Annotated in this window: 47 protein-coding genes and 1 pseudogene; 13 read left to right on the forward strand and 35 right to left on the reverse strand. The window is 60.8% G+C overall.

Annotated elements, in window-relative coordinates:
- Positions 1-127: 127 nt before the first annotated feature.
- The 3 genes and pseudogenes from KBA32_RS01765 to guaB form a co-directional block, all read right to left on the reverse strand.
- Positions 128-247, reverse strand: a pseudogene (locus KBA32_RS01765) (Arm DNA-binding domain-containing protein); the annotation flags it as partial.
- 340 nt (positions 248-587) lie between these two features.
- Positions 588-2,153, reverse strand: a complete 1,566-nt coding sequence (gene guaA / locus KBA32_RS01770) for a glutamine-hydrolyzing GMP synthase (RefSeq protein WP_294354384.1) — start codon at positions 2,151-2,153, stop codon at positions 588-590.
- Between the two features lie 69 nt (positions 2,154-2,222).
- Positions 2,223-3,683 (reverse strand): IMP dehydrogenase, encoded by a 1,461-nt coding sequence (guaB, locus tag KBA32_RS01775; RefSeq protein ID WP_294354387.1) that lies wholly within the window; start codon positions 3,681-3,683, stop codon positions 2,223-2,225.
- A gap of 63 nt (positions 3,684-3,746) precedes the next feature.
- On the opposite strand from guaB, the gene KBA32_RS01780 reads away from it, so the two are divergent.
- On the forward strand, positions 3,747-4,190 hold the full coding sequence (locus KBA32_RS01780; RefSeq protein WP_294354390.1) for a DUF4124 domain-containing protein: 444 nt from the start codon (positions 3,747-3,749) through the stop codon (positions 4,188-4,190).
- 24 nt (positions 4,191-4,214) lie between these two features.
- Here the strand turns inward: KBA32_RS01780 and KBA32_RS01785 are convergent, their stop codons facing one another.
- Together KBA32_RS01785 and KBA32_RS01790 are read right to left on the reverse strand one after the other, a co-directional pair.
- A complete protein-coding gene (locus tag KBA32_RS01785; RefSeq protein ID WP_294354393.1) occupies positions 4,215-4,535 on the reverse strand; it encodes an RnfH family protein in 321 nt (106 codons plus the stop codon).
- Complete coding sequence (locus tag KBA32_RS01790; protein ID WP_294354395.1) at positions 4,528-4,971, reverse strand: type II toxin-antitoxin system RatA family toxin; 444 nt, start codon at positions 4,969-4,971, stop codon at positions 4,528-4,530. Before KBA32_RS01790 ends, KBA32_RS01785 begins: the two co-directional genes overlap by 8 nt.
- 75 nt (positions 4,972-5,046) lie before the next feature.
- On the opposite strand from KBA32_RS01790, the gene smpB reads away from it, so the two are divergent.
- The gene (smpB, locus tag KBA32_RS01795; protein ID WP_294354397.1) at positions 5,047-5,499 is read left to right on the forward strand and encodes an SsrA-binding protein SmpB; all 453 of its coding nucleotides are present in this window, start codon (positions 5,047-5,049) and stop codon (positions 5,497-5,499) included.
- Between the two features lie 2 nt (positions 5,500-5,501).
- On the opposite strand, the gene KBA32_RS01800 is transcribed toward smpB, so the two are convergent.
- The 17 genes from KBA32_RS01800 to KBA32_RS01880 all read right to left on the reverse strand — a co-directional run bounded on the left by KBA32_RS01800 (position 5,502) and on the right by KBA32_RS01880 (position 20,807).
- Positions 5,502-6,284, reverse strand: coding sequence for an RNA methyltransferase (locus KBA32_RS01800; RefSeq protein ID WP_294354400.1), 783 nt, complete (start codon positions 6,282-6,284; stop codon positions 5,502-5,504).
- Positions 6,281-6,868, reverse strand: a complete 588-nt coding sequence (gene rnhB, locus KBA32_RS01805; protein ID WP_294354403.1) for a ribonuclease HII — start codon at positions 6,866-6,868, stop codon at positions 6,281-6,283. The genes KBA32_RS01800 and rnhB overlap by 4 nt, the downstream gene beginning before the upstream one ends.
- Complete coding sequence (lpxB, locus tag KBA32_RS01810; protein ID WP_294354405.1) at positions 6,846-8,027, reverse strand: lipid-A-disaccharide synthase; 1,182 nt, start codon at positions 8,025-8,027, stop codon at positions 6,846-6,848. The genes rnhB and lpxB overlap by 23 nt, the downstream gene beginning before the upstream one ends.
- On the reverse strand, positions 8,024-8,794 hold the full coding sequence (gene lpxA, locus KBA32_RS01815) for an acyl-ACP--UDP-N-acetylglucosamine O-acyltransferase (protein ID WP_294354408.1): 771 nt from the start codon (positions 8,792-8,794) through the stop codon (positions 8,024-8,026). Before lpxA ends, lpxB begins: the two co-directional genes overlap by 4 nt.
- Positions 8,795-8,828: 34 nt before the next feature.
- Positions 8,829-9,266: a 3-hydroxyacyl-ACP dehydratase FabZ gene (fabZ, locus tag KBA32_RS01820; protein WP_294354536.1), complete on the reverse strand. Its 438-nt coding sequence runs from the start codon at positions 9,264-9,266 to the stop codon at positions 8,829-8,831.
- Between the two features lie 5 nt (positions 9,267-9,271).
- A complete protein-coding gene (lpxD, locus tag KBA32_RS01825; RefSeq protein WP_294354411.1) occupies positions 9,272-10,309 on the reverse strand; it encodes a UDP-3-O-(3-hydroxymyristoyl)glucosamine N-acyltransferase in 1,038 nt (345 codons plus the stop codon).
- Between the two features lie 8 nt (positions 10,310-10,317).
- Positions 10,318-10,863 carry an OmpH family outer membrane protein gene (locus KBA32_RS01830; RefSeq protein ID WP_367113732.1) on the reverse strand — a complete coding sequence of 182 codons (546 nt, stop codon included), beginning with the start codon at positions 10,861-10,863 and terminating at the stop codon, positions 10,318-10,320.
- A gap of 14 nt (positions 10,864-10,877) precedes the next feature.
- On the reverse strand, positions 10,878-13,205 hold the full coding sequence (gene bamA, locus KBA32_RS01835) for an outer membrane protein assembly factor BamA (RefSeq protein ID WP_294354414.1): 2,328 nt from the start codon (positions 13,203-13,205) through the stop codon (positions 10,878-10,880).
- A 4-nt stretch (positions 13,206-13,209) separates the two neighbouring features.
- Positions 13,210-14,577, reverse strand: a complete 1,368-nt coding sequence (rseP, locus tag KBA32_RS01840; protein ID WP_294354416.1) for an RIP metalloprotease RseP — start codon at positions 14,575-14,577, stop codon at positions 13,210-13,212.
- A complete protein-coding gene (ispC, locus tag KBA32_RS01845; protein WP_294354419.1) occupies positions 14,574-15,758 on the reverse strand; it encodes a 1-deoxy-D-xylulose-5-phosphate reductoisomerase in 1,185 nt (394 codons plus the stop codon). The genes rseP and ispC overlap by 4 nt, the downstream gene beginning before the upstream one ends.
- A gap of 13 nt (positions 15,759-15,771) precedes the next feature.
- On the reverse strand, positions 15,772-16,608 hold the full coding sequence (locus KBA32_RS01850) for a phosphatidate cytidylyltransferase (protein WP_294354422.1): 837 nt from the start codon (positions 16,606-16,608) through the stop codon (positions 15,772-15,774).
- Positions 16,601-17,428 (reverse strand): polyprenyl diphosphate synthase, encoded by an 828-nt coding sequence (gene uppS / locus KBA32_RS01855; RefSeq protein ID WP_294354542.1) that lies wholly within the window; start codon positions 17,426-17,428, stop codon positions 16,601-16,603. Before uppS ends, KBA32_RS01850 begins: the two co-directional genes overlap by 8 nt.
- Before the next feature lie 23 nt (positions 17,429-17,451).
- Positions 17,452-18,012, reverse strand: coding sequence for a ribosome recycling factor (frr, locus tag KBA32_RS01860; RefSeq protein WP_294354425.1), 561 nt, complete (start codon positions 18,010-18,012; stop codon positions 17,452-17,454).
- Positions 18,013-18,023: 11 nt separating this feature from the next.
- A complete protein-coding gene (gene pyrH, locus KBA32_RS01865; RefSeq protein WP_294354428.1) occupies positions 18,024-18,752 on the reverse strand; it encodes a UMP kinase in 729 nt (242 codons plus the stop codon).
- A gap of 17 nt (positions 18,753-18,769) precedes the next feature.
- Positions 18,770-19,663 carry a translation elongation factor Ts gene (gene tsf / locus KBA32_RS01870; RefSeq protein WP_294354431.1) on the reverse strand — a complete coding sequence of 298 codons (894 nt, stop codon included), beginning with the start codon at positions 19,661-19,663 and terminating at the stop codon, positions 18,770-18,772.
- 118 nt (positions 19,664-19,781) lie between these two features.
- The gene (gene rpsB, locus KBA32_RS01875) at positions 19,782-20,531 is read right to left on the reverse strand and encodes a 30S ribosomal protein S2 (protein WP_294354433.1); all 750 of its coding nucleotides are present in this window, start codon (positions 20,529-20,531) and stop codon (positions 19,782-19,784) included.
- Between the two features lie 66 nt (positions 20,532-20,597).
- A complete protein-coding gene (locus tag KBA32_RS01880; RefSeq protein ID WP_294354436.1) occupies positions 20,598-20,807 on the reverse strand; it encodes a hypothetical protein in 210 nt (69 codons plus the stop codon).
- A 52-nt stretch (positions 20,808-20,859) separates the two neighbouring features.
- On the opposite strand from KBA32_RS01880, the gene map reads away from it, so the two are divergent.
- Complete coding sequence (gene map, locus KBA32_RS01885; protein WP_294354438.1) at positions 20,860-21,669, forward strand: type I methionyl aminopeptidase; 810 nt, start codon at positions 20,860-20,862, stop codon at positions 21,667-21,669.
- Positions 21,666-24,248, forward strand: coding sequence for a [protein-PII] uridylyltransferase (locus tag KBA32_RS01890; protein ID WP_294354441.1), 2,583 nt, complete (start codon positions 21,666-21,668; stop codon positions 24,246-24,248). The genes map and KBA32_RS01890 overlap by 4 nt, the downstream gene beginning before the upstream one ends.
- Positions 24,249-24,257: 9 nt before the next feature.
- On the opposite strand, the gene def is transcribed toward KBA32_RS01890, so the two are convergent.
- The 7 genes from def to smc are packed head-to-tail and all read right to left on the reverse strand — an operon-like array spanning position 24,258 to position 33,834.
- On the reverse strand, positions 24,258-24,794 hold the full coding sequence (def, locus tag KBA32_RS01895; RefSeq protein ID WP_294354444.1) for a peptide deformylase: 537 nt from the start codon (positions 24,792-24,794) through the stop codon (positions 24,258-24,260).
- Positions 24,772-25,527 (reverse strand): S-methyl-5'-thioinosine phosphorylase, encoded by a 756-nt coding sequence (locus tag KBA32_RS01900; protein WP_294354448.1) that lies wholly within the window; start codon positions 25,525-25,527, stop codon positions 24,772-24,774. The genes def and KBA32_RS01900 overlap by 23 nt, the downstream gene beginning before the upstream one ends.
- Before the next feature lies 1 nt (position 25,528).
- Positions 25,529-26,077, reverse strand: coding sequence for a hypoxanthine-guanine phosphoribosyltransferase (locus tag KBA32_RS01905; protein WP_294354450.1), 549 nt, complete (start codon positions 26,075-26,077; stop codon positions 25,529-25,531).
- Positions 26,074-26,946, reverse strand: coding sequence for a UTP--glucose-1-phosphate uridylyltransferase GalU (gene galU / locus KBA32_RS01910; protein WP_294354453.1), 873 nt, complete (start codon positions 26,944-26,946; stop codon positions 26,074-26,076). The genes KBA32_RS01905 and galU overlap by 4 nt, the downstream gene beginning before the upstream one ends.
- A gap of 20 nt (positions 26,947-26,966) precedes the next feature.
- Positions 26,967-28,991, reverse strand: a complete 2,025-nt coding sequence (gene ligA, locus KBA32_RS01915) for an NAD-dependent DNA ligase LigA (protein WP_294354458.1) — start codon at positions 28,989-28,991, stop codon at positions 26,967-26,969.
- A gap of 14 nt (positions 28,992-29,005) precedes the next feature.
- The gene (locus KBA32_RS01920; protein WP_294354461.1) at positions 29,006-30,325 is read right to left on the reverse strand and encodes a cell division protein ZipA C-terminal FtsZ-binding domain-containing protein; all 1,320 of its coding nucleotides are present in this window, start codon (positions 30,323-30,325) and stop codon (positions 29,006-29,008) included.
- A gap of 8 nt (positions 30,326-30,333) precedes the next feature.
- Positions 30,334-33,834, reverse strand: coding sequence for a chromosome segregation protein SMC (gene smc / locus KBA32_RS01925; protein ID WP_294354464.1), 3,501 nt, complete (start codon positions 33,832-33,834; stop codon positions 30,334-30,336).
- Positions 33,835-34,065: 231 nt separating this feature from the next.
- Between smc and KBA32_RS01930 the strand changes: the two genes are divergently transcribed.
- A complete protein-coding gene (locus KBA32_RS01930) occupies positions 34,066-34,797 on the forward strand; it encodes a UPF0149 family protein (protein WP_294354467.1) in 732 nt (243 codons plus the stop codon).
- 82 nt (positions 34,798-34,879) lie between these two features.
- Here the strand turns inward: KBA32_RS01930 and yvcK are convergent, their stop codons facing one another.
- Both yvcK and KBA32_RS01940 read right to left on the reverse strand, forming a co-directional pair.
- Positions 34,880-35,848, reverse strand: coding sequence for a gluconeogenesis factor YvcK family protein (yvcK, locus tag KBA32_RS01935; protein ID WP_294354470.1), 969 nt, complete (start codon positions 35,846-35,848; stop codon positions 34,880-34,882).
- Positions 35,849-35,882: 34 nt separating this feature from the next.
- On the reverse strand, positions 35,883-36,758 hold the full coding sequence (locus KBA32_RS01940; protein WP_294354472.1) for a DMT family transporter: 876 nt from the start codon (positions 36,756-36,758) through the stop codon (positions 35,883-35,885).
- Between the two features lie 96 nt (positions 36,759-36,854).
- Here KBA32_RS01940 and dapC point away from each other — a divergent pair, with 96 nt between their 5' ends.
- Genes dapC through prmB form a run of 5 tightly spaced genes read left to right on the forward strand, consistent with a single transcriptional unit; the run spans position 36,855 to position 42,166 of the window.
- Complete coding sequence (gene dapC, locus KBA32_RS01945) at positions 36,855-38,057, forward strand: succinyldiaminopimelate transaminase (RefSeq protein ID WP_294354475.1); 1,203 nt, start codon at positions 36,855-36,857, stop codon at positions 38,055-38,057.
- 12 nt (positions 38,058-38,069) lie between these two features.
- The gene (dapD, locus tag KBA32_RS01950) at positions 38,070-38,891 is read left to right on the forward strand and encodes a 2,3,4,5-tetrahydropyridine-2,6-dicarboxylate N-succinyltransferase (protein ID WP_294354478.1); all 822 of its coding nucleotides are present in this window, start codon (positions 38,070-38,072) and stop codon (positions 38,889-38,891) included.
- Positions 38,892-38,928: 37 nt separating this feature from the next.
- Positions 38,929-40,125, forward strand: coding sequence for a PilT/PilU family type 4a pilus ATPase (locus KBA32_RS01955; RefSeq protein ID WP_294354481.1), 1,197 nt, complete (start codon positions 38,929-38,931; stop codon positions 40,123-40,125).
- Positions 40,115-41,254 carry a succinyl-diaminopimelate desuccinylase gene (dapE, locus tag KBA32_RS01960; protein WP_294354484.1) on the forward strand — a complete coding sequence of 380 codons (1,140 nt, stop codon included), beginning with the start codon at positions 40,115-40,117 and terminating at the stop codon, positions 41,252-41,254. Before KBA32_RS01955 ends, dapE begins: the two co-directional genes overlap by 11 nt.
- 9 nt (positions 41,255-41,263) lie before the next feature.
- Positions 41,264-42,166, forward strand: a complete 903-nt coding sequence (prmB, locus tag KBA32_RS01965) for a 50S ribosomal protein L3 N(5)-glutamine methyltransferase (RefSeq protein WP_294354486.1) — start codon at positions 41,264-41,266, stop codon at positions 42,164-42,166.
- On the opposite strand, the gene KBA32_RS01970 is transcribed toward prmB, so the two are convergent.
- On the reverse strand, positions 42,149-44,686 hold the full coding sequence (locus tag KBA32_RS01970; RefSeq protein ID WP_294354490.1) for an FtsX-like permease family protein: 2,538 nt from the start codon (positions 44,684-44,686) through the stop codon (positions 42,149-42,151). The genes prmB and KBA32_RS01970 overlap by 18 nt on opposite strands.
- 125 nt (positions 44,687-44,811) lie before the next feature.
- On the opposite strand from KBA32_RS01970, the gene KBA32_RS01975 reads away from it, so the two are divergent.
- Both KBA32_RS01975 and KBA32_RS01980 read left to right on the forward strand, forming a co-directional pair.
- On the forward strand, positions 44,812-48,141 hold the full coding sequence (locus KBA32_RS01975) for a DUF2339 domain-containing protein (RefSeq protein ID WP_294354493.1): 3,330 nt from the start codon (positions 44,812-44,814) through the stop codon (positions 48,139-48,141).
- Positions 48,142-48,146: 5 nt separating this feature from the next.
- Complete coding sequence (locus KBA32_RS01980) at positions 48,147-49,667, forward strand: DUF3999 family protein (protein WP_294354497.1); 1,521 nt, start codon at positions 48,147-48,149, stop codon at positions 49,665-49,667.
- A 21-nt stretch (positions 49,668-49,688) separates the two neighbouring features.
- Here KBA32_RS01980 and KBA32_RS01985 read toward each other — a convergent pair whose 3' ends face one another.
- On the reverse strand, positions 49,689-49,964 hold the full coding sequence (locus tag KBA32_RS01985; RefSeq protein WP_294354500.1) for a metal/formaldehyde-sensitive transcriptional repressor: 276 nt from the start codon (positions 49,962-49,964) through the stop codon (positions 49,689-49,691).
- Between the two features lie 76 nt (positions 49,965-50,040).
- Here KBA32_RS01985 and dmeF point away from each other — a divergent pair, with 76 nt between their 5' ends.
- On the forward strand, positions 50,041-50,988 hold the full coding sequence (gene dmeF / locus KBA32_RS01990) for a CDF family Co(II)/Ni(II) efflux transporter DmeF (protein ID WP_294354504.1): 948 nt from the start codon (positions 50,041-50,043) through the stop codon (positions 50,986-50,988).
- Between the two features lie 7 nt (positions 50,989-50,995).
- Here dmeF and radA read toward each other — a convergent pair whose 3' ends face one another.
- Positions 50,996-52,360, reverse strand: coding sequence for a DNA repair protein RadA (gene radA / locus KBA32_RS01995; RefSeq protein WP_294354507.1), 1,365 nt, complete (start codon positions 52,358-52,360; stop codon positions 50,996-50,998).
- A 2-nt stretch (positions 52,361-52,362) separates the two neighbouring features.
- The coding region (alr, locus tag KBA32_RS02000) for an alanine racemase (protein WP_294354510.1) at positions 52,363-53,348 on the reverse strand (986 nt) is incomplete at its 5' end.

The following is a 53,348-nucleotide window of genomic DNA, read 5'->3' on the forward strand; positions in this document are numbered from 1 at the left end:
GTCTGATCGCTTCGCGATCATCCCGCCGGGAGCCCCGCGGGCGCTTTCTAAACCCTTCGAAAATACGTTCGGTTGTGCCCCCCCGCCGTCGACGCCATATTTCTACGGATTTAAAGCGCCGTTAACAGTTGTAGCGGAACGAAATACCGCCAGCCTTGGTGACTGCTACATAGAGGCCGTCGCGGTCGGCCACCTTGTACATCTTGTCCTGCGCTTTCAAGTTGCGCAGCTTGGTATCGGAAAGCATGGCTCTCTCCTTTGCTTCGGTCGTTCGGTCGTTCGGTCATGGTATCGGAGAAGGCTTGCGATACCATGATTTTGCAATCCATGAAAACCGCCGCAAACCCGCACCACGCCTAGAGTTTCACAATTTCGATACCATGATTTTCTGCATCGTCAATGAATGGTATCGGTCAGAATTTCCGGGCGTCTGGAAATAATACCACTGGAAGTACCATTGAAAATAACTCCTTGCCGGTGCATCGTCGTGCATGGTGTTACCAGACGCAAACAACAAAAAAGCCCGCTGTGACGCGGGCTTACGTGGTTTTCTTACTGTTCAATGCCAGACAGTACGAGACATTAAATCATTCCCACTCGATTGTTGCCGGCGGCTTTCCGGAAATGTCGTAAACCACCCGGTTGATTCCACGCACTTCGTTAATGATCCGGTTCGACACCTTGCCGAGCAAACTGTGCGGCAGTTCGGCCCAGTGTGCTGTCATAAAATCCTGGGTTTGTACAGCACGCAAAGCAACAACATATTCGTAAGTGCGGCCGTCGCCCATTACACCGACGGACTTGACCGGGAGGAATACTGCAAACGCCTGACTTGTTTTGTCGTACCAGTCCGCTGCGCGCAGTTCGTCGATGAAGATGGCATCGGCACGGCGCAGCAAATCGGCGTACTCCTTCTTGACCTCGCCAAGGATGCGCACCCCGAGACCTGGCCCAGGGAATGGATGACGATAGACCATCTCGTGTGGCAGGCCGAGCGCGATGCCGAGTTCGCGCACTTCGTCCTTGAACAGTTCGCGTAGCGGTTCGAGGAGCTTGAGATTCAGCGTCTCCGGCAAACCACCGACGTTGTGATGGCTCTTGATGGTGTGCGCTTTCTTAGTCTTGCTTCCGGCCGATTCAATCACATCCGGATAGATCGTCCCTTGGGCGAGCCATTTCGCGTTTGACAGTTTCTTCGATTCGAGTTGAAACACCTCGACGAACTCGCGTCCGATGATCTTGCGCTTCGCCTCAGGATCAGAGACGCCTTTGAGATGCCCAAGGAACTGCTCTGATGCGTCCACATGAATGACTTTGACGCCTAGGTTGCGCGCAAACGTCTGCATGACCTGCTCCGCCTCGTTCAGCCGGAGCAATCCGTTATCAACAAAGACACAGGTCAGTTGATCACCGATCGCCCGATGCAGCAACGCGGCGACCACCGACGAATCGACTCCGCCCGACAAACCGAGAATGACTTCCTCGTTACCGACTTGCGCTCGAACCTTCTCGATAGCCTCGTTCACATAATCCGGCATGTTCCAATCATGGCCGCAGCCGCAAATGTCATGCACGAAGCGGGCGAACATTTCCTTACCCTTGATGGTGTGCGTGACTTCCGGGTGGAACTGGACTGCGTAGAAACCGCGTGATTCATCCGCCATGCCGGCGATCGGGCAGGAATCACTGCTGGCGATGATTTCGAATCCGTCCGGCAGCGCGGTGACCTTGTCACCGTGACTCATCCACACGTCGAGCAGCCCATGGCCGGCATCGTTGCTGCGATCCTGAACTCCGTCAAAAAGCTTGGAGTGCCCGCGGGCACGAATCTCTGCGTAGCCAAACTCCCGCTTGCCCGAACTCTCGACTGCACCGCCGAGTTGCTGTGCCATGGTTTGCATGCCGTAGCAAATGCCGAGAACGGGAACGCCGAGTTCGAACACTACTTGCGGCGCGCGCCACTCCTCAGCCTCGTATACCGAGTTCGGCCCCCCCGAGAGAATGATTCCCTGCGGATTGAATTCACGAACAAACTCTTCAGTCACATCGAAGGGATGAAGTTCGCAATAGACCTGCTGCTCACGCACTCGCCGAGCGATAAGTTGGGATACCTGCGAGCCGAAATCGAGGATGAGAATTTTCTGATGTGCCATTTTCAAGCCTTGGAAAGAACAAGGGCGGCTGCTTGAGCCGCCCCTCGGGAGCATGATTGCGAACAGCGATCAATCAACGTGATAGTTGGGGGCTTCCTTGGTGATCTGAACGTCATGCACATGCGATTCGCGGACCCCCGCCGAGGTGATCTCGACGAAAGCAGCTCGCTCGTGCATTTCTGCGATCGTTGCGCACCCGAGGTAACCCATCGAGGAACGCAGACCTCCCATGAGCTGGTGAATCACGGCCAATACCGATCCTTTGTACGCGACGCGTCCCTCGATACCTTCCGGTACCAATTTGTCGACGTTCGATGCGCTATCCTGAAAGTAACGATCCGCCGCACCGGCCGCCATGGCGCCGATGGACCCCATGCCACGATAGGACTTGTACGAACGCCCCTGGAAAAGCTCGACTTCGCCCGGCGCTTCCTCGGTCCCCGCAAACAATCCGCCGAGCATGACCGCATCGCCACCAGCCGCAATTGCCTTGCAGATATCGCCTGAATAGCGAATTCCGCCGTCGGCAATCATCGGAACACCACTGCCCCGGATTGCATCCGAGACCATCTGGATCGCTGTGATCTGAGGTACGCCAACGCCCGCAACAATCCGCGTCGTGCATATCGACCCCGGTCCGATGCCGACCTTCACGCCGTCTGCACCGTGATCCAGGAGGGCACGCGCTGCATCCGCCGTCGCGATGTTTCCTCCGATGACCTCAACTTGCGGAAACTGCTTCTTCACCCAGAGAACCCGATCCAGCACCCCTTGCGAGTGACCGTGAGCCGTATCCACGACAATTACGTCAACCCCGGCTTCGGCGAGCAGCGAAGCACGCTCTTCCGTGCCTGCGCCGACACCGATCGCGGCTCCAACGCGCAGTCTTCCCGATGCATCCTTGCTGGCGAGCGGGTGTTCGGTGGTTTTGATGATGTCCTTGACGGTGATCAGACCGCGCAGTTCAAAGGCATCATTCACGACCAGAACACGCTCCAGTCGGTGTTTGTGAATCAGTGCCTTGCCCTCTTCGACCGTCGCTCCCTCCCGGACTGTCACCAGTCGCTCGCGCGGGGTCATGATGTCGCGTACGGGTTGATCCAGGTTCGTTTCAAAGCGCAAGTCACGATTGGTTACGATACCAACCACCAGTCTTCCCTCGACGACAGGAAAACCTGAAATTTTGTGCAGACGGCCGAGTTCGAGCACTTCGCGTACCGTCATCGTTGGCGGCACGGTAATTGGATCCTTCAGGATTCCGGACTCGAAACGCTTGACCTTGGCGACCTCGGAAGCCTGAAGTTTCGGGCTGAGGTTCTTATGCACAATACCGATACCGCCTTCCTGGGCAAGTGCAATCGCCAGGCGACTCTCGGTAACCGTGTCCATGGCCGCCGATACCAGCGGCATGTTGAGTGAGATATTGCGCGTCAAACGCGTCTTGAGGCTGACATCACGCGGAAGAACTGAGGAGTGCGATGGAACGAGGAGTACGTCGTCAAACGTAAGCGCCCTTTGAATTAAACGCATGGCCTATGATCCGGGGTCACAAATAAGTATTATACCGCGGACACCCCCCCTTTCAGGATGACCATGAAACGCCTTGCTCTAGCGCTGGCCGCATTTTCTGTCGCGATGTCGGCAAATGCACAGATTTACCAATGGAAGGACGAAGGCGGAAAGACGATCATTTCCGACAAGCCCCCGGTTGGCGCCAACACGGCGGCGAAGAAGATTGATTCAGCGACTCCCGCTGCCACGTCGAATCAAAAAACGCTGGCAGACCGCGAACTGGATATGCGAAAGCGGCAAAAGGAAGCACAGGACAACTCGGAAAAGGCCGCGAAGGAGCAGGCCGCATCGAACGAGCGCGCAAAGAACTGCGAATCGGCGCGGCGTTATCTGCAGACGCTCGAATCAGGCGAGCGAGTTTCAATGCGCGACGACAAAGGTGAGCGTTACTTCATGGAAGATGCGCAGCGGGAACAGGAAATTGCCTCCACGCGCCAGTCGATCCAGTCGAACTGCGCCAACTGATCGACGCTCTCTAACCGGGCGCCTTTACTCGCCCTCCTGTTCGCCTGCGCCTTTCTTCATCACCTTGCCTTCGGCTGCGCGTTGCTTGCGAACCGCTTTCGGATCCGCAATCAGCGGGCGGTAGATCTCTACACGATCCCGGTCACGCAAGGGCGCGTCGGGCTTGGTCAATTTCGCAAAGATACCCAGCTTGTTCTTGGCAAGATCGATTTCCGGATGCTTGCGCAGAATGCCGCTCGCTTCAATCGCCTGCCGCACCGTCGTGCCTACAGGAACATTGAGCGAAAAGATCTCTTGCTTATGAGCGACGGGAAATATCACTTCGACACTAATTGATTCAGGCACTTGCAACTCCGTAGATTTTGTCTGCCCGCCTTACAAACGCCTCAACAAAGGTATTCGCGATTTGTCCGAATACCGGGCCGATGACCTTTTCGAACATCTTGCTGGAGAACTCATACGCGAGCTTGAACTCGATCTTGCAGGCGCTTTCCGTCAGGGGCTTGAACTTCCATTCACCTTCGAGCCGGCGAAACGGCCCGTCAACCAAGTGAAGCCGCATGATCGCTGGTGCGTGCTTGTCGTTTTCGGTCGTGAAGTGCGATTTGACGCTCAGGTAGCTGATATGTAACGTCGCAACGGTTCTTTTCTCGTCGCGAAAATCGACGCACGTTCGCTCGCACCACGGAAGGAACGCTGGATAATCCTCGACCGCATCGATCAGATCGAACATCTGTTGCGCCGAATGCGCGATCAGTACTGATTTCTCAACGATGGCCATGTTCAGCCGTATCTCTCGATTCCTGTAGAATCGAAATTCTAGCATCCTCGCACCACTACTCCCGGAACAAGCGGCATGAGCATCATCACCAACAAGAAAGCCTTTCACGATTATTTCATCGAAGAAAAGTTCGAGGCGGGCGTGTCCCTGCTCGGCTGGGAGGTCAAGGCCATCAGGTCCGGGCGCGCCAACATCAAGGAATCCTACGTTGTCATCCGTGACGGCGAGGTCTTCATCTTTGGCATGCATATCACGCCACTTGCCGAGGCTTCAACGCACGTCCATCCCGACCCGACCAGAACGCGCAAGCTTCTGCTGCACGCCAAGCAAATCAGCAAGTTGATCGGTTTGGTTGAACGCGCTGGATACACGCTGATGCCGCTCGATTTGCACTATCAGAAAGGGCGAATCAAGGTCGAAATTGGTCTGGCAAAGGGCAAGAAGCAGCACGACAAGCGCGAAGCGGAAAAGGAACGCGACTGGAACCGCGAAAAGCAACGGCTGATGCGCGTCAAGATCGGGGAATAGGGTCAGCCGAGGCGCTGCCGCACGGTCTCGAAAAGACAAATCGCCGCGGCCGCGGCGACATTCAGCGATTCGATCTTGCCCGGCATGGGGATAACAACTCTTGCCCGTACGGCCGAAGCAACGTGCGATCTGATGCCCTGCCCTTCGTTACCAAAAACCCAGGCAACCGGCTGATTCAAGCGTATTGAGTAAAGCGAGTCCGGCGCCTTCAATTCTGTCGCCACCGATGGACCCCGGAAACCGAAGAGAAACGCGGTCAGGTCACACCGCTCATGAATAGCCAACTCGAAATGTGCGCCCATGGCCGAACGAAGCACCTTGGGCGACCAGGCGTGAGCGCAGTCAGCGGAAAGCAGGATTTGCCGAAACCCGGCGGCGGCGGCACTTCTGAGAATGGAGCCCAGATTTCCCGGATCTTGAATGCCGTCCAACAAGACCGCATCTGCCTGCTGGTCCAACCCCTGCGGACCGCGCGGTTGCTCGCCAACGGCAATAATTCCACTCGGTGTCTCGACTGAAGCGAGTTCGTCGAACAAAGTGTCTTGCAGCACGGTAACGGAGGAATCCGCGACATCGGCCGCAAGGAAATGCGAAATCTCGGGACGCGCCTTTCCGCTCTCGCTGACGACGATTTCTTCAAGCGAACCGAAGCGTTCGATGTAGCTCTCGATGAGGTGGATTCCATCAAGCACGATCCGACCCGTTTTTTGACGCTCCCGCCCGCTCTGACAAAGCCGCTTGAGTGACTTGAAGTGCGCGTTGTCACGCGAGACGATCTGTCTCATAACAACACCAGTTGCGCAACCGGGGAAAAACTCCGACGATGGACCGGGCTGGGCCCGTGCTCCCGTAACGCCCGCAAATGCAAGGCAGTCGGGTAGCCCATGTGACGATCAAAGCCATACTGCGGATAGCATTTGTGCAAATCCGACATCCCCGCATCACGAGTCGTCTTGGCCAGGATTGAGGCCGCAGCGATCGCCTCGATCTTTCCGTCGCCGCCTACGATCGCCTCGACTTCGCAGGCAAGCTTCGGGCACCTGTTTCCATCAATCAAGGCGCGGCCAGGTCTGATGGCCAGAGCGTCGACCGCACGCTGCATCGCCAGCATGCTGGCGTAAAGGATGTTGATCGCGTCAATCTCCTCGACAGAGGCTTCTGCGACGGCCCAGGCCAGTGCTTTGGCACAGATTTCCTCCCTCAGCTGATCGCGGCGCTTGGCCGACAGCTTCTTGGAGTCGTTCAGGCCGTTAATCGGCTTGTTCGGATCGAGGATAACAGCGGCGGCCACCACGGGTCCAGCCAGCGGCCCACGACCTGCTTCGTCAACACCGCAAACGAGACCGTCAAGCCGGAGCAAAGACATCATTGCGCCCTGATTGAGGCAGACTATCGATGACCGCCCTGGCCGCCTTCTCCGCGGTGTTTTGCTTCAATTGCAGATGAATGTCGAGGAACTCGTCTGCGATAAGCGCACAAGTTCTCTTGTCCGAATAGAAGTTCAACAGCGCCTGCGCCATATTCTCTGGCGTTGCGTCGTCCTGTATGAACTCAGGAACGACGAATTTCCCTGCAAGGATGTTGGGAAGTCCCACATAAGGCAAGTACCCCATCCGCCGCATCAGACGGTATGAGAACGAAGCCATCTTGTACGCAATGGCCATCGGCCGCTTCAACAGTGCAGCCTCCAAGGTTGCGGTACCGCTTGCCACCAGAACGGCATCAGACGCCTTCATGGCATCGTGTGCGTGCCCGAATAACATGCGGATAGGTAACTCGCGCGCATCGCAACGGTACAAAGCCGTTTCGAACAACAACCGTGTTTCGCGAGTCGCCAGAGGTACAAGAAACAGCGCATCCGGAAGACGCTTATGAATCGCACGCGCCGTTTCAATGAAAGTCTCCGCCATGTACTGCAATTCAGATTGCCGGCTTCCTGGCAACAAGGCGAAGACCGCCTGTTGATCAGCCAACCCGAGAAGTTGCCGCGCTTCGTTTCGTCCGTCATCGACCGGCAACATGTCCGCCAAGGGGTGACCCACGTAGGTCACAGGAATGCCTTGCTTTTCGTAGAGAGCCGGCTCAAACGGGAACAAGGCGAGGATTCTGGAGACAGCCGCGCCGATCTTGTGAATTCGCTTTCCTCGCCATGCCCAAATCGATGGACCGACATAATGAACCGTTGCAATACCTCGTCGCTTGAGCGACTTCTCCAGCGCCAGATTGAAGTCAGGCGCGTCAACACCAATGAACACGTCCGGCGGATTCGCAAGCAAGCGACGCTTCAACTCGCTGCGTATTCCCGATATCTCGCGATAGTGTTTGAGTACCTCTATGTACCCGCGAACCGCCAGGCTTTCAAGGGGAAACCACGAATCGAAACCACGCGCGACCATCTTTGGTCCGCCAATGCCGAAAAACTGTGCATTCGGCAATCGTGCCCTCAGCGCTTCGATCAAATGACTCGCCAGGAGATCGCCCGACGCTTCGCCCGCCACAATGGCGATGCGAACCACTCCAGGTATCATCGGATAATGCCGCGCTTGGAAACCGCGAGAAAATCGAGAATCGGCTGAACCTCAGGGTGCAATTTGGCCTCGTCTTCGAGCTTCGCACGAGCCTCTTCGAGCATCAAGCCTGACTTATAGAGCGTACGGTAGGCACGCTTTAACGCCAGCAGCGCATCAGCTGAAAACCCCCGACGCTTCAGCCCTTCCGCATTGATGCCGAATGGTGTTGCGGTGTTACCCGCAGCCATTACATAGGGCGGCACGTCCTGCAACACCACCGTACCAACCGCCGTCATCGTATGCGCACCAATTCGGCAAAACTGATGAACGCCCGTGTATCCACCCAGGATGGCCCAGTCATCAATATGGACATGACCCGCCAATTGCGCGTTGTTGGCAAAAGTGGTCCGGTTTCCAACCCGGCAATCGTGCGCGATGTGCACGTACGCCATGATCCAGTTGTCATCACCCACACGCGTTACGCCGCCGTCCTGAATCGTACCCAGATTGAATGTACAGAACTCGCGAATCGTGTTCCTGTCACCAATCTCCAGGCGGGTTGGTTCGCCAGCGTATTTCTTGTCCTGGGGAATCTCACCGATTGAGCAAAACTGAAAGATGTTGTTGTCGCGCCCAATTCGGGTATGCCCCGAGATGACGACGTGCGGCCCGATCCGGGTGTTATCACCAATCTCGACGTGCTCGCCAATGATCGAGTATGGTCCGACGGCCACATTGGCGCCGAGTCTTGCTTCGGGATGGATTATTGCGCTTGGATGGATCATCTCTCTACTCAGGCTTGGATTTGTGATCTTCGTGTCAGTTCACATCACGCTTCGCGCACATTAGTTCGGCCTCGGCGACGACTTCTCCGTCAACGCGCGCCTCCACCTTGTATTTCCATATCCCGCGCATCTGGCGAAGGATTTTCACGTGCAGGTGAAGTTGATCCCCCGCCGTTACCGGCTTCTTGAAGCGTGCGTTGTCGATTCCAACGAAGTAGAAGACCGAGTTCTCATCAGGCATCACTTCCATTGTCTTGAACGACAGAATCCCCGCTGCCTGCGCGAGCGCTTCCATGATGAGCACCCCCGGCATCACCGGATGGTGCGGAAAGTGTCCAACGAAGAATGGTTCATTGATCGTCACATTCTTGTACGCGTGAATCGACTTTCCGGGTTCGCATTCAAGAACACGATCGACCAACAGAAAAGGATAACGGTGCGGCAAGTGTTCCAAGACTTGATGAATATCCATTGAAATCAACGTACTTTCTCCATAAGTTCAAGCTTCTTCTCAAGCTCGGCCACGCGTTCCGACAACTTTGCCAGTCGCCTTATCTGGGCGGCGTTCTGTAGCCACTCATCGTGCGCTTCGAGCGGGAAGATGCTAGTGTATTGACCCGGCTTGCGTAAACTCTTGGTAACCATCGTGCCTGCCGAGATATGGACATCATCGGCAATCTCGAGGTGCCCGACAATCATGCCGGCCCCACCGACGGTGCAACGGCGCCCGATCTTCGTACTGCCCGCAACGCCGACACAACCCGCCATCGCCGAATAGTCACCAACAGTTACGTTGTGCGCAATCTGGATCTGATTGTCGAGCTTGACGCAATTGCCGATCACGGTGTCATCCAGGGCGCCACGATCGATTGAGGTATTGGCACCGATTTCGACGTCGTCACCAATCACGACTCGGCCGATCTGCGGAATCTTGACCCAGTCGTCGCCATCTTTTGCGAAGCCGAAGCCATCACTTCCAATGACCGCTCCGGCATGGATGATGGCCCGCTTGCCGATGATGCATTCCGGATAGATCACCACATTGGGGTAAAGCACCGAACCGTCGCCGATCACTGCCCCGTCACCGATAACGCACCCGGGTAACAGCGTGACGTTTTCGCCGATCGAAACACCTCTCCCGACGACAACATTTTCCAGAATCCTTGCCGATGCGGGAATCTTGCTCTTCACCACTGCAGTTGAACTAACCCCGCTACTGGCCTCTTCAGCGGGGTTAAGTAGCGCTGTAACGCGAGCGTAGTAAGCGTAGGGATTCGGGTGAAGGATACGAGGAAGAGTCGTTTCCGCAGAAAACTGCGGATGCACAATAACGGCGCTCGCACCGCACGACCGAAGCAGTCCTCGGTACTTCGAATTGGCAAGAAACGCAATCTGCCCTGCCCCGGCCGAAGCCAATGTCGCGACCTGCGTAACCACGACCGAACCGTCTCCCTCCAGAGCGCCTCCAAGGCGAGAGACGATTTCTTCTAACCGAAACTCCTTCTTGCCTGACACCACGCCAACTATTTGCCGTTTCCAGCGGGCAGGTCTTCCGCTTTACCTGAAGACTCGGCCAAGGCTTTGATGATTCTATCCGTAATATCGAGGCGAGGACTGACTACAACCGCATCCTGCACGATCAGATCGTACTTTTCGCTGTCGGCAAGTTGCCTGATTGCCTTGTTGGCCTTGTCGATGATCGCCGCATTTTCTTCGTTTTGCCGGAGGTTCAAATCCTCGCGAAACTCGCGTTGTTTGCGCTGAAACTCGCGCGATTGTTCATTGAGATCCTTCTCCTTGGCTCGACGCTCAGATTCCGACATCGTCACAGCATTCTTCTCAAGAGACTCTTGAAGCCCTTGAATCTGCTTGGCCATCGCCTTTAGATCCTGATCCCGTTTGGAGAATTCTGCCTCGATTCTCTTGGCTGCCTTCGCCGCGGCGGGTGCATCACGAAAGATACGCTGGATATTGACGTAACCGATTCTCGTTGTCTCAGATGCCGACGCAAAGGACACTGGCAGCGACACCATCAGTGCGGCCAATAACGTGGCAATTTTTGTGTTCAAGCTATTTCTCCTGATCAAAAAGTCTGTCCCATCTGGAACTGGAAGCGCTGAAGTTTATCATCATTCTCGTCATTCAACGGTTGTGCCAGGCTGAATTTGAAAGGACCAAGCGGTGAAATCCAGGTTGCCGCCAAACCCGCTGACATGCGAATTGAACCGCCGTCTTTGACTTTGCCTCCCGAGTCGCCAAAGACTTGGCCAGCATCAAAGAACGGCCCGAACTTGAGCGACTTGTCGGCACCGAAACCCGGCACGGGCACGGACAATTCGGCATTGAAAATAACACGTTTCGTTCCGCCGAGATGCACGATATCCTCACCATCACTGGTTACTTGATAAGGACCTAAACTAGATGCCTCATAACCGCGAACTGATCCGGGGCCGCCAGCATAGAAGTTCTTGTAGAAGGGCATTGCCTGCCCGCCAAGCCCTTTGGCATAGCCCAACTCACCGTTCAGCATCAAAGTCCAGTTCTTAGTCACCGGGAAAAAGCGTTGATGCTGGTAAGTAGCCTTGTAGTACTTGATATCTCCAGCGGGACTGACCTCAAACGAAAGACTCTGGTAGGCACCACGGGTCGGGTTAATTGCACTGTCCTTGGTATCGTATTTCCAGCCAGCAGTAAGTGGAACCGACAAATTTCCGCAGGAATTCTGACTATTACAGAAATCCCGACTGAAATTCAGGTATTGAACAGGCGTATCAGTCTCGTTATCTGGGTTATCCGGATCAATTTCGACTGTCGTATAGTCGATAGCTGCACCGAAGCTGACCGACTGCTTTTCGGAAATTGGAATCCCGAAGCGTATACCGCCACCAGTGGATTCTGTCGTGTAAACGTACCCCAGGTCCTGCGGATCGACCCGTTTGTGATATAGGTCGAACCCTTGGCTAACCCCGTCTACGGTGAAATAGGGGTTGGTGTAGCCGATTCCAATTGCCCGGTTGATCTTGCCCGTTCCGACCTGCAGCGAAACGTACTTGCCACTACCGAAAATATTTGACTGCGAAATTGCACCGGAAAGGATCACCCCTTCAGACTGCGAATAACCAGCACCGACCGAGACCGAGCCCGTCGATTTCTCGGTCACCGCGACATTGACATCGACTTGGTCGGTCGTACCGGGTACCGGCGGCGTCTCGATGTTGACCTCGCTGAAGTAGTCCGTCTTGTCGATCCGCTGGCGAGACAGTTTGACTCTCTCGTCATCGTACCAGCCACCTTCCATCTGCCGCATTTCTTGCCGAATCACCTCGTCGCGCGTCTTGGTGTTACCGGCGATGTTGATTCGCCTAACGTATGTTCTACGACCAGGATCGACAAAAACGGTGAAAGCCACTTGACGCTTTTCTTTATTCAGTTCCGGCGCGGCATTTACGTTCGCAAACGCGTATCCGCTTGCTGAGAGCTTCTCGCTTATCGCCTTGGTGCTCTCATTCAGGTTCTCTCGGGAAAACACGTCACCCGGCTTGATCTTCATCGCCGAACGGAACTCTTCTTCCGGCAAAATCAGATCACCTGCGAGCTTGATCGAGGACACCAGATAGCGTTCGCCTTCGGAGATGTTGATGGCGATGTATATGTCTTTCTTATCAGGGCTAATCGAAACTTGGGTAGATTCAACGTTGAATTCGAGGAAGCCGCGATTGAGGTAGAAAGAGCGTAAAGTCTCAAGGTCGGCCGACAACTTCTGCTTTGAGTACTGATCGTTCTTCGTATACCAGCTGACCCAATTGGGCGTCTGTAGCTGGAAATTCTCAAGTAGATCGTCTTCATCATACGACTGGTTTCCGACGATGTTGATTTGCTTGATTTTTGCCGCAACGCCTTCATCGATATTGAAATTGACCGATACGCGATTGCGCTCAAGGGGTGTCACTGTGGTAGTGATGGCAACACCGTACTTGCCGCGCGTCAGGTACTGACGCTTCAGTTCTTGTTCCGCGCGTTCAAGCATACTGCGATCGAACGATCGGGAAATGGCAAAACCCGCCTCCTTCAAGCCTTTCGTCAGTTGCTCCTTGTCGAACTCCTTGAGGCCGACAAAGTCGATCTGCGCAATCGCGGGGCGCTCCTCGACAGCGACGACGACGACACCGCCATCGATTTCAATGCGAACGTCCTTGAAGAAACCGGTCGCGAAAAGCGCCTTGATTGCCTGAGCCGCCTTTTCGTCGGTCATGGTGTCACCGACCTTGATCGGAAGATAGCTGAACACCGTTCCGGCTTCGGTTCGCTGAATTCCGTCTACACGAATATCCTTGACTGTAAAGGGTTCAAATGCGGATGCGCTGGCAGCAACGAGCGTGGCGATCACGCCCGCAAGCAGTTTTTTCTTCATAGTTTCAGCCGGAAATCAATCGATTGAGATCATTGTAGAAGGCAAGAGCCATCAGCATGAGCATCAGCGCCATACCGACCTGTTGGCCGATCTCCATGGCGCGATCTGAAAGCGGCTTTCGCCTGATGATTTCGAGAACATAATACAGCAAATGCCCCCCATCCAGAATCGGCACCGGGAGCAGGTTCAGAACGGCCAGACTGATGCTGACCAGCGCCAGGAACTTCAGGTAGTAGTCGAGGCCGAGCTTGGCTGACTGTCCAGCGTAGTCTGCGATCGTAACCGGGCCGCTGATGTTTCGAAGCGAGATGTCACCGGTGATCATCTTGCCGATCATTCGCAGACTGAACACCGACTTGTCCCACGTCTCGCTCACGGCCTTCTGAAGCGAAACGACAGGACCGTAGCTGACACGCACGAGCAAGGCGTCAAGATCCACACCACTCTCATCGACGGAAGCGCCTATCCGACCAAAGACAATCCCTCTCTCGAACGTTCGTTCTGGCGTGACCGTCACGGACAGCCTCTCGCCATTACGCTCGACCAGAAGGGAAATTGAAACTTCAGGCGACTCCCGAACGCGCCGCACGACATCCGTCCAGCTTGTAACGACCGTGTCCGCGATTCGCGCAATCACGTCGCCTTCACGCAAGCCCGATGCTTCAGCCGGGCTGCCCGGAATGACGGATCCGATGACCGGCGGTATTCTCGGGCGGAATACGGTGAGGCCAAGTTTCTCCAGAGCATCCCCTTGCCATCCGTCAACCTTGGCGGCCTTCACGTCCAGGCGGCGGATCGCAACCTCATTGCGCTCGTTGATAACCTCGAACTCAACGGCGTCCTGATCGACCGCGCGGCGCAACAGGGACCAGCGCATTTCCTGCCATGTTCTGATCGGCTCCCCCGCCAGTTTCAGAACCTGTTCGCCATTTTGGATGCCGGCAAGTTCGGCCGGACTGCCAACGAACGGCTTTCCGAGGACGGGTTTAGGTTCGTCCGTGCCGCTGACGAAAAGCGTCCAGAACAGGACGACGGCCAGCAACAGGTTGGCCATCGGGCCGGCAGCCACGATCGCCATGCGTCGCCAGACGTTCTTGCGGTTGAAGCTGCGATGCAGTTCGTTGGGGGCGACACGCCCTTCGCGCTCATCGAGCATTTTGACGTAGCCGCCAATGGGGAAAGCACCGATCGAGAACTCCGTCTGGTCATGTCCAAACCGCCTCGACCAAAGTGCACGCCCGAATCCAACCGAGAATCGCAACACCTTGACGCCTGCAATGCGCGCGACAAGGTAGTGTCCGAATTCATGCACGACAATCAACACCCCCAGCACCAGAACAAACGCCGCCAAGTAGAATAGAAAGTCGTTCATGTGCGCCCGAGTTCGCTAACGACTTGTCGGGCGACGACACGCGCATCCGTGTCGGCAGCCAGGACATCGTCGAGAGATTTCAGCGTACGCAACCGACAACGCCCCATCACCTCTTCGATCACGCGCGGAATGGTCAGATAGCCGATGAGCCCGTCGAGGAACAACTGAACGGCGATTTCGTTCGCCGCGTTCAGGATGGTTGGCGCGCTCTCGCCTTCTTGCAGCGCTTTGAAGGCCAAGCGCAAACACGGGAACCGATCCAGACATGGCCGCTCGAATTGCAGCGTCGACACTTCGAACAGATCGAGCGGCGCAACGCCGGCGTCGACCCGTTCCGGATACGCCAACGCATGAGCAATCGGCGTCCGCATGTCGGGATTGCCGAGTTCCGCAATAACCGAGCCGTCCACATACTGCACCAGCGAATGCACGACGCTTTGCGGATGAATGACGACCTGTATCTTCTCGGGCGGAACGTTGAACAACCAGTGGGCTTCGATCATTTCGAGTCCCTTGTTCATCATTGTCGCGGAGTCGACAGAGATCTTTCGCCCCATGGCCCACTTGGGGTGCGCACAAGCCTGGTCCGGCGTGACGTGCTCAAGGTCCGACAGAGGCGTAGTACGGAACGGCCCGCCCGAAGCCGTCAGCAGCAGATTTCTTACCCCGCAGCCCTGCATGTCACCAGCGTAGTCGCGAGGCAAAGACTGAAAGATCGCGTTGTGTTCGCTGTCGATTGGCAGCAACACGGCGCCATGCTCCTTGACCGCCCGCATGAAAACGGGGCCAGCCATGACGAGCGCCTCCTTGTTCGCCAGCAGGACTCGCTTTCCGGCGATCGCCGCTGCGAGAGTCGAAGGCAATCCAGCCGCACCGACAATCGCCGCCATGACGGTGTCGACCTCCGGCAATCCGGCCATCTTGACCAAAGCTTGTGGCCCGAATTCGACACGCGTAAGGCTCCTGGCGGCGCGCAAACGATTCGACAACTCGCTGGCAAGGGCTTCGTCGCGAACCACGGCGAACGCCGGCATGAACTCGATGCATTGCGCGAACAACCGATCGATCTGGCTGTGTCCGCACAACGCAACAACGGCATACCTGTCAGGATGCCGCCGGATGACGTCGAGCGTACTCACGCCAATGGAACCGGTCGAACCGAGAATCGTCAGCTTCTGCATACGCGAGCAACTGTCAAAGAGAGAAGTAATGCAAGGCGATCGCGGCCATCGGCAAGGTCGAAGTCAGACTGTCGATGCGATCGAGTACGCCCCCGTGCCCGGGAAGAATTCCGCTGCTGTCCTTCAGTCCGGCTTGACGCTTCAGCAGGGACTCAAACAAGTCACCGACGATGCTGAATGCCGCAAAAGTAACCAAGAGCATGCATAACAAGCCCGGACTCCCGGCGAGTTCCTTCGGCAGGACCGACAAAAACAAGAATCCATAGACGACGACTGCCAACACGCCACCAATGGCTCCTTCCCACGTCTTTCCAGGGCTTATTGCTGGTGCAAGCTTGTGGCGGCCGAACGTGCGCCCCGAAAAGTACGCGGCAATATCAGCCAGCCAGACGGTGGCCATGATCGCCAGCAACGTGAGTTCACCCGCCAGCTTGATCTGAATCAAGGCTAGCCAGGTCGGCAGGATGACCACGGCGCCGACCAGGACGCCAAGCGCCGAGCCGTAAACTTTCCATCGTGACTTCATCCAGATCGGCGCAACCAGAATCCAGAATGCCGCCGAAGGATAGTAGAACCACCGACCGAGCGCGATGGTCGTAGAATCCGATTCCACGGCGATACCTACTGTCCCCGGGCTCGCGACTGCCGTGAGCACCGCCACCACGACGACAGCGAGACCCAACAAGACTCGAGCCTGCCTGCCCAAACCGATCAGTGCGCCCCACTCCCACGCGGCCAGCGCGGCAATCAGGGTCGAAACGGCCAGCCAACCGATCGGTGGCAAATAGAAAAGCGCCAGAAGGAAGGCACTTACCAGGACAATCGCGGTAACAATCCGCGTTTTAAGCATTTTGAATTGCGCTTGAGGATCGAATCAACGTCGATTCCGGCAGCGAAACCGCGTTGCTCGAGGTGCCATTCTTCTCAAGCAATTGCTCGCTGGTTCGCCCGAAGCGGCGTTCGCGCGTTTGAAAGGAGACGATCGCCGCATCAAAAGCGGCCGAATCAAATTCCGGCCAGAGCGTATCGGTGAAGTAGAACTCCGAGTAGGCAAGTTGCCACAGCAGAAAGTTGCTGACGCGCTCCTCACCGCCGGTACGAATGAAGAGATCCGGTTCGGGCGCGTAACTCATGGACAGGAAAGGCGCCAGATCGTCTTCAGTCCAGTCCGCATGCTTCTCACCGCGCTCGGCGGCCATGCGATTGACCGCCTGCATGATGTCCCATCGACCGCCATAGTTCGCCGCTATCGTCAGAATCAGCTTGTCGTTTTCGCGGGTTTTCTCTTCGGAAGCCGAGATCAGCGATCGCAGTTCTGGATCAAAACGCGACAAATCGCCGACCACCCGCAGGCGGACGCCGTTTTTGTCCAGTTTTGAGACTTCCTGCTGCAGCGCACGCACGAACAACTGCATGAGCAGCGTCACCTCCTCCTCGGGACGCCGCCAGTTTTCCGAACTGAAGGCGAAGAGCGTCAGGTGCTTGATACCGCGCGCAAGGCAGTACTTGACCGAGTCGCGCACCGTTTCGACACCGCGCCTATGGCCGGCGACTCGCGGCAGAAAACGCTTCTTCGCCCAGCGTCCATTGCCGTCCATGATGATGGCGATGTGCCGCGGGACATCCGTCGCGTCGGGTACGCAACGCGTTGAGCTGGTAAAGGTTGCCATCGGGCGTATCGTGCAAGCCGTCCTTAGATGGCCATCAACTCGACTTCTTTTTGTGCAAACTGCTTGTCGACTTCCGCGACGTACTTGTCGGTGAGCTTCTGGATATCGTCCTGTGCGCGACGTTCCTCGTCTTCCGAACACGCCTTGTTCTTCAGCAGATCCTTCAACGTCGCGTTTGCATCGCGACGGAGATTGCGCATGGCAACCCGCGCATTTTCACATTCGTGCTTGACGACCTTGATCAGGTCACGGCGGCGCTCTTCAGTGAGCGCGGGCATCGGCACGCGAATCACGTCACCCTGCGCTGCCGGATTCAGGCCAAGGTCACAGTCGCGAATCGCCTTCTCGACCTTGGAAACCATGTTCTTTTCCCAGGGCTGAACGCCCAGCGTCCGGGTGTCGAGCAGCGTCACGTTCGCGACCGTGTTCACCGGCACCATCGACCCGTAGTAATCGACCTGCACGTGATCCAGGAGACCGATATGCGCACGCCCGGTGCGAACTTTCGCCAGATCGATCTTGAGCGCCTCGACGGATTTCTGCATCTTGTGCTCGGTAGTGCTTTTTACATCAGCAATCGTCATCACGTTTTCCCTCAGCAGTAAACCAGCGTTCCTTCGCTTTCACCCATGACGACGCGCTTCAGGGCGCCTGGTTTGAAAATCGAGAATACATTGATAGGCAACTTCTGATCCCGGCACAGCGCAAACGCGGTCGCGTCCATCACAGCGAGGCTCTTCGAAATCGCCTCGTTGAAACTGATCTTGTCGTAGCGAGTAGCTTGGGGATCCTTCTTCGGATCAGCCGAATAGATCCCATCCACCTTCGTCGCCTTGAGCACGATCTCGGCACCGATTTCTGCTCCGCGCAATGCGGCCGCCGTATCCGTGGTGAAGAAGGGATTACCCGTCCCGCCGGCAAAGATCACCGTCCGTCCCTGCTCCAGGTAACGGATGGCCCGTCCGCGAATGTACGGCTCGACGACCTGCTCGATGTTCAGCGCCGATTGCACACGCGCAACCATGCCGGCAACGCGCATCGCATCCTGCAACGCAAGGCCGTTCATCACCGTGGCCAGCATGCCCATGTAGTCGGCCTGGGCACGATCCATGCCATTTGCCGCCGGCGCTACGCCACGAAAGATGTTGCCGCCGCCAATCACGACACCAACCTGAACACCTAGATCAACGACACTCTTGACCTCGCCGACGATTTCGGAAATCGTCTGGCGATTGATGCCGTAAGCGTCTGACCCCATCAGGGCCTCGCCGGACAGTTTGAGAAGAATGCGTTTGAATTTCGGGTTCGGGCTGGCTTCGGTCATGGCGATTACCTACAGGCTTATTTCTGGGCGGCCGCTGCCTGGGCAGCAACTTCTGCGGCGAAGTCGTTCGAGCGCTTCTCCAAGCCCTCGCCAACAACGTACAGCGTGAAACCGGCAACCGATGCACCCTTGGCCTTGAGCAGTTGCTCGATCGTCTGCTTGCCGTCTTCGGCCTTGACGAACACTTGCGCCAGCAGCGTGACTTCCTTGAGGAACTTCTGCACCGTACCTTCGGCGATCTTCTCGAGCATCGCTTCCGGCTTATTGTCGGCGCGTGCCTTTTCAATGGCGATACGACGTTCGGTATCGAGCAGTTCCGAGGAAACACCGGATGCGTCGAGCGCCTTTGGCTTCGAGGCGGCGATGTGCATCGCGATATCCTTGCCGAGTTGCTCGTCACCGCCAACGATGTCAACGAGAACGCCGACTTTCGCGCCGCCATGCACGTACGAAACGAGCTTGCCCTTGGCTTCGACGCGAACGAAACGACGCGCCGACATGTTTTCGCCGATCTTGCCAACCAGCGCCGAACGCGTGGTTTCGACAGTGCCTTCACCCATCGGCAGCGACGACAGCGCGGCAACGTCGGCCGGGTTCTTGCTGGCCACGAGTTCTGCGCAGCCCTTCGTCAAAGCCAGGAACTCGTCATTCTTGGCGACGAAGTCGGTTTCGCAGTTAATTTCGATGATCGAACCGAGCTTGCCGTCGGCCGAAATGCTCACGGCAACGACGCCTTCCGCGGTAATACGCGTCGCGGCCTTGGTTGCCTTGTTACCCAGCTTTACACGCAGAATTTCTTCCGCCTTGCCCAGATCGCCGTCAGCTTCGGTCAGGGCCTTCTTGCATTCCATCATCGGCGCATCGGTCTTTGCGCGCAGTTCTGCCACCATGCTTGCGGTAATTGCCGCCATTTTCTTCTCCACTTGCGGATACGGCCGGAAATCCCGGCCGTTCCATGCTAGAACAGTTCAAACAGAGCTCCCGGTAGCGTGCTTTCAGCGCACGACCCGGGAACAGTCCTCAGGAATGTTATTCGGCCTCTTCGACGGCCTCTTCGACGAATTCGTCGCTGGAAGTTGCTGCGACGATTTCCTCGACGAACTGGCTACGGCCCTCAAGGATCGAGTCGGCAACGCCACGGGCATACAGACGGATCGCGCTTGAAGAGTCGTCGTTGCCCGGGATGATGTAGTCCACGCCTTCAGGCGAGTGGTTCGTATCAACAACGGCGATCACCGGGATACCAAGCTTGTTGGCTTCGGTAATGGCGATCTTGTGGTAGCCAACGTCGATCACGAACAAAGCGTCCGGCAGCGCGCCCATTTCCTTGATACCGCCGATGGACTTCTCCAGCTTGGCCAGTTCGCGCTGGGTCATCAGCGCTTCCTTCTTGCCGAGCTTTTCGAGGGAACCATCCTCAACCATCGTCTCCATGTCCTTGAGACGCTTGATCGATTGCTTGATCGTCTTGAAGTTGGTCAGCATGCCACCCAACCAGCGCTGGTCGACGAATGCGGAGTCGGCACGACGGGCCTCTTCCGCGATGATTTCACGCGCCTGGCGCTTGGTACCAACGAACAGGATGTTGCCCTTGTTGGCCGACAACTTGCGAACGAAAGCCATGGCTTCGTTGTATTTGGCAAGCGTCTTCTCGAGGTTGACGATATGAATCTTGCTGCGAGCACCGAAGATGAACGGGGCCATTTTCGGGTTCCAGAAGCGGGTTTGATGGCCGAAATGGACACCGGCTTCCAGCATTTGACGCATGGTCGTGGACATACTAGTTCCTTATATCAGGGTTAAACCACCATTCGCCCAATTACGCCCACCTGGTTGCTGAGTGACTCAGCGAAAACCACGGCGGGCACCCTTTAACAGGCGAATGTGCGTAGTTGACGATCCATAGCGGATCGCCTCGCGAACCGTTTGGTGCGCTGTTTTTTCGATCAGGGTCGAAAAAACCGGCGGATTGTACCATCGCAGATCGTGGAATTCCAGTTTCGGCCGAAGGTTCCACGATTGCGCATCAACCCGCCGGGCAAATTGCGTAAGCACCCTCCTTCCTTTATTCTGCCCGCTTTCCCATTGCCTGTACGCCGCCGACCAGATGAGCATCACACTCAAAACCCCCGACGAAATCCAGAAAATGCGCGTTGCCGGCCGACTGGCGGCCGAGGTGCTCGACTACATTACGCCTTTCGTCAAACCCGGCGTGACGACCGGCGAAATCGACCGGCTTTGCCACGACTATATGGTCAACGTCCAGCAATGCATCCCGGCACCGCTCAACTACGCGCCGTCCGGCTACAAGCCCTACCCGAAGTCGATCTGCACTTCGGTCAATCATCAGGTTTGTCACGGCGTTCCCGGCGACAAGCAACTCAAGAGCGGCGACATCGTCAATATCGACATCACGACGATCAAGGACGGCTATCACGGAGACACGAGCCGCATGTTCCTCGTGGGCGATGCGTCAATACAGGCGAAGCGGCTTTGCGAGGTCACCTTTGAATGCCTGTGGATCGGCATCGCCCAGGTCAAACCTGGTGCGCGACTGGGTGATATCGGCCATGCGATCCAGCAACATGCAGAGAAGTCGGGCTATTCCGTGGTGCGGGAATTTTGCGGTCACGGCATCGGCGCGCGCTTTCACGAGGATCCGCAGGTCGTTCACTACGGCAAGCCGGGTACGGGCCTCGAGTTGAAGGCGAACATGATCTTTACCATCGAGCCGATGATCAATGCCGGCAAGGCGGCGATCCGCGAACTGGCCGACGGCTGGACGATCGTCACCAAGGACCATAGCCTGTCGGCGCAATGGGAGCACACGATACTCGTAACCGAGGCCGGGTTTGAAGTGATGACGCTATCCGAAGGTGCGCGCACCCCACCCGATTTCCTCAAGCTGAACCCATGATTCTCGCCTCCGGCGCCCGTAGCGATCTGCTGGCGCGCTACCGAAACCGCCTGCAGGTAGAGCAAACGGCGCTTAAACAGCAGTATGCAGATACTAGGGACGTCCCAGCCTTGCTCTTGGGTCGCCGGCATCTGGTGGATACGCTCCTTGGCGACTTGTGGGCTGATCTCGACTTCCCCGCTTCGCTCGCCCTCGTGGCGGTCGGCGGCTACGGCCGCGGAGAGTTGTGGCCGAAATCCGACATCGACTTGCTGCTCTTGCTCGATAAATCTGCCGACACCGGTCTCAAGGCGCAGCTTGAGCAGCTGGTCGGCCTGTTCTGGGACATCGGGCTCGAGATCGGTCACAGTGTCCGCACCGTCAACGAGTGTCTGGAGGAAGCCGCGGCCGACCTGACGGTCCAGACCGCGCTCGTGGAAGCGCGGCGGCTTGCCGGCAACGAAGCACTCTTCGAGGACTTCAAGACGCGCTTCCGCCAGCAGCTCGACCCGCTGGCCTTCTTTCACTCAAAGCGCGTCGAGCAGGACGAGCGTTACCTCCGTTTTGAAGAGTCGCCCTACAGCCTTGAGCCCAACTGCAAGGAAAGCCCGGGCGGACTACGCGACCTGCAGACGATCCTCTGGATCGCCCAGGCGGCCGGATACGGCAACAGCTGGAGCGATCTCGAACAGCACGGTTTCATCACCGAGCGCGAGCGACTCGGCCTCGAGCGACGCGAACTGTTCCTGCAGCGCCTGCGCGTGCATCTGCACCTGCTCGTCGGCCGGCGCGAGGACCGCATCCTGTTCGACTATCAAACGGCACTCGCCGAACAGCTCGGTTTCTTCGACTCGCCGACCCGACGCGCCAGCGAACTGCTGATGCAGGAGTACTACCGCACGGCCAAGTCGGTCACCCAGCTCAACACCATCCTGCTCCAGAACATGGGCACGGCGATCTTTCCGCCGGCCAATCAGATCCCGCAAGCGATCAACGAACGCTTCCAGAACACGCACCAGCTGCTAGATGTAACGGATGAAGAGGTCTTCAACAAGAAGCCGGGCGCCATTCTCGAGGCCTTCCTCGTCATGCAGCAGCATTCCGAGCTGAAAGGCATGACCGCGCGCACGATCCGCGCGCTGTGGCGGGCACGGCCGCTGATCGACGACGCTTTCCGCAACGACCCGGAAAACAAGGCGTGTTTTGTCGAATTGTTCAAACAGCCGCGCGGCGTGCTGCACGAACTCCGGCGGATGAACCAGTTCGACATCCTCGGACTCTACCTGCCGAACTTTGGCGCGATCGTCGGCCAGATGCAGCACGACCTCTTTCACGCCTATACGGTCGACCAGCACATCCTGCGCGTGCTGCGCAATCTGCGCCGCTTCTCGGAGTCCGAGTTCGGGCACGAATATCCGTTCTGCAGCCAGCTGATCAGCAACTTCGATCGCGCGTGGGTGCTCTACGTCGCCGCGATCTTCCACGACATCGCCAAAGGACGCGGCGGCGGACACTCGGAGCTTGGCGCTGTCGACGCACTCGAGTTCTGCACAAGTCATGGCCTGAACGAGGAAGACTCGGAGCTGATCGTCTGGATCGTTCGCCAGCACCTCGTCATGTCGAACGTCGCGCAAAAGAAGGACATCTCGGACCCGGACATTCTGGCCGACTTCGCTGTGATCGTGAAGGATGTACGTCACCTGACGGCGTTGTACCTGTTTACCGTGGCCGATATCCGCGGCACCAGCCCGAAGGTCTGGAACACCTGGAAAGGCCAGCTGCTCGAACAGCTCTATACGCAGACGCGCCGATTGCTGCTGTCGGGCGGCCAGGCGCCTGTTACACAAGGCATCATCCAGGAACGGCAGGAAGAGTCCTTGCGCCTGCTGCGCTATTTTGCGATCCCCGAGAACGCACACGAGCGCTTGTGGAACCAGCTTGACACGGTTTACTTTCTGCGCCACTCCGCCGAAGAGATTTGCTGGCATGCCCGCGCCCTGCACTACCGTCTCGACAGCCACAAACCGATCGTCAAGGCGCGCATCAACATCCACGGCGACGGCATCGAAGTCATGGCCTACACGCTCGATCAGCGCGACCTGTTCGCGCGCATGGTCGGCTTTTTCAGCCGCGCCGGCTTCAACATCATGGACGCCAAGATTCACACGACGCGCAACGGCTACGCGCTGGACAGCTTCATGCTGCTTGACGTCAGCGGACGTGATCGGGACAAGGACATGCTCGCCTACATCGAGCACGAACTGACTGACCGTCTGACGCGTCAGGCGGCACCCGAAGCGCCGGCGAGCGGACGGCTATCGCGCCAGGTGAAGCACTTCCCGATTCAACCGACGGTGACGATCCAGGCCGACGAAAAGGACGTGTATTTCGTGCTCTCGGTCAGCGCCGCCGATCGACCCGGCCTGCTGTACACCGTCGCCATGACGCTCGCGGCGCACGGCGCCAACCTGCATACGGCGAAGATCGTCACGCTCGGCGAGCGGGTCGAGGACACTTTCCTGATCAGCGGCGGCGACCTCGGCGACAGTAACGATCGGATCAGGCTGGAAACCGAGCTGATCGACCGCCTGAAGTGTTGAGCATGCTCGTCAATCGTCCGGCGCGAAGGCTGCGTCGGGGAAGAGTTCTTCGGTAAAGCCGAAGCTGCGGAAGTCGCGGATTCGACTCGGGTAGAGAATCCCGTCCAGGTGATCGCACTCGTGCTGGACGACACGTGCGTGGAAACCTTCCACCTCGCGCTCGATCGGCGCGCCGTAAGGGTCGAAACCGGTGTAGCGCAGATGTCGCCAGCGCGGCACCAGGCCTCTCAAGCCGGGTACCGACAGGCAGCCTTCCCAGCCGTCTTCCATTTCCCCGGATAGTGGCGTCAGAACCGGGTTGATCAGGATCGTGAAAGGCACGCTTTCCGCATTCGGGTAACGCGGGTTGCTTTCGATGCCGAAAATGACGACGCGCAAGTCGACGCCAATCTGCGGTGTAGCAAGTCCCGCGCCATTGAGATGACTCATCGTCTCCTGCATGTCGGCAATCAGCGCGTGCAACTGCGGCGCGTCAAATGCATCGACCGCCCTCGCCTGCTGCCACAGGCGAGGATCGCCCATCTTAAGAACTGGCCGGATCGCCATGACCGACCACAGTTTCGATGATGCGGCGCACGTGTTCCATTGACTCGGGCAAAGCGCCTTGAATCGCGTCAAAGCTGATTCCATTGCGGCTATCGGCGCGTCCGGCCGCGTAATTGGCGACAACGCTGATCGCGGCATAGGGAACACCCAATTCGCGCGCCAGAGAGGCCTCGGGCATCCCGGTCATCCCCACGACGTCTGCGCCGTCGCGTTCGAGACGATTGATTTCCGCCGCCGTTTCCAGGCGCGGGCCCTGCGTCGTGGCATAGACCGCGTTATCGCAGACGACAATTCCGGCAAGCCTGGCCGCAGCGATCAGTTTCCGGCGCAGCGGCTCATCGTAGGGTTCGGTGAAATCGATGTGCGTGACAGATTTGTCCGGTCCTTCGTGGAAGGTCGACTTGCGGCCCCACGTATAGTCGATGATCTGATGCGGAATCACGACATCGCCAGGTTTCAGATCGGCACGGATACAACCGACCGAGGCCACCGAGACGATGCGTGTGACACCGCGGTTGCAGAGCGCCCAGATGTTGGCCTGGTAATTGACTTCGTGCGGCGGGATCGTGTGGCCGTAACCGTGGCGCGCCAGAAACGCGACTTCGCGACCGCAGATCTGGCCAAAGGTCACCGCACCGGACGGCTCGCCGTAGGGCGTGCGCAGCACTTCCCGATGCGAGACGTTGAGGTTGGCGAGCTGACCAAGACCGCTACCACCGATCACCGCGAGCATGTCACTCCTCCTTCATGGCGTAGATGGCCGGGAGATTGCGGAAGGCGCCGCGCACATCCATGCCGTAGCCGAATACGAAACGATCCGGTACGGTCAGTGCAACGAAGTCGGCCTTGAGCGGCTTGTTCTTGCCGTTGAGCTTGTCGGTCGCCACGGCGGTATAGCACGCACGCGCGCCGAGCTCCTTCATGCGCTCGACGATGGCCGCCAGGGTCAATCCTTCGTCGAGAATGTCGTCGAGGATGATGACGGTGCGCCCCTTGACCGGCGTCCACGGCGCAGCACGCCAGGAAAGCGCGCCGCCGGAGGTTTCCTGGCCGTAGCGCGTTACATGCAGATAGTCGAACTCAAGCGGGAAGTGCAGTTGCGTCATCAGGTGGCCGGCAAACGGCACGCCGCCGCTCATCACGACGAGGAGCAGCGGGTTGGTTTCGCCCAGCTTCTCGGTGATTTCGCGCGCGACACGGCTGACCGCCGCGGCGACTTCTTCTTCGGTATGGATGACATCGGCCGAAGCCAGGATGTCCTTGATTTCTTGTATATCAGTCATGCGTGTTCCAGGGTTTTCAAGTAATTCGAGAAATCGGCGCCGACTTCCGGGTGGCGCCGACCAAAATCAACGGTCGCTTCGAGGTAGCCCAGCTTGGAACCGCAGTCGTAGCGTTTGCCGAGGTAGCGGTAGGCGAGGACCTGCTCTTCGGCAAGCAGGGCAGCCATGCCGTCGGTCAGCTGGATTTCGCCGCCGGAGCCCGGCTTGACGTTCTCCAGGTGATGGAAGATGCGCGGCGTGAGGATGTAGCGCCCGACGACGGCCAGCGTCGATGGCGCTTCCTCGGGCTTCGGTTTCTCGACGACGCCTTCGAAACGTTCGAGACGCTCGCTGACGTATGACGACTTGACGATGCCGTAGCTGCGCGTCTCCGCACGCGGCACGTCGAGCACGCCGATCACCGAGCACTGATGTTCGTCGAAGACGTCGGTCATCTGCTTCATCACCGGCGGCTCGGCATCGAGCAGGTCGTCGGCGAGCAGGATGGCGAAGGGTTCGTCGCCGATCACCGGCTTGGCACACAGGACGGCGTGTCCGAGGCCGAGCGCTTCCGGCTGGCGGATGTAGATGCAGTTGATGTTTTTGGGCAGGAGCGAGCGCACGGTTTCGAGCATCTCGGTTTTGTGCTTGAGCGCGAGTTCGGTTTCGAGTTCGTAAGCCTTGTCGAAGTGGTCCTCGATCGAGCGCTTGGTGCGGCCCGTCACGAAAACCATGTCGGTGATCCCCGCCGCCGCGGCTTCTTCGACGGCATACTGGATCAGCGGCTTGTCGACGATCGGCATCATTTCCTTCGGACTGGCCTTCGTCGCCGGGAGAAATCGCGTACCGAGCCCCGCGACCGGGAAGACTGCTTTTCTGACTTTTTTCATTCGATGCCCCTCCTCTCTGTTTATTGTTCGCCCAGCAGGGCTCGCAATTGTGCCTCATCGATCACGGTCACACCTAGCGCCTGCGCCTTTTCGAGCTTGGAGCCCGCTTCCTCGCCGGCAACCACATAATCAGTCTTCTTCGATACCGAGCCGCTGACCTTGCCGCCGACCGCCTCGATCAGCGCCTTCGCTTCTTCGCGCGAAAGCGTTGGCAATGTCCCGGTGAGCACGAATATCTTGCCGGCAAGCCTCCCGGCTGTCGTCACCTGCGGTTCACCTTCGCCCCAGGTGACGCCTGCCGCACGCAGTTGCTCGATGACTTCGACGTTGTGCGACTCGGAAAGAAACTGGCGCAAACACTGGACGACCACCGGGCCGACATCATTGACCTGGAGCCATTCGTCGTCACTGGCGGCGATCAGGCGATCGAGGCTGCCGAAATGGCGTGCCAGATCCTTGGCCGTCGTCTCGCCGACGTTGCGGATACCGAGGGCGTAGATGAACCTGGCCAGCGTCGTCTGCTTGCTCTTCTCGATGGCCGCGAGCAGGTTGGTCGCCGATTTCTCGGCCATCCGGTCCAGGTTGACCAGCGCCATCAGGCCCATGTTGTAGAGATCGGCCGGCGTGCGCACGATGCCGGCATCGACGAGTTGTTCGACGAGTTTGTCGCCCAGCCCTTCGACATCCATCGCGCGCCGCGAAGCAAAATGGATCAGCGCCTGCTTGCGTTGCGCCGGGCAGTAGAGCCCGCCACTGCAACGCGCAACGGCTTCGTCTTCGGCCTTGACCACGTGCGAGCCACAGACCGGGCAAGTCGCCGGCATGATGAACTCGGGCGCCAGGATCGGACGTTTCTCCGGCACGACGCGCACGACTTCCGGAATCACGTCGCCGGCGCGGCGCACGACGACCGTATCGCCGATATGAACATCCTTGCGCCGCACCTCGTCCTCGTTGTGCAGCGTGGCGTTGGTCACCGTCACGCCGCCGACGAAGACGGGCGCCAGACGCGCGACCGGCGTCAGTGCGCCGGTGCGACCGACCTGAATGTCGATGCCGAGCACTTCGGTGCTTGCCTCTTCGGCCGGGTACTTGTGCGCGACGGCCCAGCGCGGTTCGCGCGAAACGAAGCCGAGGACCGCCTGCAACTCGAGCGAATTGACCTTGTAGACGACGCCGTCGATGTCGAACGGCAATTCCGCCCGCCGATTGCCCATGCGCTCGTGGAAATCGGCGAGCGCCTGCGGCCCGCAGAGCACGGCGCGCTCGGCACACACGGGCAGACCGAACGCCGCCAACGCGTCGAGCACCGCACCATGCGTCGGTGGCGCCAGCCAGCCCCGGACCTCGCCGAGCCCGTAAGCGAAGAACGACAACGGCCGGCTCGCGGCGATGCGCGGGTCCAGCTGCCGAATGCTGCCGGCCGCGCCGTTACGCGGGTTGACCAGCGTTTTCTCGCCCGCCGCCAGTGCCCTGGCGTTGAAGCGCTCGAAGTCGGCGCGCTTCATGTAGATCTCGCCACGCACTTCCAGAACTTCCGGCGGATTATCCGCACGCAGGCGCAGCGGAATCTGGCCGATCGTGCGCACGTTCGCCGTCACGTCCTCGCCAGTTTCGCCGTCGCCGCGGGTCGCCGCGCAGACCAGCACGCCGTTCTCGTAGCGCAGGTTGATCGCCAGACCGTCGAACTTGAGTTCGGCCGCATACTCGACCGGCGGGTCGCTTTCCGCGAGCTTCAATTCCTTGCGAACGCGTGCATCGAAGGCATAGGCACCGCTCGCTTCGACGTCGGTCTCTGTGCGGATCGACAGCATTGGCACGACATGGCGCACCGGTTTGAACATATCGAGCGGCTGCCCGCCAACGCGCCGCGTCGGCGAATCGGGCGTCCGCAGTTCGGGGTGCGCGGTTTCGAGCGCCTGCAGCTCGCGAAACAGCTGATCATATTCGGCGTCCGAAATCAGCGGCGCATCGAGAACGTAGTACTGGTGATTGTGTTTCTCGATCTCTGCGCGCAGTTCACTAGCGCGCTCGCGGGGATGCATTCGAATGCCCCGGATCAGGAAAACAGCCGCCGCGCCAACGAACCGCCGGCCGGCAGGCCGTGCGCCGCCATCGTCGACTGGAACTGTGCGACCTGCTTGCGGATCGGTTCGAGCGCGCCTTCGGACAACGGCCGACGATTGTCGTCGACCAGGCTGCCGCGCAGGACGTCCGCGAAGCGCCTGGCCAGCTCGACCATCTGGTTGAACACGCGCTCGCCGTGCGCGACGCGCGGCACGTCGAGCAGGAAGGTCAGCCCGTGCGTCGTCATCGTCTTCATCGACTCCGTCGAGAAGCCGAGATTCTCCTGATTGAGCAGCACGTAGAGTACGTTGCCGTCCTCATCGCAACGCACGAAGCGCCGTTCGGCGTCGATCACCATGCCGGCGGCTTCGGCCAGCGCGCGCAGCTTGGTCCCGGCGAACACCTGCCCCTGGCTGATGACGTTGATGCCGATCTGGATATCGACGCTGGCGCAGAAGGCGTCAAGTTCCGCGGCCATCTGCAACGCCGCCGGTCGCGCCGGCAGACTGGCGATAGCCATCATTTCTTCGGCCAGATCCTGCATGGCGACGGCGAAGACCGACAACTCTCCATCGCTCGCCGGCCCTTGACGATCGACGAGTTGCAGGCCGACACGAATGCGCCGATACGCGCTCTGCCCGTCGTCAACGATCACGTCCCACTCGCGCGTCGTTTCATTGAAACCCAGCCAATGCACCGGCTTGCGGATGCGCGCCAGCACGTTGGCCTGCGATTCGAGAATCTGGTACGACGCTGCGGGTTCCACAACCTCGAATGCGGCGATGAAGTCGACCTGAGGCGACAGCAGATGGGTAGGTTCAGGCACATCGCCGACCTCGCGGTGCGCGTCGGCTTGAACCCTGGTGGCCTCCGGTGCTAAAGCCGGAACCGGCTCGGGGAGCGATTCGGGGTCGTGCTCCGGCTCCTTCGGGATTTTCGGCGGCGCGATGTCGTCGATTGCGTCGATTACGTCAGCAGCCGGATCGACGCTTTCCTCCGCCGGTTCCGTCTCGAAACGCAGCACCGGTTCGATGCGGTCGTGGTGGAGGACGGGTTCGCCGTCAAACGGCGGCGTTTCCCGCTCTGCCGACGGCGATGCTGCGGCCGTCCCGAACAGGTCAGCGTCGGATGCGGCCGGACCTGCGACAGGGCGCTCGCGCACCGCCTCTTCCAGCAGCACATCGGCGTGATGCACGTCCAGTACCTTCTCCGCCAGCTTGCGGTGCCGGTATTCCTGCCACTTGTTGTAGGCGAAGACGCCGACCACGGCGGTCGCGCCCAGGCCGAGCAAACCCATCTGCAATTCAGTCATGTTCAGTCCTATACGATCTGTTCACGCATGCGCAGCGCTTCTTCCATGTCGACTTCGACGATACGCGAAACCCCCGATTCCTGCATCGTCACACCGACCAACTGTTCGGCCATTTCCATGGCGATCTTGTTGTGGCTGATGAAGAGGAACTGCGTATTGGTCGACATGCGGCGCACCATCGCGCAAAAACGTTCGGTGTTGGTATCGTCCAGCGGCGCATCCACTTCGTCGAGCAGACAGAAGGGCGCGGGGTTGAGCTGGAACATGGAAAAGACCAGGGCAATCGCGGTCAGTGCCTTTTCGCCGCCGGAAAGCAGGTGAATCGTTGAATTTTTCTTGCCCGGCGGCTGCGCCATGACCTGCACGCCGGCGTCGAGAATTTCCTCGCCGGTCATGATCAGCCGGGCTTCGCCACCGCCAAAGAGGATCGGGAACAGTTCGCCGAAGCTCTTGTTGACGGCATCGTAGGTCGATTGCAGCAGATCGCGCGTCTCGCGGTCGATGCGGCGGATCGCGTTTTCCAGCGTCTCCATCGCCTGCGTCAGGTCTTCCGACTGCGCGTCGAGGAAGCCCTTGCGCTCGCGCGCCGATTCGAGTTCTTCGAGCGCGGCGAGGTTGACCGCGCCGAGCGCCTCGATCGAGCGCTGCAGACTGGTGATCGAACCCTGCAGCGGTCCCGGCTTGGCGCCGGCCAGGTCGTTGGCGAGACTCGCCTCGTCGGCGCCGACCTCGCTCAGTTGCGCCGCCTGTTGTTCGTAGTTGAGGCTCGCTGCCTGCTCCTTCAGCTTGAGCTCGCCGATGCGTTCGCGCTGCGGTTCGAGCCCGTGCTCGACGCGCATGCGCTGTTCTTCGAGTTCGCGCAGCCCCGTCGTTGCCGCTTCCAGCGCGTCGCGCGCCGCCGCCATCGCGCGTTCGCTGACGACACGCGTCTCCAGCGCCTCCTGCAGCCTGGGTTCCAGGTCTTCGGCCTGCATGGCTTCGGCACTCTCGGTGCAGCGTGCCAATTCGTCGACGATGCGGTCGATCTGCTTGCAGGCGAGTTCGCGGCCACGCGTGATCTCGTCGATCTTGCCGCGGCATTCGCGCTGCGAGAACTGTGCCTCGCGCAGCTCGCGCTCGACACTGTTGACCTGCTCGCGCTCGTCGCGCAGCGCCCGCTCCGCCTGTTCGAGCCGCGCACGTGCGCCGTCCATCACCAGCTGCAGTTCGCGAATTTCCTCGCGCTGCGTCTCGATCGCCTCGTCGGCGATGAACAGGCGTTCGTTCTCGCTCTCTTCCTCGGCCAGCATCTCGGCGAGGCTGGCGTCGATCTGCTCCTGGCGTTCGCGGAAGCGATCGAGCGCCTGCGAGAGTTTGAGCGTCTCGACCTGGATCGCGTGCGCCTGCTCCTGCAGGCCGTCGAGATGCCGGCGCGATTCGTGCAGCGCGGCTTGCGCGTCTTCCATGCGCGAGTCGATCTCGGCCATGCGCGCCTGCGCCTGCTCGACGCGCTCCTCGCGTTGCTCGATGAGCACGCCGAGTTCCTCGATCTCGCGCTGGCGTTCGAGCAGGCCGTGGCCGGCGGCGTCTGGCGCGAACAGCGTGACGCTCTGCCGGCAGACGACATCGCCACCCGGCGTCACGTAGCACGCCGTCGGCGAAAGTCGTTCGCGGTGCGCCAGCGCAAAGGCCAGATCGGCCGCCGTATAGACCTCGCCCAGCCAGTCGCCAAGAATCGCGGCGAGTTTTGGATCATCGCAGCGGATGTGGTGTAGCAGTCGTTCGGCACCGTCTGCCGCGGTCGCGCCTTCGAGCGGCAAGAGCAGCGTCAGCTTGCTGCCTGGCCGATCCTTGCTCCAGCCCGAGTCGGCGGCATCGGCAGTCAATGCACCGATGCGTTCGCGCAGGACGGCCTCGACCGCGTCTTCCCAGCCGGCGTCGACGTGCAGCGATTTCCACAGCGGCTGGCGGTGATCCAGTCGATGCCGGTGCAGCCAGTCGCCGAGCTTGCCGTCGCCCTGCACGCGCTTCTGCAGTTGCTCCAGTGCGGCGCGGCGCGCGTGCGCTTCGGCGCGCTCCTTCTGCACATGCTGGACTTCGGCCATCACCTCGCGGCGCTGGCGCTCGAACTGCGGGATCTCTTGCTGTTTGGCGACGAGTTCTTCCTGCGCCTCGGCGATGCGTTCGCGCAGTTCGGCCAGCGTTTCCTGCTTGAACTCGAACTCGGCGTGGTCGGGCACCGGCAGCGCCTCGCGCTCCTGGTTCAGGCGATCGCGCCTTCCGGCAAGGATTTGCAAGGAGCGTTGCGCGTGGCCGCGATTGGTGATTTCGACTTGCAGCCGCTGGTCGGCCTGCGCCAGCGCCGAACGTTGCCCGTTGACTTCTTCCTGCGCGTCGGCGTGCGACTCTTCGACCATCGGCAAGCGCTCCTGCTGCGCGGCCAAACGCATCTCGCCCTGCTCCACGCGTTCGTCGGCCAGCGCCGACAGTTCCAGCCAGCGCTCGTGGTCGGCGTCGAGTTGCTCGACCTGACCTTGCCAATGCACGTGATCATCGGTGAGCTGCGCCAGCCGCGATTCGTATTCCTGCTGCGATTCGCGGCGATGGCGGATTTCGGCTTCGAGCCGGGCAACTTCGGCGTTGGCATTGAACAGTCCGCTCTGGGCACCATGCACGCCGTCGCTCGCGGCGAAGTGCGCTTCGCGCGCTTCTTCAAGACGGGCTTCGGTTTCGCGAAGCGCGGCGTTCTGCGCCTCGAGGTCGATCACCGCGCGCTCGACTTCGCGCGCCAGACGCTCGCGTTCAGCCTGCGCCTCGTTACGGCGTAGGAGCCAGAGCAGTTGCTGTTTGCGCGTCAGTTCGTCGTTGTATTCGCGATACTGGCGGGCGACCGCCGCCTGTCCTTCGAGTCGCTCCATCTGCGAACCGAGTTCGCTGCGTATGTCTTCGACGCGCGTCAGGTTCTCGCGCGTGTCGGCGATCCGGTTCTCTGTCTCCTTGCGCCGCTCCTTGTACTTGGTGACGCCGGCGGCTTCTTCGAGGAAGACGCGCAACTCGTCGGGCTTGGCCTCGATGATGCGCGAGATCGTGCCCTGCCCGATGATGGCGTAGGCGCGCGGTCCGAGACCTGTCCCGAGAAACAGATCGGTGATGTCCTTGCGCCGCACGTGCAGGTTGTTGATGTAGTACTCGGACTGGCCGCTGCGCGTGAGCAGGCGCTTGACCGACAGCTCGGCGTACTGCGACCACTGGCCGGCGATGCGGCCGAGCGAGTTGTCGAAGACGAGTTCGACCGAGGCGCGTGAAACGGGCTTACGGCCGCTCGAACCGTTGAAGATGACGTCCTGCATCGACTCGCCGCGCAATTCCGAGGCTTTCGATTCGCCGAGCACCCAGCGCACCGCATCCATCACGTTCGACTTGCCGCAACCGTTCGGCCCGACGACGCCGACCAGCTGCCCGGGCAGCGCAATCGTCGTCGGGTCGACGAACGACTTGAAACCGGCGAGTTTGAGCTTTGTCAGGCGCATGAAATAGAACGCAGCCGGATCGGCTGCGCTGGATGTTGGTGTGGTTAAAGGGCGCTATGACGCCGCACTGGCAACAACGGGCGCCTATAATATCATTTTGCTTGCGCGATTCGTTCGCCCGCCCCGTGCGGCCGATGGTCGAACACTGCATTCCCGTCTGGCGTCCGGCCCCGCCCGTCGAACCCGCCGATTTCGCCAGTCAATCGAACACAAGCCAAGAGGTTGAACACAATGACCAACGAATCCCTGCAAGCGCAACTGGCCGACGCCGAACTCGACCGTCTCGAAGAACTGCTCAGTGACGACGCCTTGCCCAACGCGATGCGGCTCGATGAAATCCAGGGCTACCTGTGCGCCGCCCTCACCGGCCCGCAACCCATTCCCGAGGAAGAGTGGCTGGCCGATGCGCTTGGCGACGAAGCGCTGCTGGAAACCGAAATCGGCCGCGAGGCGGCGGACCTCCTGCGCCGTTTCGCCGCCGCGCTGGAAGAGGAGCTGGCGGCCGGCGAGCCGCCCATCCTGTTGCTCTACGGCAAAGAGGGCGACGAAAACGGCCCGAGCGACTACGTGCCGTGGTGTCAGTCCTATCTGGCCGGCGTCGACGTGGCCGAGGAAGACTGGTTTGCTGCGCTCGGCGAGACCGAGGATGGCGAGGTCGACGAGGATGAAGCCGACGAGATCAACTATCTCGACGAACGCCTGTTCCCGATGATGGTGCTGACCGGCGAGGCCGAAGCGGCGGCGTCCGAGCACGGCGAGAAATGGCCGGAGGGCGAAGAACGGGAAAAGATCATCAGCGACTGCGAGGAGGACTTGCCGCAGGCGGTGACCGACATCTATCGCTTCTGGCAGGCCAAGCGCGGCTCGGGCACGCTGCGCCGCGAGACGCCCAAGGTCGGCCGCAACGATCCGTGCCCCTGCGGCAGCGGCAAGAAATTCAAGCAGTGCTGCGGCGCGAGCTGAGCGCAGACAGCTCTCAAGCCCAGAAACGAGGCCGTCCGACCAGTCGTCGGGCGGCCTCGTTTTCTTTACGGGCAGCAGACCATCACTTGATCCAGCCGCTGGCGAAGTCCTCGATGGTGCGCGCCAGCTTGCGCGGATCGTGGCGGATGTAGTCGGTGTCGCTCGTGAAGTCGCGTTCGACGATCTTGATGCCCCTGGCGACCAGTCCTTCGCGATCGCCCAGGCGAACCGGCGCCTTGCCTTCGGCCTTGTACTTTTCGAGCAGGTCGGCGCGCAGTTCGCCGCTGTTGACCAGCAGGTAGTCGATGCGACCGGTACCGAGATACTGCTCCAGCACGCGCACGAAATCCTCGGCGTCAAAACCGTCGGTCTCGCCGTGCTTGGTCATCACGTTGCAGACGTAGATGATCTGCGCCGTCGTGCTGCGCAGCGCGTCGACCATGCCCGGGCAAAGCAGGTTCGGGACGAGGCTCGTATAGAGGTCGCCCGGGCCGATGATCACGTAGTCCGAGTTCTCGATCGCTTCGCGCGCCCGCGGATTGAGGCGGCCGCCGCCGAGCAGGAAGGCGTCGCGGATCGGGATGTTCGCGTCGTGCTTGGGGATGTCGATGTCCGTTTCGCCGACGATGCGTTCGCCGTTCTCCAACGTCACGCCGAGATGCACGTTGTCGAGCGTGACCGGGATCACCTTGCCGTGCACGTCGAACATATCGGACAGTTCCTCGATGCCGCGCTCGAAGTCGCCCATGATGTCGGAAAGCGCCGTCAGCAGCAGGTTGCCGACGGTGTGACCGGCAATGCGACGCCCTTCCTTGAAACGGTACTCGAACAAGCGGCGAACGACTTCGGTATCTTCGGACAGGGCGACGATGGCCCGACGGATGTCACCCGGCGGCAGGATACCGAATTCGTCGCGCAATTCGCCCGTCGACCCACCCGAGTCAGCGACGGTGACGATCGCCGCCAGGTTGAGCTTGCGGTTCTTGCCGAGGCCCGAGAGGACGTTGAAGGTCCCGGTGCCGCCACCAATCGTCGTAATGTTGGATTTCATGTCGAATACCGGTTCTTGTTCTGCTGGATGTATTTCAACTGGCCATGCGCGCCGAGAACAGGCTGGCGGTGACGATCATCGCCCCGCCGATCCATTCACGCAAGCCGATCGCTTCGCCGGCGAGCAGCCAGGCGCCGATGGCTGCGAAACCCACTTCCGAAAGCATGATCACGATCGCACGGTTGGCAGGAATACGCACCAGGCCGTACTGGACGATGAGATTCACCGTAACGAGCACGAGTCCGACGACGGCCAGCAAGCTCCAGGCGCTGCCGGTTGCCGGCAGCACGGCCTCACCCCAGCCGAAGAAAAGCATGATCGTCCCGACAATCGCGACGCCAGCGAACGAGACCATCGACTTCGTCTCGATCGCGATCGCGCGGGCATAACGCGACAGGACGTTGAACAGCGCGAACGAGAAACCGGCGACGAGTCCGAGCCAGTCGGCCTTTGTTTGCGGAACGGGAATGTTCGTACCCGGTTCCCAGAGGATCGTCGCGGCACCGCACAGTGACAGAAGTACGACGAAGGCACCAAACCGGTTGAGCCGTTCGCCGAGCAGCACGCGAGAGAAAAGCACCGTCCATAGCGGTGAGAGGTAGAAGAGCAACAGCACCCGGACAACGATTCCATTCATCGCCGCGAGCACATAGCCGAGGTTGCATCCCGCCGCGGCCAAAGCCAGGCCGACCAGCGGCCAGGAGAACGTCAGTCCGACTGCCCACCGCCGAAAGAAAACCAGTCCGATGACGAAAGCAAGCGAGTAGGTGATCGTCGGCGCCAGGATGCCGTCGATGCCGGCATCGCGCAGGATGCGGTACGGATACCAGATCAATCCCCAGATCAGAGCGCCCGTTACAAGCCCGATGACGGCTGTCCTGTGTTCCCCGACGCCAGTTGCACCCTTCAAGTTATTCGCCTTGGCGGTTCCCGAGGCCCCTTGCCTTTCCGCCATCAAGCGATGCCCCTTATAATTCCTGACCCTGCTTCGACCACGACAGACAACGTGAATCCCAATCTCGCCAAGCTCCACCCCTACCCGTTTGAAAAATTGCGCCAGCTGTTTGCCGGCGTGACACCCAACCCGAGCCTGCGCGAGATCAAGCTCTCCATCGGCGAACCGCAACACGCGACGCCTGAATTCATCAAGGAAGCCCTGACCGCCGGCCTCGCCGGGTTGGCCAGCTATCCTACCACGCTGGGTATTCCGGCTCTCCGGCGCGCCATTGCCGACTGGATGAACCGGCGCTACCAACTGGCCGACATCAATCCGGAGACGCAGATCATCCCGATCAACGGCTCGCGCGAGGCGCTGTTTGCCTTCACGCAGACGGTTATCGATCCGGGCAAAGGCTACGTGCCGATCGTCGTCAGCCCGAATCCGTTCTACCAGATCTACGAAGGCGCGGCCTACCTCGCCGGCGCCGAGCCGCGCTTCCTCAACACCCTGCCCGACAACGACTTCGCCTTCGACTACGACACGCTGAGCGATGCGGAATGGCGCCACGTGCAGTTGATGTTCGTCTGCTCGCCGGCCAATCCGACTGGCAAGGTGCTCAATCTCGACGACTGGAAGAAGCTCTTCGCGCTCTCGGACAAGTACGGCTTCATCATCGCGTCCGACGAGTGCTATTCCGAAGTCTTCTTCGACGAGGCCAACCCGCCGCTCGGCGGCATGCAGGCCGCGCGCATGCTCGGCCGCAGCTTCGACCGCCTGGTCATGTTCTCCAGTCTCTCCAAGCGCTCGAACGTTCCCGGAATGCGCTCGGGTTTCGTCTCCGGCGACACGGCGATCCTCAAGCAGTTCCTGCTCTACCGCACCTATCACGGCAGCGCGATGAGCCCGACGATCCAGGCAGCCAGCGTCGCCGCGTGGAACGACGAGGCGCACGTCATCGACAATCGGCGCCAATACCGCGAGAAGTTCGAGGCTGTCACGCCGATCGTCTCCGGAGTGCTCGGCACGTCGATGCCGGACGCGAGCTTCTACCTGTGGGCCAGGACGCCCACTCCTGACATTGCGGACACCGACTTCGCCCGCGCTCTGGTCGCCGACTATAATGTTGTCGTGCTGCCGGGCAGTTTCCTCGCTCGCGAAGCCAACGGCGTCAATCCCGGCAGCGGGTTCGTGCGCATCGCGCTCGTCGCGCCGCTCGCCGAATGCCTTGAAGCGGCAAACCGCATTCAACAGTTTGTTTCAAAACTCTAGGAAGACAGACACATGCAGGAATTCCAGCAAATTATCGAAGAGGCCTGGGAAGACCGTGCCTCCTTGCAACCCGGCACCGCGCCCGCCAGGATCGGTGCGGCAGTCAGCGTCGTGCTCGCCGAACTCGACGCCGGTACGTTGCGTGTTGCCGAGAAGATCGACGGCGACTGGGTGACGCATCAATGGCTGAAGAAAGCCGTCCTGCTCTCCTTCCGCCTCGAAGACAACGTGCTGCTCGAAGGCGGCCCGATGAACTACTTCGACAAGGTGCCGACCAAGTTCGCCAAGTACGACGCCGAGAAATTCCGCCGTGGCGGCTTCCGTGTCGTGCCGCCGGCCACCGCGCGCCGTGGTTCGTTCATCGGCAAGAACGTCGTGCTGATGCCCTCCTACGTCAACATCGGCGCCTACGTCGATGAAGGCACGATGGTCGACACCTGGGCCACCGTCGGCTCCTGCGCGCAGATCGGCAAGAACGTGCACCTCTCGGGCGGCGTCGGCATCGGCGGCGTGCTGGAACCCCTGCAAGCCAACCCGACGATCATCGAAGACAATTGCTTCATCGGTGCCCGTTCGGAAGTCGTTGAAGGCGTCATCGTCGGCGAAGGCTCGGTGATCTCGATGGGCGTCTACATCGGCCAGTCGACCAGGATCTACGACCGCGAGACGGGCGAAGTCAGCTACGGGCGCATTCCGCCGGGTTCGGTCGTCGTCTCGGGCAACCTGCCCTCGAAGGACGGCAGCTACAGCCTGTACTGCGCCGTGATCGTCAAGAAGGTCGACGCCAAGACGCGTGCCAAGACGAGCATCAACGATCTGTTGCGCGGCGACTGATCTCCTTTCATCACTCAACCACTCCGACGGAAAACAGATGATTCTGGACAAGCTCTTCCAGCTGATGGCAGACAAGCATGCCTCGGATATCTTCATTTCCGCCGGCGTTCCGATTCACATCAAGATCCAGGGCAACACCTTTCCGGTCAATCAGCAGGTGATGGACCCGGCGATGATCGAGAAGATCGCCACGGAGTTGATGTCGACCGACCAGCAGCGCCTGTTCGAGGCGACGATGGAGATGAACCTCTCCTTCGGCGTCCCCGGCATCGGCAACTTCCGCGTCAATCTCTTCCGCCAGCGCGCGTCGATCTCGATCGTCGTGCGCTACATCCTCGGCAACATCCCGGCGCTCGATACCTTGTCGCTGCCGCCGGTGCTGTCCGGGCTGATCATGGAGAAGCGCGGACTGATCCTGATCGTCGGCGCCACCGGTTCCGGCAAGTCGACGACGATCGCTTCGATGCTCGACTACCGCAACGCGAATCGCAGCGGCCATATCCTGACGATCGAGGATCCGATCGAGTTTCTCTTCAAGCACAAGAAGTCGATCGTTAACCAGCGTGAGCTGGGCATGGACACGCTCGGTTGGGAGCCGGCGCTCAAGAACGCCATGCGTCAGGCGCCCGATTGCATCCTGATCGGTGAAATCCGCGACAAGGAAACGATGCAGGCGGCCATTGCCTACGCGCAGACCGGCCACCTCTGCCTGGCGACGCTGCACGCCAACAACAGCTATCACGCGCTCAATCGCGTAATCAACTTCTTCCCGCTCGACACGCGCACCTCGCTCTATCTCGACCTGTCGGCGAGTCTGAAGGCGATCGTTTCGCAACGCCTGGTCAAGCGCCCGGACGGCAAGCGGACGCCTGCGGCCGAGGTCATGCTCAACACGCGCCACGTGCAGGAACTGATCGAGCGCGGTGAAGTGCTCGCCGTCAAGGAGGCGATGGAGCAGAGCCTGGCGCCCGGGTCGCAGACCTTCGAGCAGGATCTTTTCCGTCTCTATCGCGAGGGCGTCATCACGCTGGACGAGGCGCTGGCCAACGCCGATTCGCCGACCAATCTCTCGTGGCTGATCAACAATTCGGAGATCACCAGCAGTTCACAGAACGAATCGCTGCGTATCGAGGCTCCGCTCGATTTTTCCGAAACCGACGACAACGGAACATCTTTCAAGGAATTCACGCTGAGCCTCAACGACGCCGATGACGACGCCAATCATGGACAGTGACAGTAACCCTACGCTCACCCTCGCCGAGCAGCTGATCGCCTGCCGCTCGGTAACGCCCGACGACGGCGGCTGCATGACGATCATCGGCGAGCGCTTGCGGCGCATCGGCTTCGACTGCGAATTCATCAATCGCAACGGCGTCACCAACCTCTGGGCGCGCCGCGGTACGGCCAGCCCCGTGTTCTGCTTTGCCGGCCATACGGATGTCGTCCCCACCGGCCCGGTCGAAAGCTGGCAGAGCGCCCCCTTCGAACCGACGCACCGTGACGGCTTCCTCTTTGGCCGTGGTTCGGCCGACATGAAGGGCTCGCTGGCCGCGTTCGTTACCGCCAGCGAAGACTTCGTCGCACGCAATCCCGGCCACTCGGGTTCAATCGCTTTCCTGCTGACCTCGGACGAGGAAGGCGACGCGACCGACGGCACCGTCGCCGTGATCGATGCCCTGGCCGCTCGCGGCGAGACGATCGACTATTGCATCGTCGGCGAACCGACGGCCGTCAGTCGCCTAGGTGACACCGTCAAGAACGGCCGGCGCGGCTCGCTCACCGGCAAGCTGACGGTCAGGGGTATTCAGGGACACATCGCCTACCCGCATCTGGCGAAGAACCCGATCCATCTCGCCGCGCCGGCCATTGCCGAGCTTGCTTCCACGGTCTGGGATGAGGGCAACGAGTACTTCCCACCGACGACCTGGCAGATTTCGAACATTCATGGCGGCACCGGCGCGAGCAACGTCATTCCCGGGCACGTCGATATCCAGTTCAACTTCCGCTTCTCAACTGCCAGCACGCCAGAAGGCCTCAAGGCAACCGTCGATGAAATCCTGACCCGACACAGCCTGGACTACTCGATCGCCTGGACGCTCGGCGCCAGACCCTTCCTGACCGGCAAGGGCGACCTCGTCGATGCTTCACTCGCCGCAATCCGTGACGTTGCCGGGATCGAGGCCGAGCTTTCGACTACCGGCGGCACCTCGGATGGGCGCTTCATCGCCGACATCTGCCCGCAAGTCATCGAAATCGGCCCGGTCAACGCGACGATCCACAAGATCGACGAGTGCGTTGAGATCGCCGCGCTGCAGCAGCTGTCCAGCATCTACCGCCATATCCTCGACCAACTCCTGACCTGACGACGACCTATGTTTGAACAAGCCCAAACCGAGCTGCGCACCGTGCGCGACATGATGCGCTTCGCCGTCAGCCGCTTCACCGAAGCCGGACTGTTCTTTGGTCACGGCAGCGACAACGCCTGGGACGAGTCGGCATATCTGCTGCTGCACACGCTGAATCTGCCGCTCGACCGGCTCGAACCGTTCATGGACGCCCGCCTGACGAGCGACGAACGCGCGCTCGTGCTCAAGATCATTCGCCGGCGCATCAGCGAACGCCTGCCGGCGGCCTACCTGACGAACGAGGCCTGGCTCGGCGAGCACCGCTTCTACGTCGATCGCCGCGTCATCGTGCCGCGCTCGCACATCGCCGAATTGCTGCGCGAGCAGTTGACCCCGTGGATCGACGATCCGTGGGCGGTGCAGAGCACGCTCGACCTGTGCACGGGTTCCGGCTGCCTGGCGATCCTCGCCGCGCTCGCCTTCCCGGAGTCGACGGTCGACGCCATCGATATTTCGCCCGACGCGCTCGCTGTCGCCCGCCGCAACGTTGGCGACTACGGTCTTGAATCGCGCGTCAACCTGATCGAATCGGACGCATTCGCTGCCGTTCCCGGCAAGCGCTACGACGTGATCATCTCCAACCCGCCGTACGTCAATGCGGAGTCGATGGCCAACCTGCCCGAGGAGTACCTGCGCGAGCCGGTCCTGGCGCTGGCCAGCGGCGAGGACGGACTCGATTTCACGCGCATCCTGCTGCGCGAAGCGGGCGACCATCTCAATCCGGGGGGCCTGCTCGTCGTCGAGATCGGCAATAACCGCGACGAACTGGAGCAGGCCTTCCCCGATACGCCCTTCACCTGGCTCGACACCGCCGCAGGCGACGGCTTCGTCTTCATGCTGCGCAAGGAAGAACTACCCACCGGCGCGTAGCGCCTCGAGCGGCGGCGCGCGCATCAGCCGCACCGCCGCGAACCACCCGGCGCCGGTTACCAGCGCCGCACCGGCAAGCACCGCCAGCGGCGGCAGCCAGTAGTTGATCTCGACCTCGAAGTTGAACACGCGGTTAGCCAGCACCTGCCCGACCGCGATCGCGCCCAGCGCGGCGATCAGGCCAGCCAGTCCGCCGACGGCGGCGAACTCCGCCAGCAGCGCTCGCCGCAACTGATCCCGCCGCGCCCCCAGCGCACGCATCACCGCCAGCTCGTATCGACGTTCGTCCGCAGCCGTGGCGAAGGTTGCATAAAGCACGATGACGCCGGCGATCAGGGTGAACAGGAAGACGAACTGAACGGCCTGCGCCACCTGATCCATGATGTGCTGCAATTGCCGAAGAATGGCGCCGACATCGATCACCGTCAGGTTCGGGAAAGCACGCACCAGCTGGCTGACAAAGGTCGTATTCTCCCCTGGCAGGTGGAAACTGGTGATCCAGCTCGCCGGAAACTCCTGGAGCAGTTCGGGCGGTGTCAGGACGAAGAAATTGACGCGCATCGAATCCCAGTTCAGCTTGCGCAGATTGCGGATCTGCATGCCGATATTCTCTCCGCCGACGGTGAATTCAAGCCGGTCACCGACCTTCAGGCCAAGCGTTTTGGCCAATCCGTCTTCGACCGATGCTTCGTGACGTTCGCTGCCGGACGGGGCGGAAAACCAGCGCCCGGCGCTCAGCTTGTTGCCCGGCGGAATAGCGTTGCGATAAGAGAGGTTGAATTCGCGCTCGACCAGGCGCTGCGCGCGTTCCTCTTCGTAATCGTCGGCATGGACGGGCTTGTCGTTCACCTTGACCAGGCGGCCGCGAATCATCGGTGCAAACTCGGCAGCAAGCTGGTGTGCGGAGAAGTTCGCGCGCACGGCGTCGAGCTGATCCGGCTGGATATTCACGACGAACTGGTTCGGCGCATCCGCCGGCAGCGACCGGCTCCACGCATTCAAGAGATCGTTGCGCGTCACCGTCAGGAGCAGCAAGGCCATGAACCCCAGGGCCAGCGCGACGATCTGGACGACGCTGGCGACCGAGCGCCGCTCCAGGCTGGCCAGCCCGTAGCGCCAGCCGACGCCGCCTGCACGCTCTCGCCCGGCCATCCCGCCGCGCAACAGCGAAGCAAGACGGACGACGATCCGCGCCACCAGCGCGAAGACGACGAGCGCCCCCGAAAAGCCGCCAACCACGTAGGCGCCGAGACGCAAGTCGTCGGCGACCCAGAACATTAAGCCCGCAAGTCCGGCCAGGCCGAGCACATAGCTTGCAATCAGGCGCGAGGGCGGCAAGCGGCCACCGGAGAACTCGCGGCGCAGGACGCGCAGCGTCGACACCCGCTTCAACTGCATGAGCGGCGGCAGCGCAAAACCGAAGAGCAGGGTCAAACCGATGGCGACGCCTTGCAGTGCCGGGATGAGGCCCGGCGGCGGCAGTTCGACTTCCAGGAACTGCGCCAACCAGCCGTACAGCGCGTAGTGCGCGAGGTAACCGAGGACACAGCCGGCCAGAGATGAAACGAGGCCGAGTATGGCGAATTGCCCGAGATAGACACGCAGCAGGAAGCCTTGCGTCGCGCCCAGGCAACGCATGATCGCGCACGGGTCGAGATGGCGCTGCATATAGCGCCGCGCTGCCAAGGCGACCGCAACGGCGGCGAGCACGACCGTCAGGAGCGCGGAGATTCCCAGGAAACGCTGCGCCCGATCAAGTGCGGAGCGGACCTCCGGGCGCGCGTTCTCGGTGTCCTCGATACGCTCTCCAGGCTCAAGTGATTTATCAACATAGCCCTTGAACTCCTTGATTTGTTGTGATTCACCAGAAAACAGGAGGCGATACCGAATGCGACTCCCTGGCTGAATCAGCGCGGTCGACGGCACGTCCGCAACGTTCATCAATAGCCGCGGCGCGACGCTGAAAAAATTCAAGCCCCGGTCCGGTTCGAAGGTCAGGATCGCATCGATGCGCAGAATCCGCTGGCCTACGGCGACCCGTTCGCCGACGCCAGCGCCGAGTGTCGCGGCCAGGCGCTCGTCAATCCAGACCGTACCGGGTTCGGGCACGTCGTCGGCGCGGCGGTCGGTCACCGCAACGCCGTCCGCAATGCGCAAGGCACCGCGCAGCGGGTAGCCGGCTTCAACGGCCTTGATATCGGCAAGCTGCGCGCGCAGGTCATCGCCCTCGCCGATCGAAACCATGCTCGGGAAAGTCTGCGTTTCGACGACGCGCAAGCCGCGCTTTTTCGCCTCTTCGCGCAGATCGGGCTTCCATGGATGGTCGGCGGTCAACAGCATGTCGGCGCCGAGCAGCTGGTTTGCCTCGCGTTCGAGCGCCTGGCGCACGCGATCGGTGAAGAAGCCGACGGCGGTCAAGGCGGCAACCGCGACGATCAGCGCGGCCACCAGGAGGTAAAGCTCGCCGGCGCGCGCATCGCGGCGCAGCATTCGATAGACGAAGTTCAGGTATCGCATCATGCGGGCATTATGAACGTGAATCGCCACAAGGCTACGAGACACGGCGGACACGCAATCGTTCCGGCAGGCGCAGCCGGCATTCGCATGTAATAATCCCCGCCTCCTTCATTTGTTGGGCGCCACGCATGGAATCGATGATCCTTCTTGCCGGCCTGTTCTTCATCGGCGGCCCGATTCTCTTGTTCTTTCTTGTCATCGGCGCACGCAGCCGCGTACGCGTTCTTGAGGAGCAAGTCCGGGAGTTGCAATGGAAGGTGCGGAACTTGTCGGCGCAACCTGCCGAGTCGCCACGAGCCGAGGAGGCGCCGGTTGCTGAAAGTCGTGCGGAAAATCGTCGCGATCAGCCCGACCAGGTCGTCGAAGCGCACGACGTCGCACAGGTTGAGCCACGCGTCATTCCGCTTAAGGATCTGCCGCGCGGCGTAACGCTGACGGTGAGCCGCGAGCCGGCGCCGGAAAAGTCGACACCGACCGAAGCCGACTACAGCGAAAACGTGCTGCCGCATGAAACCACGGCCGCCGCCCCGGAAGACCGCCTGCCCGACGCTTATCGACCGGACGAAAGCGGCGATCCGGCATCGACAGAAGACGCACGACGGTTCGACCTGCCGGAACCGCCGGCCTGGCTGAACAAGGCCAGGGATTGGCTGTTCGGCGGCAATCTCGTCGCCAAGGCCGGTTTGCTGATTCTCTTCTTCGGCGTCAGCTTCCTCGTCAAGTATGCGGCGGCGCGCGTGACGCTGCCGATCGAATTGCGTCTTAGCGGCATCGTCCTGGCCGATCTTGCGCTCCTCGTCTGGGGTTGGCGCATCCGCGAGTCGCGCCCGACGATCAGCCTGCCGGTTCAGGGCGCGGCGCTCGGCATCCTGATGCTGGTGACCTTCGGCGCGTACCGAATGTACGACCTGATTCCGGGCTCGCTCGCCTTCGGTCTGCTGTTCGCCCTCACCGCCTTCACCTGTCTGCTTGCGGTATTGCAGGATGCGATCTGGCTCGCAATCTTCGGCATCGTCGGCGGCTTCGCCGCGCCGATCCTCACTTCAACCGGTCACGGCAACCACATCGGCCTCTTCTCGTACTACGCGCTGCTCAACGCCGGCATCCTGGCGATTGCGCTCAAGCGCTCGTGGCGTTTGCTCAATCTGCTCGGCTTTGCGTTCACCTTCGTCATCGCCACAGCCTGGGGCGTCCTGCGTTATGAAGCGCAGGACTACGCCTCGGTGCAGGGCTTCCTGATTCTCTTCCTCTTGTTCTACGTCGCGATTTCGGTTTTCTACGCGCTGCGCCAGGCGCCGCGGCTCACGCACTATGTCGACGGGACGCTCGTCTTCGGTACGCCGCTCGTCGCCTTCGGCCTGCAATACGGCATCGTGCGCGACAAGCCCTTCGGTCTCGCCTTCTCGGCGCTGGCACTCGGACTGTTCTACATCACGCTGACGCTCGGCCTCTGGAAGCGGCGCGGCGACTCGCTGAAGCTGCTCGTCGAGTCCTTCCTCGCACTCGGCATCGTCTTCGGCACGCTGGCCATTCCGTTCGCCCTCGACGGGCGCTGGACGTCGGCCGCCTGGGCGCTCGAAGGCGCCGGCATCGTCTGGGTTGGCCTGCGCCAGCGGCAGACGCAGGCCTGGGTTTTCGGCGTGCTGGTTCAGGTCGGCGCGTGGATTTCCTTCATATTCTCGATGTTCGGCCTTGAGCGTTCGACGGCCATGGAATCGAACCTCTGGCTCGGCTTCCTGCTGCTCGCCGTCACTGGACTCGCCATGGCGATGAACTTCCGCCGCGAAGTCGGACGGCGCAGCGAGGACGACAACGAACAGGCAGACATCGCCTCCCGCGTTCTCACCTGGCTGGCGACCGGCTTTCTCGGCTTTGCCGCACTCTGGCTGCTGGCCGGCGCGTGGACGGAAATCTTCCTGCGCGGCGGAGTACACACCCACACGCTGCTCGTCGTCGGCGCGATGGGCGTCGCGGCTATTCTCGGCTGGATCGCGTCGCGTCTCGACTGGAGCGCCTCGCGCTATTTCGCCTTGGCGCCGCAGATCGCAGCCGGCGGCGTTCTCCTCTGGGTCGCCTACGACAACTTCGATTGGCTCCCGATCGCCCGTACCGACAGCCTGCTCGACACCGCTTTCCTCAGCGGTCTCCTGATCGCGCTCGGTGCCGGCGTCAGCGGTCTGGCGTTCCGCCGGCAAGAAGAGACGCGCGCGTTGGCAATTTCCCGCATGTTGCTCGGCTGGTGCGGATTCTGGTGGTTCGTGTACGTCCTCGGCAGCCTTGACGCCTGGGGCGGGCGCATGCTCGCCGGCTACAACCTCCATGCCGAAGCGCGCCGGCTGGCGATTCATCCGCTGTACGGCTTGGTCGTCGCACTGACAACGCCGATCATCGCTCGCCTGGCGCGTCGTTTGCACTGGCCGGACCTGCGCTGGCTGGCCGCCGCCGTCTGGCTCGACCTCCTCTTCGTCATCGCCCGCATGTTCGAACGCCTGGACGGTGCCTGGTCCGATCGGCCGCAACTGCTCGCCTGGATTGCGCTGCTCGCGTTGTGGCTGTCCGGTGAGTTGCTGATGCGCGAAGGCGAACGCGACGGCTGGCTGCCGGCCGAGGAACAGCCGGTGCTCGTGCGTGCGCTGCATCTCTTGCGCACGGCCGGACCCTGGCTGCTGCTCTGGCCGCTGTGCATCCGCCTCTTCCCACGCGTGCTGGGGGCCGATCCGGAGCACGCGGCGCAACTCGGCGAGGAGGCATATCTCGTCGCGCTCGACTGGGGCCGCTACCTGACCGCCTGGACTGCATTGGCCGTCGTCGCCCTGCTGCTACGGCGGGTGCGCACACAAAGCTGGCCGACAACCCCGATCACGGGCTGGTATCGGCAAGTCGTCATGCCGGTCTGGGTCGCGTTGTGCGCTGCCCTTGTCGCTCTGTGGAACTTTACGATGGACGGCTCGATGCAGCCGCTGCCTTACCTGCCGATCGTCAACCCGCTCGATCTGACAACAGGTTTTACCGCACTGCTAGCCTTGGGCACGTATCGCCTGTATTCAGCCGAGAGCGATCGAGCCCAGGCACTACATCAGCACGTGCCTATCGTCGCCGCGCTTGCCGGTTACGTCTGGTTCAATCTGATGCTGCTGCGCAGCGCCGCACACTACCTCGACATTTCGTACAGATTCGAGCCGCTCTTCCACTCCCAGTTCGTGCAGGCCATGCTGTCCCTGGTCTGGAGCATGACCGCCCTGCTGCTGATGCGTTTCGCCGCGGGGCGGAAACTGCGTGTGCCGTGGATGGCCGGTGCCGGACAGCTTGTTCTCGTTGTCGCCAAGCTCTTCTTCATCGACCTGACCAACGTCGGCGGTGTCGAACGCATCATCTCCTTCCTCGGGGTGGGTGTACTGATGCTGGCCATCGGCTATCTGGCGCCCTTCCCCACCGAACCCAAAACCGAAGAAAAGTGACCGCGATGACCATTCGCCGAACCTTGAACTTGCGCATTACCGCCCCGCTCATCCTATCGGTCACGATGACGCTGACAGCTTCGGCCGCCACCGCGCCAGGCACGACCGACAAGAGCGACGTGCCATCCGACTACGCGTTCTCGCTTCCCTTGCAAATCAGCGGCAAGCAAGGCGTGGTCGGTCTCAAGTTGCCGCAGGCGGTCTACCTCAACGCGCTGACCGCCCGCCTCGACGATTTGCGGGTTTTCGACGCGAAGGGCGTGGCGCAGCCGTTTTCGCTTCAACGGCCGCAGGCGGAAACGAAAACTCAGCGTTCGTATCATCGCGTATCGGCCTTCCCGGTCCGTTCGCGCGCCAGCGTCTCGGCCGATAGCGGCATCGAACTGGACATCAGGACCGGCGCCGACGGCAACGTCATCTCGGTGAGAGCCAACGGCGAGTCGGCGAGCGACAACAACGAACCCGAACAGGCGCCTACAGACGGTCCGCTCAGCGGCCTCGTCCTCGACTTCGGCGCGCCGGTTCAGTCAACAGCGACCGATGGCGAGAAGATCGCGGCGCTGCGCTTCACGCCGCCACCGGAAACGACGAACTACAACGCCGAAGTCTGGCTCGAAACCAGCAAGGATCTGAAAACGTGGGAGGCGGTCGGCGCGGCCGATATCGGCTGGCTGACCAACGACGATGCGCAGACGCTGGCCAACGACCGCCTCGAATTCGCGCCCATCAATCCGCAAACGCACCGCTACGCGCGCCTGACCTGGCGCAAGGGCGATCCCGTCGTCTTCCCTGCCATCGAAGCCGAACGCGTGGCTGTCCGCCCGAACGAGGTTCAGCGCGAGACGCTGTGGATCAAGCCAACGGCTGGAAGGATCGGCAGCGATCTGGCCTATTCGGCGAACATCGCCTTGCCGGTCGATCAGATCAGTCTTCGCCTCAGCGAGCCCAACGTTGTCTTCCCAATGACACTCGGCCGCTATGCCGAACGTCCGACCCGGGTCACCGGGCGGAAAACGGAGTGGGCGTTTCAGCCGATGTTCCGTTCCACCTTCTACCAGATCGAACAAAACGATCAGACGCGGCGCTCTGCACCGCTTGACATCGGCCTCACGCAAATGGCGGAATGGATCGTTCGCCCGCAAAACGCGGCGGCGACGGCCAAGCCGGAACTGGGACTATCCTGGCAACCCGACACGCTCGTCTTTCTCGCTGGCGGCACGCCGCCGTACCGACTGTATTTCGGCCGCGCCGACGCCGTGTCGGGCAATCAGCCGCTTGCCCAGGTGGCGCCCGGATTCAACGCCAACGAGTTGAAGCGGCTCGAAATGGCTTCCCTCGGTGAAATCCAAAAGAACGATGGCGCCAAGGCAGGCGAAACAGCGGCCGAACTGGCGAAGAAGGCCGCACGCAACCGGCAGTTCGCCTTGTGGGGTCTGTTGCTGGTCGGCGTTCTCGTGCTCGCCGGCATGACCTGGCGCCTGATCCAGCAAATGAAGGCGAAAGCCCCGGATAAGCCGCCGCTGTAGCCAACACGGGCTATCGCACCGCTACTTCAGATACGAGCGCAGTACCGCGACGACGTTCTCGAGGTCCCGGCTCCGCTGTTCGGCCGGAATTTCATCGACGCCGAGATGCTCGCGGATATGTCCCTCAAGTACCTCGGCCATCAAGCCATTCACCGCCCCGCGGATGGCCGCGATCTGCTGCAGGATCGCGGAGCAGTCGCCGCCTTGCTCAAGCGCCGTCTCCAACGCATCCGCCTGCCCCTTGATGCGCCGGACGCGTGTCAGCAACTGTTTCTTTTCCTTGATCGTATGTGGCATCGACTTCTTTCTGCTGGAATGGATTAACTATACTGGGGTATAGTATAAACGATCGAAGACGACAGGACGCAGGAACATGCAATCATCCGCCTCAGCAGACCGCTGGTGCCACTCGCACATTCTCAACGAGGGAAATCCGCTCGCCGAGCGCAACACGCGCTGGGCCATCCTGCTCACCGCGGTGACGATGATCGCCGAGATCATCGGCGGCTGGATCTACAACTCGATGGCGCTGCTCGCCGACGGCTGGCACATGAGTTCGCACGCACTGGCACTCGGCGTCGCCGCACTCGCCTACAGTGCGGCCCGACGCTTTGCCAACGACGGGCGCTTCGCCTTCGGCACCTGGAAAATCGAGATCCTCGGCGGCTACACCAATGCGATCCTGCTCATCGGTGTCGCCGGCTTCATGTTGCTCCATTCGATTGAACGATTGGTCGCACCGGTACCAATCCGTTACGACCAGGCAATCTTCATCGCCGTCGTCGGCCTCGCCGTCAACCTCGCCTGTGCCTGGCTTCTCCGTGACGGACATGCGCACGATCACCACCATCACGGCCACTCAGGTCACCATGCCTCGCACGACCACGACCTGAATCTCCGCTCGGCCTACCTGCACGTGCTGGCCGACGCTGCCACGTCGGTCTTCGCCATTCTGGCGCTGTTCGGCGGCAAGTTCTTCGCGGCAGACTGGCTCGATCCGTTAATGGGCATCGTCGGGTCCGCACTGGTCGCGATCTGGGCAATCGGGCTGCTGCGGGATACCGGCCGTGTGCTGCTCGACGCCGAGATGGACGCGCCGGTCGTCGCCGAGATTCATGAAGCGATTGCGGCCAGCCCGATTCGCGCGGAAATCACCGACCTGCACGTCTGGCGGGTCGGCAAAGGGCAATACGCGAGCATCGTCTCGCTGGCGGTCGCCAACGATATCGACGTCGAACCCGAATACTTCCGTCGCCAGATCGGCATTCACGAAGAACTGGTGCACATCACCGTCGAGGTGAACCAGCGCGAGCGTTCGTAACGCACGACTACTCGAGTTCGCGCAGGCGGCTGAATGCTTCCTCGACACGCCGCACGGCGATGATCTCCATGCCGGCGATCGCCTGGCGCGGCTTGTTGGCTTCGGGAATAATCGCGCGGGTGAATCCGAGCTTTGCCGCCTCTTTTAGACGCTCCTGCCCGCGCGGTGCCGGACGGATTTCTCCCGCCAGACCAACTTCACCAAAAACTATAAGTTTACTCGGCAACGCTTTGTTTTTAAGTGAAGAAACGATCGAGATCAGCACCGAAAGATCGGCCGCCGGCTCGGTGATCTTGACGCCACCGACCGCATTGACGAAGACGTCCTGATCGACGCACAGAATCCCCGCGTGACGATGCAGCACCGCCAGCAACATGGCCAGGCGCTGCGCATCGAGGCCGACCGTGAGGCGACGCGGATTGCCGTGCGCCTGGTCGACGAGCGCCTGGATTTCGACCAGCAGCGGCCGCGTCCCCTCCTGCGTGACCAGCACGCACGAACCCGGCACCTCCTGTCCGTGTTGCGACAGGAACATCGCCGAGGGGTTGTTGACGCCCTTCAGTCCCTTGTCGGTCATCGCGAAGACACCGATCTCGTTGACCGCGCCGTAGCGGTTCTTCACCGCGCGGATCAGGCGGAAACTCGAATGCGTATCGCCCTCGAAATAGAGCACGGTATCGACGATGTGTTCGAGCACGCGCGGCCCGGCGAGCGCGCCCTCTTTCGTCACGTGGCCGACGAGGATGACGGTGACGCCCGTCTGCTTGGCCAGCCGCGTCAGTTGTGCCGCGCACTCGCGCACCTGCGCCACCGAACCCGGGGCCGAGCTGAGCTGCTCGGACCACAGCGTCTGAATCGAGTCGATTACCGCAACCTGCGGCTTTTCGTGTTGCAGCGTCGCGAGGATCTTCTCAAGGTTGATTTCGGCCAGGAGTTTGAGTTTGCGCGTGTCGAGCGCAAGACGCCGAGCGCGCAAGGCGATTTGCTGTCCGGATTCCTCGCCGCTCACATAGAGCACATGCGCCGTTTCAGAGAGCGTCGATAAGGCCTGCAGCAGCAGCGTGCTCTTGCCGATGCCGGGATCACCGCCGATCAGCACCACGCCGCCGGCGACTAGGCCGCCGCCGAGCGCACGGTCGAACTCGCCGATTCCGGTCGGCAGCCGATCCTCCTCGCGCGCCTCGATTTCGGAGAGTGTCTGTAAAACCGAAGTCCCTGCAATCGCGGCGAAGCGCTTGCTGCCCGAAGCCGCCGGCTCGGCCACCGTCTCGACCAGCGTATTCCAGACGCCGCAACCCGGACACTGCCCCTGCCACTTGGACGACGTGGCGCCGCACTCGGTGCAGGAATAGACCGTCTTCGCCCTGGCCACGCTCAGACCTCGACGATCGGCACGCGCCGCGCCAGCGCGCAGAACATCTCGTAGCTGATCGTTCCCGCCGCCATCGCCACCTCGTCTGCCGGCATGCCTTCGCCCCACAGGACGACCGGGCTATCGACGCCGGCTTCCGGGATGTCCGTCAGATCACAGGCCAGCATGTCCATCGATACGCGGCCAACGGTCGTCGTGCGCTTGCCGGCGACGAGGACCGGCGTACCGCTCGGTGCATGGCGCGGATAGCCGTCGGCATAACCGCAAGCGACGATGCCGACGCGTGTCGGGCGCTTTGCCTCGAAGGTGCCGCCGTAACCGACGCGAGCGCCGGCCGGTACGTCCTGGACGGCCAGGATTCTGCTGCACAGCGTCATCACCGGCTTCAATCCGAAGCTTTCCGCACTGGCTTCGGCAAACGGGCTGGCGCCGTAGAGTACGATGCCCGGCCGCACCCAGTCGTGCGCCGTCTGCGGGTAGCGCAGAATCGCCGCCGAATTGGCCATCGAAATCGGGTAGTTCATGCCTGCGGTCATTTGCGCAAAGCGCTCGAGCTGCCAATCGATGCCGCGCGCGCTGTCGGCTTCGGCGAAATGCATCATCAGGGTGATCGGCCCGATGCCTTCGGGATGTTGCAGTTCGCGCCGCAGGGCGGGCATCTGCTCCGGCGTGAAGCCGAGGCGGTTCATTCCGGTATTCAATTTGATGTAGACCGGAAGGCGCACCGGCAAGGCGGCGTCGCGGATCATCTGGAATTGCTCGATCCGGTGGATCGCCGTCGTCAGCCCGTATTCGGCGCAGGTCGCCAGGTCAGCCGGTTCAAAGAAGCCTTCGAGCAGCAGGATCGGCTGCCGAAACCCGGCTTCACGCAGGGCGACCGCCGCATCCATCTCGAGCAGCGCAAAACCGTCGGCTACTTCATCCAGCGCTCTGGCCACGCGCAAGAGACCGTGCCCGTAGGCATCCGCCTTGACCACCGCCCAGGCCT

The organism is Propionivibrio sp. (assembly GCF_017995515.1).
Classification (GTDB): domain Bacteria; phylum Pseudomonadota; class Gammaproteobacteria; order Burkholderiales; family Rhodocyclaceae; genus Propionivibrio.

Excerpts from the sequence above, each read along its gene's own strand:
- guaA (WP_294354384.1), bottom strand. The coding sequence starts at position 2,153 with ATGGCACATCAGAAAATTCTCATCCTCGATTTCGGCTCGCAGGTATCC.
- guaB (WP_294354387.1), bottom strand. The coding sequence starts at position 3,683 with ATGCGTTTAATTCAAAGGGCGCTTACGTTTGACGACGTACTCCTCGTT.
- KBA32_RS01780 (WP_294354390.1), top strand. The coding sequence starts at position 3,747 with ATGAAACGCCTTGCTCTAGCGCTGGCCGCATTTTCTGTCGCGATGTCG.
- KBA32_RS01790 (WP_294354395.1), bottom strand. The coding sequence starts at position 4,971 with ATGGCCATCGTTGAGAAATCAGTACTGATCGCGCATTCGGCGCAACAG.
- smpB (WP_294354397.1), top strand. The coding sequence starts at position 5,047 with ATGAGCATCATCACCAACAAGAAAGCCTTTCACGATTATTTCATCGAA.
- KBA32_RS01800 (WP_294354400.1), bottom strand. The coding sequence starts at position 6,284 with ATGAGACAGATCGTCTCGCGTGACAACGCGCACTTCAAGTCACTCAAG.
- rnhB (WP_294354403.1), bottom strand. The coding sequence starts at position 6,868 with ATGATGTCTTTGCTCCGGCTTGACGGTCTCGTTTGCGGTGTTGACGAA.
- lpxB (WP_294354405.1), bottom strand. The coding sequence starts at position 8,027 with ATGATACCTGGAGTGGTTCGCATCGCCATTGTGGCGGGCGAAGCGTCG.
- lpxA (WP_294354408.1), bottom strand. The coding sequence starts at position 8,794 with ATGATCCATCCAAGCGCAATAATCCATCCCGAAGCAAGACTCGGCGCC.
- fabZ (WP_294354536.1), bottom strand. The coding sequence starts at position 9,266 with ATGGATATTCATCAAGTCTTGGAACACTTGCCGCACCGTTATCCTTTT.
- bamA (WP_294354414.1), bottom strand. The coding sequence starts at position 13,205 with ATGAAGAAAAAACTGCTTGCGGGCGTGATCGCCACGCTCGTTGCTGCC.
- rseP (WP_294354416.1), bottom strand. The coding sequence starts at position 14,577 with ATGAACGACTTTCTATTCTACTTGGCGGCGTTTGTTCTGGTGCTGGGG.
- ispC (WP_294354419.1), bottom strand. The coding sequence starts at position 15,758 with ATGCAGAAGCTGACGATTCTCGGTTCGACCGGTTCCATTGGCGTGAGT.
- KBA32_RS01850 (WP_294354422.1), bottom strand. The coding sequence starts at position 16,608 with ATGCTTAAAACGCGGATTGTTACCGCGATTGTCCTGGTAAGTGCCTTC.
- uppS (WP_294354542.1), bottom strand. The coding sequence starts at position 17,428 with ATGGCAACCTTTACCAGCTCAACGCGTTGCGTACCCGACGCGACGGAT.
- frr (WP_294354425.1), bottom strand. The coding sequence starts at position 18,012 with ATGACGATTGCTGATGTAAAAAGCACTACCGAGCACAAGATGCAGAAA.
- pyrH (WP_294354428.1), bottom strand. The coding sequence starts at position 18,752 with ATGACCGAAGCCAGCCCGAACCCGAAATTCAAACGCATTCTTCTCAAA.
- tsf (WP_294354431.1), bottom strand. The coding sequence starts at position 19,663 with ATGGCGGCAATTACCGCAAGCATGGTGGCAGAACTGCGCGCAAAGACC.
- rpsB (WP_294354433.1), bottom strand. The coding sequence starts at position 20,531 with ATGTCCACGACCATGCGTCAAATGCTGGAAGCCGGTGTCCATTTCGGC.
- map (WP_294354438.1), top strand. The coding sequence starts at position 20,860 with ATGAGCATCACACTCAAAACCCCCGACGAAATCCAGAAAATGCGCGTT.
- KBA32_RS01890 (WP_294354441.1), top strand. The coding sequence starts at position 21,666 with ATGATTCTCGCCTCCGGCGCCCGTAGCGATCTGCTGGCGCGCTACCGA.
- def (WP_294354444.1), bottom strand. The coding sequence starts at position 24,794 with ATGGCGATCCGGCCAGTTCTTAAGATGGGCGATCCTCGCCTGTGGCAG.
- KBA32_RS01900 (WP_294354448.1), bottom strand. The coding sequence starts at position 25,527 with ATGCTCGCGGTGATCGGTGGTAGCGGTCTTGGTCAGCTCGCCAACCTC.
- KBA32_RS01905 (WP_294354450.1), bottom strand. The coding sequence starts at position 26,077 with ATGACTGATATACAAGAAATCAAGGACATCCTGGCTTCGGCCGATGTC.
- galU (WP_294354453.1), bottom strand. The coding sequence starts at position 26,946 with ATGAAAAAAGTCAGAAAAGCAGTCTTCCCGGTCGCGGGGCTCGGTACG.
- ligA (WP_294354458.1), bottom strand. The coding sequence starts at position 28,991 with ATGCATCCCCGCGAGCGCGCTAGTGAACTGCGCGCAGAGATCGAGAAA.
- KBA32_RS01920 (WP_294354461.1), bottom strand. The coding sequence starts at position 30,325 with ATGACTGAATTGCAGATGGGTTTGCTCGGCCTGGGCGCGACCGCCGTG.
- smc (WP_294354464.1), bottom strand. The coding sequence starts at position 33,834 with ATGCGCCTGACAAAGCTCAAACTCGCCGGTTTCAAGTCGTTCGTCGAC.
- KBA32_RS01930 (WP_294354467.1), top strand. The coding sequence starts at position 34,066 with ATGACCAACGAATCCCTGCAAGCGCAACTGGCCGACGCCGAACTCGAC.
- yvcK (WP_294354470.1), bottom strand. The coding sequence starts at position 35,848 with ATGAAATCCAACATTACGACGATTGGTGGCGGCACCGGGACCTTCAAC.
- dapD (WP_294354478.1), top strand. The coding sequence starts at position 38,070 with ATGCAGGAATTCCAGCAAATTATCGAAGAGGCCTGGGAAGACCGTGCC.
- KBA32_RS01955 (WP_294354481.1), top strand. The coding sequence starts at position 38,929 with ATGATTCTGGACAAGCTCTTCCAGCTGATGGCAGACAAGCATGCCTCG.
- dapE (WP_294354484.1), top strand. The coding sequence starts at position 40,115 with ATGGACAGTGACAGTAACCCTACGCTCACCCTCGCCGAGCAGCTGATC.
- prmB (WP_294354486.1), top strand. The coding sequence starts at position 41,264 with ATGTTTGAACAAGCCCAAACCGAGCTGCGCACCGTGCGCGACATGATG.
- KBA32_RS01970 (WP_294354490.1), bottom strand. The coding sequence starts at position 44,686 with ATGATGCGATACCTGAACTTCGTCTATCGAATGCTGCGCCGCGATGCG.
- KBA32_RS01975 (WP_294354493.1), top strand. The coding sequence starts at position 44,812 with ATGGAATCGATGATCCTTCTTGCCGGCCTGTTCTTCATCGGCGGCCCG.
- KBA32_RS01980 (WP_294354497.1), top strand. The coding sequence starts at position 48,147 with ATGACCATTCGCCGAACCTTGAACTTGCGCATTACCGCCCCGCTCATC.
- KBA32_RS01985 (WP_294354500.1), bottom strand. The coding sequence starts at position 49,964 with ATGCCACATACGATCAAGGAAAAGAAACAGTTGCTGACACGCGTCCGG.
- dmeF (WP_294354504.1), top strand. The coding sequence starts at position 50,041 with ATGCAATCATCCGCCTCAGCAGACCGCTGGTGCCACTCGCACATTCTC.